The organism is Psychrobacter sp. 16-MNA-CIBAN-0192 (assembly GCF_040309565.1).
In the GTDB taxonomy this organism is placed as follows: Bacteria; Pseudomonadota; Gammaproteobacteria; order Pseudomonadales; family Moraxellaceae; genus Psychrobacter.
This window is the reverse complement of the sequence record NZ_JBEOOX010000001.1, coordinates 403,699-449,179: the sequence shown is the minus strand read 5'-3', so window position 1 is coordinate 449,179 and position 45,481 is coordinate 403,699. Positions and strand designations below refer to the sequence as shown.

At 42.1% G+C, this 45,481-nt stretch carries 36 protein-coding genes and 4 tRNA genes; 18 read left to right on the top strand and 22 right to left on the bottom strand.

Features of this window, described 5'->3' with window-relative positions; genetic code table 11:
* From AAEY78_RS01870 to AAEY78_RS01830, 9 genes are all read right to left on the bottom strand, one after another.
* Positions 1–431, bottom strand: a 431-nt coding sequence (locus AAEY78_RS01870; RefSeq protein ID WP_352336793.1) for a GTP-binding protein, incomplete at its 3' end; no start/stop codon positions are given.
* Between the two features lie 321 nt (positions 432–752).
* Positions 753–827, bottom strand: a tRNA-Thr gene (locus AAEY78_RS01865).
* 118 nt (positions 828–945) lie between these two features.
* Positions 946–1,019, bottom strand: a tRNA-Gly gene (locus AAEY78_RS01860).
* 85 nt (positions 1,020–1,104) lie between these two features.
* A tRNA-Tyr gene (locus tag AAEY78_RS01855) sits at positions 1,105–1,188 on the bottom strand.
* A gap of 65 nt (positions 1,189–1,253) precedes the next feature.
* Positions 1,254–1,329 (bottom strand) — tRNA-Thr (locus AAEY78_RS01850).
* Positions 1,330–1,522: 193 nt separating this feature from the next.
* On the bottom strand, positions 1,523–3,019 hold the full coding sequence (locus AAEY78_RS01845) for an anthranilate synthase component I family protein (protein WP_352336791.1): 1,497 nt from the start codon (positions 3,017–3,019) through the stop codon (positions 1,523–1,525).
* A gap of 256 nt (positions 3,020–3,275) precedes the next feature.
* Positions 3,276–4,718 (bottom strand): FHA domain-containing protein, encoded by a 1,443-nt coding sequence (locus tag AAEY78_RS01840; RefSeq protein WP_352336789.1) that lies wholly within the window; start codon positions 4,716–4,718, stop codon positions 3,276–3,278.
* Between the two features lie 187 nt (positions 4,719–4,905).
* On the bottom strand, positions 4,906–5,760 hold the full coding sequence (locus AAEY78_RS01835; protein ID WP_352336787.1) for a DUF3298 and DUF4163 domain-containing protein: 855 nt from the start codon (positions 5,758–5,760) through the stop codon (positions 4,906–4,908).
* A gap of 273 nt (positions 5,761–6,033) precedes the next feature.
* Entirely contained in the window at positions 6,034–7,656 is a 1,623-nt protein-coding gene (locus tag AAEY78_RS01830) for a peptide chain release factor 3 (RefSeq protein ID WP_352336785.1), read from the bottom strand.
* A 389-nt stretch (positions 7,657–8,045) separates the two neighbouring features.
* Between AAEY78_RS01830 and AAEY78_RS01825 the strand changes: the two genes are divergently transcribed.
* The 4 genes from AAEY78_RS01825 to AAEY78_RS01810 all read left to right on the top strand — a co-directional run bounded on the left by AAEY78_RS01825 (position 8,046) and on the right by AAEY78_RS01810 (position 13,128).
* Positions 8,046–8,459: an organic hydroperoxide resistance protein gene (locus AAEY78_RS01825; RefSeq protein WP_352336783.1), complete on the top strand. Its 414-nt coding sequence runs from the start codon at positions 8,046–8,048 to the stop codon at positions 8,457–8,459.
* A gap of 224 nt (positions 8,460–8,683) precedes the next feature.
* On the top strand, positions 8,684–11,650 hold the full coding sequence (polA, locus tag AAEY78_RS01820) for a DNA polymerase I (RefSeq protein ID WP_352336781.1): 2,967 nt from the start codon (positions 8,684–8,686) through the stop codon (positions 11,648–11,650).
* 129 nt (positions 11,651–11,779) lie between these two features.
* Positions 11,780–12,568, top strand: coding sequence for an SDR family NAD(P)-dependent oxidoreductase (locus tag AAEY78_RS01815; protein ID WP_352336779.1), 789 nt, complete (start codon positions 11,780–11,782; stop codon positions 12,566–12,568).
* Between the two features lie 227 nt (positions 12,569–12,795).
* On the top strand, positions 12,796–13,128 hold the full coding sequence (locus AAEY78_RS01810) for a hypothetical protein (protein ID WP_352336777.1): 333 nt from the start codon (positions 12,796–12,798) through the stop codon (positions 13,126–13,128).
* Between the two features lie 109 nt (positions 13,129–13,237).
* On the opposite strand, the gene hemH is transcribed toward AAEY78_RS01810, so the two are convergent.
* Positions 13,238–14,257, bottom strand: coding sequence for a ferrochelatase (gene hemH, locus AAEY78_RS01805; protein ID WP_352336775.1), 1,020 nt, complete (start codon positions 14,255–14,257; stop codon positions 13,238–13,240).
* A gap of 416 nt (positions 14,258–14,673) precedes the next feature.
* On the opposite strand from hemH, the gene metX reads away from it, so the two are divergent.
* The 4 genes from metX to trhO all read left to right on the top strand — a co-directional run bounded on the left by metX (position 14,674) and on the right by trhO (position 18,906).
* Entirely contained in the window at positions 14,674–16,017 is a 1,344-nt protein-coding gene (gene metX / locus AAEY78_RS01800; RefSeq protein WP_352336836.1) for a homoserine O-acetyltransferase MetX, read from the top strand.
* Positions 16,014–16,640: a methionine biosynthesis protein MetW gene (gene metW, locus AAEY78_RS01795; protein WP_352336774.1), complete on the top strand. Its 627-nt coding sequence runs from the start codon at positions 16,014–16,016 to the stop codon at positions 16,638–16,640. Before metX ends, metW begins: the two co-directional genes overlap by 4 nt.
* 369 nt (positions 16,641–17,009) lie before the next feature.
* On the top strand, positions 17,010–17,591 hold the full coding sequence (locus AAEY78_RS01790; RefSeq protein ID WP_352336772.1) for a tetratricopeptide repeat protein: 582 nt from the start codon (positions 17,010–17,012) through the stop codon (positions 17,589–17,591).
* Positions 17,592–17,832: 241 nt separating this feature from the next.
* A complete protein-coding gene (gene trhO / locus AAEY78_RS01785) occupies positions 17,833–18,906 on the top strand; it encodes an oxygen-dependent tRNA uridine(34) hydroxylase TrhO (protein WP_352336770.1) in 1,074 nt (357 codons plus the stop codon).
* 97 nt (positions 18,907–19,003) lie between these two features.
* Here trhO and uraH read toward each other — a convergent pair whose 3' ends face one another.
* Together uraH and serA are read right to left on the bottom strand one after the other, a co-directional pair.
* Entirely contained in the window at positions 19,004–19,429 is a 426-nt protein-coding gene (gene uraH / locus AAEY78_RS01780; protein ID WP_352336768.1) for a hydroxyisourate hydrolase, read from the bottom strand.
* A gap of 412 nt (positions 19,430–19,841) precedes the next feature.
* Complete coding sequence (serA, locus tag AAEY78_RS01775) at positions 19,842–21,068, bottom strand: phosphoglycerate dehydrogenase (protein ID WP_352336767.1); 1,227 nt, start codon at positions 21,066–21,068, stop codon at positions 19,842–19,844.
* A 338-nt stretch (positions 21,069–21,406) separates the two neighbouring features.
* Between serA and AAEY78_RS01770 the strand changes: the two genes are divergently transcribed.
* Positions 21,407–22,840 (top strand): D-2-hydroxyglutarate dehydrogenase, encoded by a 1,434-nt coding sequence (locus tag AAEY78_RS01770; protein ID WP_352336765.1) that lies wholly within the window; start codon positions 21,407–21,409, stop codon positions 22,838–22,840.
* A 78-nt stretch (positions 22,841–22,918) separates the two neighbouring features.
* Here AAEY78_RS01770 and AAEY78_RS01765 read toward each other — a convergent pair whose 3' ends face one another.
* Positions 22,919–23,548 (bottom strand): BLUF domain-containing protein, encoded by a 630-nt coding sequence (locus AAEY78_RS01765; RefSeq protein WP_352336764.1) that lies wholly within the window; start codon positions 23,546–23,548, stop codon positions 22,919–22,921.
* A 570-nt stretch (positions 23,549–24,118) separates the two neighbouring features.
* Between AAEY78_RS01765 and AAEY78_RS01760 the strand changes: the two genes are divergently transcribed.
* Both AAEY78_RS01760 and AAEY78_RS01755 read left to right on the top strand, forming a co-directional pair.
* Positions 24,119–25,756, top strand: coding sequence for a carbon-nitrogen hydrolase family protein (locus AAEY78_RS01760; protein ID WP_352336762.1), 1,638 nt, complete (start codon positions 24,119–24,121; stop codon positions 25,754–25,756).
* Between the two features lie 151 nt (positions 25,757–25,907).
* Positions 25,908–26,468: a protein disulfide oxidoreductase gene (locus AAEY78_RS01755; RefSeq protein WP_352336760.1), complete on the top strand. Its 561-nt coding sequence runs from the start codon at positions 25,908–25,910 to the stop codon at positions 26,466–26,468.
* A gap of 151 nt (positions 26,469–26,619) precedes the next feature.
* Here the strand turns inward: AAEY78_RS01755 and ald are convergent, their stop codons facing one another.
* Positions 26,620–27,735 carry an alanine dehydrogenase gene (gene ald, locus AAEY78_RS01750; RefSeq protein ID WP_352336758.1) on the bottom strand — a complete coding sequence of 372 codons (1,116 nt, stop codon included), beginning with the start codon at positions 27,733–27,735 and terminating at the stop codon, positions 26,620–26,622.
* 772 nt (positions 27,736–28,507) lie between these two features.
* Between ald and ileS the strand changes: the two genes are divergently transcribed.
* Together ileS and lspA are read left to right on the top strand one after the other, a co-directional pair.
* Positions 28,508–31,351 carry an isoleucine--tRNA ligase gene (gene ileS, locus AAEY78_RS01745; protein WP_352336757.1) on the top strand — a complete coding sequence of 948 codons (2,844 nt, stop codon included), beginning with the start codon at positions 28,508–28,510 and terminating at the stop codon, positions 31,349–31,351.
* A 241-nt stretch (positions 31,352–31,592) separates the two neighbouring features.
* Positions 31,593–32,195, top strand: coding sequence for a signal peptidase II (lspA, locus tag AAEY78_RS01740; RefSeq protein ID WP_352336834.1), 603 nt, complete (start codon positions 31,593–31,595; stop codon positions 32,193–32,195).
* Between the two features lie 188 nt (positions 32,196–32,383).
* Here the strand turns inward: lspA and AAEY78_RS01735 are convergent, their stop codons facing one another.
* Entirely contained in the window at positions 32,384–33,031 is a 648-nt protein-coding gene (locus AAEY78_RS01735; protein WP_352336755.1) for a DUF1294 domain-containing protein, read from the bottom strand.
* Between the two features lie 160 nt (positions 33,032–33,191).
* Here AAEY78_RS01735 and AAEY78_RS01730 point away from each other — a divergent pair, with 160 nt between their 5' ends.
* A complete protein-coding gene (locus AAEY78_RS01730) occupies positions 33,192–33,689 on the top strand; it encodes an FKBP-type peptidyl-prolyl cis-trans isomerase (RefSeq protein ID WP_352336754.1) in 498 nt (165 codons plus the stop codon).
* A 66-nt stretch (positions 33,690–33,755) separates the two neighbouring features.
* Entirely contained in the window at positions 33,756–34,796 is a 1,041-nt protein-coding gene (locus AAEY78_RS01725) for an NADP(H)-dependent aldo-keto reductase (RefSeq protein ID WP_352336753.1), read from the top strand.
* A gap of 123 nt (positions 34,797–34,919) precedes the next feature.
* Here the strand turns inward: AAEY78_RS01725 and AAEY78_RS01720 are convergent, their stop codons facing one another.
* On the bottom strand, positions 34,920–35,735 hold the full coding sequence (locus tag AAEY78_RS01720; protein ID WP_352336752.1) for a lysophospholipid acyltransferase family protein: 816 nt from the start codon (positions 35,733–35,735) through the stop codon (positions 34,920–34,922).
* 391 nt (positions 35,736–36,126) lie between these two features.
* On the opposite strand from AAEY78_RS01720, the gene hflX reads away from it, so the two are divergent.
* The 3 genes from hflX (at position 36,127) to AAEY78_RS01705 (ending at position 39,177) form a co-directional block, all read left to right on the top strand.
* On the top strand, positions 36,127–37,605 hold the full coding sequence (gene hflX / locus AAEY78_RS01715; RefSeq protein WP_352336750.1) for a ribosome rescue GTPase HflX: 1,479 nt from the start codon (positions 36,127–36,129) through the stop codon (positions 37,603–37,605).
* A gap of 159 nt (positions 37,606–37,764) precedes the next feature.
* On the top strand, positions 37,765–38,043 hold the full coding sequence (locus tag AAEY78_RS01710) for an LrgB family protein (protein WP_352336832.1): 279 nt from the start codon (positions 37,765–37,767) through the stop codon (positions 38,041–38,043).
* A gap of 282 nt (positions 38,044–38,325) precedes the next feature.
* A complete protein-coding gene (locus AAEY78_RS01705; RefSeq protein ID WP_352336748.1) occupies positions 38,326–39,177 on the top strand; it encodes a lytic transglycosylase domain-containing protein in 852 nt (283 codons plus the stop codon).
* 134 nt (positions 39,178–39,311) lie between these two features.
* Here AAEY78_RS01705 and tsf read toward each other — a convergent pair whose 3' ends face one another.
* From tsf to AAEY78_RS01675, 6 genes are all read right to left on the bottom strand, one after another.
* Positions 39,312–40,196, bottom strand: coding sequence for a translation elongation factor Ts (tsf, locus tag AAEY78_RS01700; RefSeq protein ID WP_352336746.1), 885 nt, complete (start codon positions 40,194–40,196; stop codon positions 39,312–39,314).
* 246 nt (positions 40,197–40,442) lie between these two features.
* Positions 40,443–41,252, bottom strand: coding sequence for a 30S ribosomal protein S2 (gene rpsB / locus AAEY78_RS01695; protein ID WP_352336744.1), 810 nt, complete (start codon positions 41,250–41,252; stop codon positions 40,443–40,445).
* A 376-nt stretch (positions 41,253–41,628) separates the two neighbouring features.
* Positions 41,629–42,078, bottom strand: a complete 450-nt coding sequence (locus AAEY78_RS01690; protein ID WP_352336742.1) for a chemotaxis protein CheX — start codon at positions 42,076–42,078, stop codon at positions 41,629–41,631.
* 40 nt (positions 42,079–42,118) lie between these two features.
* Positions 42,119–42,568 carry a chemotaxis protein CheX gene (locus AAEY78_RS01685; protein ID WP_352336741.1) on the bottom strand — a complete coding sequence of 150 codons (450 nt, stop codon included), beginning with the start codon at positions 42,566–42,568 and terminating at the stop codon, positions 42,119–42,121.
* A gap of 46 nt (positions 42,569–42,614) precedes the next feature.
* Positions 42,615–42,977, bottom strand: a complete 363-nt coding sequence (locus tag AAEY78_RS01680) for a response regulator (protein WP_352336740.1) — start codon at positions 42,975–42,977, stop codon at positions 42,615–42,617.
* A 20-nt stretch (positions 42,978–42,997) separates the two neighbouring features.
* Positions 42,998–45,208 carry an ATP-binding protein gene (locus AAEY78_RS01675; protein WP_352336738.1) on the bottom strand — a complete coding sequence of 737 codons (2,211 nt, stop codon included), beginning with the start codon at positions 45,206–45,208 and terminating at the stop codon, positions 42,998–43,000.
* Positions 45,209–45,481: the final 273 nt, after the last annotated feature.

The following is a 45,481-nucleotide window of genomic DNA, read 5'->3' as shown; positions in this document are numbered from 1 at the left end:
TCGTCATCAACCATGTCACATTTGTTCATGAATACGACGATGTACGGTACGCCAACCTGACGTGATAGCAAGATGTGTTCACGCGTTTGTGGCATAGGGCCGTCAGTGGCTGATACCACTAAGATTGCGCCGTCCATCTGGGCTGCACCGGTGATCATGTTTTTAACATAATCGGCGTGACCTGGGCAATCGACGTGGGCGTAGTGACGTGATGGGGTGTCATATTCTACGTGTGAGGTGTTGATGGTGATGCCACGGGCTTTTTCTTCTGGTGCTGAGTCAATAGACGCGTAGTCTTTGGCTTCGCCGCCAGAGGTGATTGCAGCTACAGTTGCGATAGCAGCAGTAAGGGTGGTTTTACCATGGTCAACGTGTCCGATGGTGCCGACGTTAACGTGTGGTTTTAAGCGTTCAAACTTGGCCTTTGCCATGAGTATGTCCTTTTTATGGGTGAATCTTTAGTAATCAAAGATTGGTAAATAGCTGTTTGATGGATTAGGATAAGATTCAAACCATCCAACCGTTGGCGCTATGGCTTAACTGACACAATAGCTATGAGTCTGCTACCCTATATGAGCATAGCACTTTATTTTTCAATACAAAATAAGCAAAACAACATAGGTAAAGAGTTACTCACTGGCAGCACTAAAAGGCAACACCTCAGTGTCACCCTTAACTTATCTGTTGCTGTTTGGCATTCTTTATAGTTTTCAATAATGGCATAAAACGTTATAAAGTTCTTAAGATATAAATGGAGCTCATATTGAGAATTGAACTCAAGACCTCTCCCTTACCAAGGGAGTGCTCTACCGCTGAGCTATATGAGCAATACTTTTAACAACTACAATAGACAATCACTTGATTGCACTAAAAAAAATATCACGATACAGCAATAATAACTGACTGTCGTGATGAGTATTGATGGTTTGTGCGATGGTACATATATGGAGCGGGTGGCGGGAATCGAACCCGCGTCATTAGCTTGGAAGGCTAAGGTGTTACCATTATACCACACCCGCATTTACTCTCATCTGGGTTGACTCTAATAAAAAGTCATAAGTTGATAAAGAGTATGCTTGGCGCTAAGACAAGCTTAGAAAAATATGGTGGTGGGGGAAGGATTCGAACCTTCGAAGCTTTCGCGACAGAGTTACAGTCTGTTGGGTTTGACCGCTCCCCAACCCCACCTAGATTGCTTGATATAAAATCACTTTAATTTGAAGCAAATTCATAAAAAGCGACTTTGAAAGAGATGGTGCCGACTGCCGGGATCGAACTGGCGACCTACTGATTACAAGTCAGTTGCTCTACCAACTGAGCTAAGTCGGCTTGTTCTCTCAAAGTGGTGGCTATTCTATCAAATATTTGGTGGAATGCAAGCCTTATTTTTAAATTTATTCACATATATTATAATAAAATTATAACCTATTGATAATACTGGCAATTAATTTATAAGGTGTAAGTATTCAAATAGTCCACAATGTTAAAGGTCGTCTAAATCATTGATTTAACATCGTGGATTTCAACGTATACGCAATCCATCACAAGCCATTTTTACTGCTTTGACCAGCGCCAACGCTTTTTTATTGGTTTCGTCCCATTCCGCTTCAGGTATAGAGTCTGCAACCACGCCTGCGCCTGCTTGAATATGGATTTTGCCACGGCGCATGACCGCAGTACGAATAGCAATAGCCGTATCCATATTGCCATGCCACCCTAGATAACCAACGGCACCGCCAAATACAGTTCGCCGCACCGGTTCGACTTCATCAATAATTTGCATAGCCCTAATTTTAGGCGCACCTGAGAGCGTTCCTGCAGGAAAGGTGGCGCAGAAGACGTCTAAAGCATCTTTATCAGGCAATATATTTCCTTCAACATTCGAGGCGATATGCATCACTTGCGAGTAGCGCTCAATAAACATTTTGTCAGTGACTTTGACGCTGCCATATTCACAGACGCGCCCGATATCATTACGCCCTAAGTCTATGAGCATCAGATGCTCAGCGATCTCTTTGGTATCAGAGAGTAATTCTTGCTCTAATGCCAAGTCTTCTGCTTCATCCTGTCCGCGCTTGCGTGTTCCTGCTAAGGGGCGTACGGTTACTTTACCGTCTTCTATACGCGATAAAATCTCAGGTGAAGCACCGATAATATCAAAACGCTTATGGTCATTTAAGGTGTAGCCGTGCACTAAAAATAGATAAGGAGACGGATTTAAAAAGCGTAGGGCACGATATACTGCTAGTGAATCACCAGTATAGTTGGCAGTCAAACGCTGTGCAGGTACGACCTGCATGACATCGCCTGCTAAAATATAATCCTTGATTTTATTGACATCATTACAGTATTTATCTTGCCCAGTTTGTGATTCAAACTTTGGCGTTGGCATGATTGGCGCACTCAAATCCGGCATTTCTGCCAGCTTATCCTCAATTTTTTGTAGCTCACGGATAGCTGTACTATAACCATCTTCCGCGTTACAGTCGGCATAAACGATGATTGATAAGGTGTTTTCTAAATTATCAAAAACAATCACACTCATAGATAACATGAGCCACATATCGGGCAATGTCATGGGATTAGGGGCGTCTGATAAACCGACACTTGGCTCAATAATTCGCACCATATCATAGCCAAAATAACCAATCAGACCCCCACTAAAGCTGGGTAATGCCGGTACTTCTGTGACCGTTGGCATCTTATACTCTGCCATCAGTTTGCGCAGATAGTCAAAAGGATCACATACAGCATCAATGTGAATACCATCCTCTCTTTTGACCGTCATTATACCGTCAGCATATTGCAAAATAAGGTCACTACCTAGCCCAATCATTGAATATCGTGCCCAGCGCTCACCGCCAACGACCGACTCGAACAGATATGCAGAGCCACTCAAATCTCGTACTTTAGAAAATACCGAAACCGGTGTTTGCGCGTCCATCAAGCGCTTTTTAATCAGTGGCGCATGGGTAAAGCCCTTGGATTTAAAGGCTTGATAGTCTTCAAAAGTCATCATAGTAAACAGTCTCTTAGCACCATATTGGCAGCCGCTGAGTGGTGTCAATATAGTTAGAAAAATCAATACAAGTGAAAAAAATAGAGATTCGAACTCTCATTGCTCATAGAGCAAAAAATAGCGCCCAGCACTTAGCCTGCCAGTATAACAAAACCGACAGGCTTTATTTAACATTAGGGTTACTTGGCGCGTTAACTCGAGGATTATCGGTTATCCATCAAAGTTGACGCGATAGTTACGGATAGTGCTGTAAAGTCTACACCGTTCCTGTATTGAACAGCCATAACGCCAAACCAATGATAATGATGGCAATAAACACCCAAATAAACCAGCTACCGCTCGGTTTTTTCTGAATAGTATTGTGAGTTGCAGGATTATTAATGGCTTGGTCGAGTGCATTGTTGCCCTCAGTACCGATATCACGAGATTGTCCTAAGTTTGCGGTTCCTGAAAATTGTCCGGTCGCTGCTTGCTTAGCACGTAATACGTCAGGGTCAGCTTCTTCTTGTAGCGCTGTGGTGGTTGTTTTATCATGCTCTGGCGTCATTAATGGCTCTGGCTGATGCATAGGTTGCGGCTTGTCTTCCAGCGCTTCTACAACAGGTTCAGAGGTTAATAAATCCGTATCCTGTGAGAATGACTCTGTGTGTACTGGTGCAGTAAAAGACTCATGATTTGCACTTCCTGTTGCTGCCAAAACATCGTTAATAATGGTTTGTTTAACGATAGGCGCGTTGGCATTATAAGCAACAATAGCATTTGCACGGTTCAATGGCTCAACTGGTGCACTGGTAGTAGGATTGGCCACAGCGGTCACATCAGAGGTGTCATCAAATGTAGGCGATACTTTATCCTCTTCACTATTCATCGCATCTACAACAGGCGTCATCTCTTCTGCGAATTTGGTATCGACAGGTTCAATCTCGACTTTTTTAGCACTTTCAATATCATTCGTGCTTACACTATCGACCGCCTCAACATCAACGATTTCAGCATCAGTAATGTTATTGTCATTGAATAGCGTAGCATTTGTCACGCTAGACTCTACGACGTCAGTATCTTCAACGTTACTGTCTACAAAATTGCTATCTGATACTTCCTTATTTACTAAATCACTCTCTACTATTTCTTTGTGCAGTCCTTCATTTTCCATAATGCCCGTATCAATAGCTCCGATGTCCGTCAAATCCGTATCATCTGTTTTCGTGTCAGCTAAATCAGTATCAACGTTAGAGACAGGCTCAGCCAATGTATCTAACGTATTTGGCGCCGCCGCTAAAATAGTGTCTTCTGCTAGCGATTGCTTATTATCAACAGCGGCTAACGGCGTTGTTACCTTTTTGACTTTAAAGGCAAAGCTTGCAAAGGTGACGGTATCATCACTATTTAACAGTTTGGTTTTATTGTTTTCAATACGACTATCATTCACAAATGTGCCATTCGATGAGTCTAAATCTTTGACATATAGTTCGCCATTTAATACGCTTAGTAGCGCATGATTGCGCGAAACTTGCTTGCTGCCGAGTACCACATCATTGTCGCTACCACGCCCGACAGATAAGCTGTCATTCACAGTCAAGCGCAAATCACCCAGCGCTTCAGTTAGGGCATTGAGTTGCCACGTGCTCTTTCCTAACTCACTGCTGTTATCGTTGCCATTGTTATCGCCAGTGCCTGTAAGGTTATTTGAATTATTCATTACGGTCATACTCCTTATTATTAGTAAAAGGATTCCATTTACTATTTTTATTAAAATGATAACAATTTTTGTTGTTATAGTTGATTAAGGGTTTAATTATTTAAAGTCTAACTCTGATTATTTCTTTGCTTTGGTATTGTTATTCTAGCTTTATAAATCTTACGTTATCACTCTTTTTTCCTAGCTGTTATTTAGGTATAAAATTCGGTTTGATAACCGTACGCAGCTTAGTATAAGAAATACTCAGCACTGGCATGCCATACGCATAGGGCCCTATCGCATAATGCTGATATTGAATGTCAACACCCTTATCCGTCAAGGTAATATTATCGCTCAAGGTAAAAGGCCAGTCTTTTTCATAATTAATCACATCTTTATCGACCGTCTTGACCCATGTCTTATACGCGTCATAGGCTAAGGCTTTAAAGCGTGGTTTTTTACCGGCTTGCAACATATCATCTAGGCGTACTTGCTTTTTAGTCAAGGTATCAAAAATCAAATATTCGCTATAAGGCATGCCATGAGCGCCGCCAGTAAAAATATAATTATCAATTTTGAATAGCTCAAAATTATTAACATGCCCGATATAATGCGGTTTAACCATCAGCTCATAACTAAGAACACTGTCATCTGGCAACTCAACAAATTGCGCCGTTACAAAGGCGTCAATAGCTGCCTTAATTACTTTTGCATTACTTGTTGCTTTCACTGGTGCAGATTCGGAAGGCTTACTATTGATAACCAAATAATTAATACGCGCATTGGTAATTTTATTGATCCAATCCTGATTGGTTTTAAGGTAATTAACTTCAATATTGGGACAATTATCACGTTCAATACAGCGCTCTTGAATGGTCTTCGGCAATTCATAATCCAGATATTCGAGATTATTTATTAATGTAGCAGCACTGGCTGATAGACTAACTACGCTTAATATCATAGTGCTTACCAACATACTTAATAAACGTTTACCTTGATATGAAGCGTAAGGCTTCTTCAGCGTTACGGATTCAGTTACCGCTACCTGCTTGATGGTTGGCATAAGATCCTCGCTGACAAACTGATTGGAATATTCATTATTCTACCGTAACTGCTCATATTTATTGTTGAAACACTGTTTGTCTTGTAAGGCATTAGTTATGGTCATAAAACTGGCAACTGATCTTTAAAAACAATCTTATAAAAAGGTCTTTTAAAAAATTCTCCTGTAAAAAACAGTAGACAATAAAAAAGACACGGTAAGCGTGTCTTCTTTAACTATATAAGATAAGCAAGTTATATCAGTTAAGCAGGGAATACTGATATAGCATAAATATTAATGCTCACGAGTATTACTAAAGGTAATCTCTGGATAGCGCTCTTGCATCAATTGTAAGTTAACGCGTGATGGCGCTAGATAAGTTAAATAACCACCACCATCAATTGATAGCTGATCATGGGCTTTACGTTTAAACTTCGCCAGCACCACTTCATCATCACAATGAATCCAGCGTACGGTCGCGATAGACACAGATTCAAAGGTGCATTGTACTTTGTATTCTTCTTTGAGACGATGGGCGACTACTTCAAACTGAAGTACACCCACAGCACCTAAGACTAAATCATTGTTAATCTGCGGCATGAAGACCTGTGTTGCGCCCTCTTCACTTAACTGCTGCAACCCTTTTTGTAAAGCTTTAGACTTAAGTGGGTCACGTAATACCACGCGGCGGAACAATTCAGGGGCAAAATGTGGAATACCGGTAAAGTTTAAATCTTCGCCTTCGGTGAAACTGTCACCAATCGAGATAGTCCCGTGATTGTGCAGACCAATAATATCACCCGGATAAGCTTCTTCTAACGCGGAACGGTCACCTGCCAAAAATGTCAAAGCATCCGCAATACGCACCTCTTTACCGAGACGTACGTGTTTCATTTTCATGCCTTTCTCATATTTGCCTGAGCACACGCGCAAAAAGGCAATGCGGTCACGGTGACGCGGATCCATATTTGCCTGAATTTTAAACACGAAACCTGTAAATCCTAATTCTGTCGCTGCTACTTCTCGCTCCGTAGTCGGATGCGCTTTGGGCGGCGGTGCATACTTCACTAACGTATCAAGCACCATATTGACCCCGAAGTTACCCAGCGCGGTACCGAATAATACCGGCGTCATCTCGCCAGCTAAAAACGCTTCAATACTAAAATCCTCGAGCGCCATTTGCACCAGTTCAAGCGACTCTTCAAATGAGGCAAACATCAACGCACCTAGACGCTCACGGATATCCGGATAATCATAGCCGTCACGGGTTTCGATATCGACAATCTCGCCACCATGACCTTTTTGATAGAAATAGGTTTTATTTTCAGTTAAATGATAAACCCCAACAAAGTCTTGACCCATGCCAATCGGCCAGGTTAAAGGGATACATTTAATCTTCAATACCGCTTCAATCTCACTTAATAGTTCAAGCGGCTCGCGAATTTGGCGATCCAATTTATTTACAAACGAGATAATCGGCGTATCACGCATCCGGCAAACTTCCATCAGCTTGATGGTACGTTCTTCAACGCCTTTTGCCCCATCGACCATCATCAGCGCACTATCAACCGCAGTCAACGTACGATAGGTATCTTCACTGAAATCGGCGTGACCTGGGGTATCAAGAAGATTAACCATATGCTTTTGATACGGGAATTGCATGACAGAGGTGGTGATAGAAATACCACGCTCTTGCTCCATGCTCATCCAGTCTGACGTCGCATGGCGGTCGGTTTTGCGACCCTTAACCTCGCCTACGACCTGAATGGCCTGACCCCATAATAGTAGCTTTTCGGTCATGGTGGTTTTACCGGCATCGGGATGAGAGATGATGGCAAAGGTACGGCGTTTGGCAACCTCACGGTCAAGTTTAGCTTGCGAGAGCTTGGGTGCTGAAAGTTTGGTATCTGCGCTCATAATGAATAACTTATCGTTAAATTTTGGAAGAAAATAGCAGGATTTTATCAAGTATTTTGTATAAAGTTTGGCAGTAGAAGGGGTACATTTTAATGGGCGTATTGTAGCGGATTTATGGTTAAGATGCTATTTTTGCAAGCGATTATCATGACAACTGCATTTAGCTTTATAGGCTAAAATGCTCTAATGAAGGCGCACTTACAAATTAATAGCATGAATTTACTGGCGCTATCTAGACTTAATAGTGTCGTTTGCTATGGTGGCTAAGTTCTGCTTAATGCTGAGCGGTGATTGCTGCTTAGCTGGGCTTACTCTTTATTAATTTTTCACACGCCTTATTTATCAGTTTAGTATCTTATAAAATCAAAAACCATCATCAAGGATTTATTATGAATACATTATACGAAACCAAAGCAACTGTTACCGGTGGACGCGCAGGTAATGCCAGTCTACAAGACAGCGATTTGACCATCAATATGGTTGCACCAGGTTCTGGTAAAGAAGGTAATAACCCAGAGCAACTGTTCGCTATGGGCTACGCAGCTTGCTTTGATGGTGCATTAGGCGCAGTTAAAGGGGCAGAGAAAGCAAAGTTTGATTCGACTACTGAATTATCAGTAGAACTCCTAAAAGGTGATGGTCTTGACTTCAAATTAGCAGCAAAAATTCATGTTATTGCTGAAAATACTGACTTATCTGCTGATGAATTTCAGGCTTTGGTTGAAAAAGCCCATCAAGTTTGCCCATACTCTAAAGCCACACGTGGCAATATCGATGTTGAAGTGACTTCAGAAGTTAAGTAAGCCTTTAATAACAACGATATTTGCAATGATAAAAAGAACTCAGTTAATCTGGGTTCTTTTTTATTGACTAGCGTTTGGATTGGTATACATCACAATACTTAATTCGTTTTATTCGTTCATCATCCATTCGGCACACGGCACTTTTATCGTTATAATGAGGGTATCTTTTTACCCCATACTTGCTGCCTAATACTTGCTGCTCAATATCCGATAAGTGACCTTTTATGACTGTTAACGACCACAACTCGCACTCACCTATTAATCCACATACCTTACCAAACTTTGACTCTATGCCAAATGTGGCAACGATGGATACCACGCATGTGGACAAAAACCAGCCGCCTTTTATTTTAGTCGATGGTTCTTACTATCTGTTTCGCACTTATCATGCCTTACCAAAAACCATGCAAAACTCTCAAGGTCTGATAACCAATGCGATACGTGGCACGCTAAATGCGCTATTAAAGCTGATGCGCCGCTACCACCCGACCCATATGGCGGTCTGTTTCGATACCAAATCACCGACCTTTCGTCATGCGATGTCAGAAGAATATAAAGCCAATCGTCCAAAAATGGATATTGAGCTTGCTGAGCAGATTCCGTATATTCACAGTTTGGTTGCCGCCTTAGGGATTCCCTTACTACGTATCGAAGGCGCAGAAGCGGATGATATTATCGGCACCTTAGCGCATCGTGCCGTTGCCGAAGGTCATCATGTGGTCATCTCAACCGGTGATAAAGACATGGCGCAGCTGGTCAATGATTGCGTCATATTGGAAGACAGCTTTACTGGTAAAATTACTGATAGACAAGGTGTGATTGACAAATTCGGTATCAAGCCTGAGCAGATGATTGATTTTCTTACCCTTATGGGCGACTCCTCTGACGGTATCAAAGGAGTGCCGGGTATTGGTAAAAAAACTGCGATGGAATTGCTCAACGAATACGGCAATATCGACAATATGCTCAAACATATCGGCTTTATTAAAGGGCGTGGGGCAAAAGGTCTTATTGAGCACGCGCATGAAATACCGCTGAATGCACAGCTGGCAACCATTGTGACTGACTTGGATATCGGTCAAGACTGGCACGATTTGAAAATCAATACCGACCCTTGTGCTTATATTGACGAGCTGCGCGCGCTGTATACTGAGCTTGAATTTAGAAATGAGCTGACGTCCCTTGACCACCCTAATCATCCTGCTAATAGTAACGGGCATGGCGCGCAAAGCGTTAAAGACAGTCAAGCGAATACTGAATCACAAGCGCAGATTGCAAAGTCGCTGCAAGCTGGCAAAATAGAAGCTATAAAAAGTAGTCAGAACCAAGATAAAGCATGGCATACCGTACTCGATATGCCTGCCTTTGATAGTTTAATTGAGCAATTAGAAAACTCAGCGCACTTTGTCATTGATACCGAAACGACGAGCGTACATTGGCGTCAAGCTGAATTGGTTGGATTGTCTTTTGCTGTGCAAGCGCACGAAGCCTATTATATTCCACTCACTCATCAGCTAGAAAGTGACGAGCTGACCGCAAAACAGCTCGACCGCAATACGGTACTTGCCTGCCTAAAACCTATTTTAGAAAATCCAAATATCGGAAAAATCGGTCAACATCTTAAGTATGACGCGCATATTCTGAGCCATTATGATATCAACCTTTTAGGTAATATCCATGATAAGCCGAATAACTGGACGATGGATACCATGCTTGCCAGCTATGTGATTAATGCCGCAATTACCCGTCATGGTATGGACGATTTGGCGCGCCATTACTTGCAAACCCAAACCATTAGTTTTGAAGATGTGGCTGGTAAAGGCGCGAAGCAGGTCAGCTTTGATCAAGTGGCGATTGATATCGCTAGCGACTATGCTTGTGAAGATGCTGATATTACCTATCAATTATTCGAGCTGTTTAGTCAAAAACTTGCCGACGATGATAATAATCAGAAATTGCTCCATGAGTTAGAAATTCCAACGGCTGAGATTCTCTGCCAAATGGAAGCTGAAGGTATTTTGATTAAGCGTCCGTTTTTAAATGAGCTCTCCAAGCGTTTTGATGAAGAAATCATTGTGCTGGAACAACGTGCTTATGAGGTTGCTGGTGAAGAATTTAACTTAGCGTCGCCTAAGCAGCTGGGCGAGATGCTCTTTGATAAACTGGGCGTCCCGGGCGGTAAAAAAACCAAGACCGGTCAGTATTCAACCGGCGAAGCGGTACTGTCCAAGATTGACCATCCTCTGGTCGATATTGTTTTAGAATATCGCAGCTTGGCAAAGCTTAAAAACACTTATACTGATGCGCTTGATAATGTTGCAGACCCTATCACTAATCGCGTGCATACCAGCTATCATCAAGCATTGACCAGTACGGGCAGATTGTCTTCTACTGATCCCAATTTACAAAATATTCCGATTCGTACGGCAACGGGGCGTCTGATTCGCCAAGCCTTTATTGCACCAGAAGGTCGCGTGATATTAGCAGCGGATTATTCACAAATTGAGCTGCGTTTGATGGCGCATTTTTCTGGTGATAACAATTTAACCCGCGCCTTTAATGAAGGGCTTGATATTCATACTGCGACGGCAGCTGAAGTCTTAGGCAAAACTATTGAAGAAGTCACCCCTACTGAGCGCCGCAATGCCAAAGCGATTAACTTTGGTCTACTTTACGGTATGAGTGCCTTTGGATTGGCGAAGCAATTGCAGATGAGCCGCGGTGACGCACAAGATTATATCGATATGTATTTTAATCGCTACCCGAGCGTCAAAGTATATATGATAAATACGAGGGCGAGTGCGTATGATAAGGGCTATGTCGAGACGATTCTTGGTCGTAAGCTCTATACGCCTGATATTCATCATAGCAATCGTATGGTTAAACAGGCAGCAGAACGTGCCGCCATTAATGCGCCATTACAAGGCTCAGCTGCCGATATTATTAAGCTGGCGATGATTGCCGTTGATAAGGTGTTGCCCAAAGCACACGCAAAAATGCTGTTACAAGTTCATGATGAATTGGTATTTGAAGTGGATGCGGATAAAGTTACTGACGTAGCTGCGCTGATTACCGAGGCAATGCAAAATGTATTAACGGCTACTGCAGCTGATAAAGGCTGGCAAGTGGATTTTGCCGTACCGTTATTGGTTGAAACAGATAGTGGACAAAACTGGGATGAAGCGCATTAATAATTGCTAATATTGACCAGCGCGCTATTCGACAGACCGCATTAAAACGCTATACTGACTACTTAACTTTTGTTCTTCCCTCTCAATGATTGTTACTTATTAATTGTCACTTACTATAAGGATATTAGGATGAATGTATTAATCACAGGCGCATCGCGCGGTATTGGCTTGGCAACGGCTAAGCGACTACTAGAAAAAGGTCATAGCGTTGGACTGTTCGATATTGATAGCGCTGGGCTTGAACGCGCGCTTAACGATAAGGTATTAAAAAAAGCCAATAAAGACAATCGTATTGTTACCGGTCATTTGGATGTGACTCAGCCTGACGCATGGGATGACGCGATTAAAACCATGATTGATACCTTTGGTGGTATTGATACTCTGGTTAATAACGCTGGAGTTTTGGTCAGTGGCGCATTACCAACGACTGATTTAGATAAGCAATTATCTTTGATTGATATCAACTGTAAAGGCGTGCTGATTGGCTGTCATAAGCTGGCACCGTATCTTGCCGATAGCAAAAACGGCAAAATTATTAACCTATCGTCAGCCTCGGCTATTTATGGTCAGTCTGAAGTTGCGCCTTATGCCGCTAGTAAATTCTTTGTCCGTGGTTTAACGGAAGGGTTAAATATTGAGTACGCTGAGCTGGGTATTAAAGTCATTGATGTCATGCCATTATGGGTGAAATCAGACATGACCAAAGACCTTCATGTCACCAGTATTGATCGTTTAGGCATTAATCTAACGGTTGATGATGTTGCTAAAACCATATGCAGATTAACGTGTCGACCGAATAGTAAAATATCAGGCACACATTACCCAGTTGGTATGCCAGCAAAGGTTTTACAAGGCTTATCACAAATCTCTCCCGATCCAATCATGCGCTTTATCAATAGCAAAATCGGTACTAAGTAAGCGAATTAATTAAACACGATATTGCTTCCAGTAATATTAAAAAATGCTAAGCAACTATTTAAACGGCTACCTTATATCGATAGCCGTTTTTTTATTTATAGAACGAACCTGCCTCTTACATTTTTTTAACATGATGTGACACCTTACTACTAGTGACCAGCCACATAACCATGCAAACTAAAAGCCAGTTTAGTTTGCACTTAATAATTAAAACAAAGGAATATATCATGGATCATTCAGAAATCCCGTTGCCAGAAGAGATGGAACGTATCGACGACAATGATGAGCAGGAAAATAATCAGCAAGCCATCGATTTAGACAATCCGATGCTACACATTATCGACGATAATGACAATATAGATAATTCGGAAGGGTTTAGTAATTCGCAAGCTGGGAGTGATGCGGTAGATGGGCTGACGCCAATGCATCGCCAAAATATCGACGAGTCACGTATTGATGAGATTTTAGTAGAAGACAATTTAGATGATATTGACTATCCAGATATTGTGGATATCGCCGATAGAGATGCGGCTAGATATAGCAATGATGATGATTTATAATTTATTTATCAGAGTAAAAATTTAAAAAAAAGCACGATTATTTATTATAATCGTGCTTTTTTAATGGCTAATTTTCAGCTTATATTTTTCAGATAGATTTTGTACTCAACTATACCCAGCCATCAAGCGTGCCTGCCCAGCCTTTGACCAGTGGTGTCGCCAACGCTGCTATCAAATCAATATGCGCCTCATCCATATTTAGCGCTGGAATATAGTGATATTCTTTGCCCCCTGCATGAATAAAGGTTTCGCGGTTTTCAATTGCCAATTCTTCTAACGTCTCTAAGCAATCCGCTGAGAACGCTGGGCTGATAATTTGCACAGAATTGACCCCTGATTCGCCCCACTCTTTTAATACCACATCGGTATACGGCTTAATCCATTCTTGCTTACCAAAGCGCGACTGAAAGCTGATAATCCATTCATCGTCATTCAGACCTAACGCATGCGCAACTTGGGCTGCCGTACATTTACAACGCTGCGGATATGGATCGCCTTTATCAGCATACGGTTGCGGAATACCATGAAAGCTAAACATGAGTTTTTCAGGCTTACCGTGTGTGGCTTGAAAGCGGCGAATACTATCGGCTAATGCTTTAATATATAGCGGATGGGCAAAGTAATCTTTGACCACTGTCATATTAGGCAAGTTACGCTGCTTTAATGACCATTTGGTGATGGCATCGTAAACCGCCCCTGTTGACGTTGCAGAATATTGCGGAAATAGCGGCAACATTACAAAGTGATCAACGCCCTCGCTACGCAGTTTGTCCATTACGTCAGGCAAACCTGGATTGCCATAGCTCATCGCTGGATGCACAGAAACGCGAAACGGTGCAGCAGTTTCGGTAAGGCGCGACTGCAAGAGCTCGACTTGACCATTCAAAATATTGCGCATGGGTGAATCACCATCCCAAATACTGGCATACGCGGCTGCTACTCGTTTTGGACGGCTTGGCAGCACAAATAAATTAAGAATAATCGCCCATAAAAACTGCGGAATCTCAATAACGCGTGGATCTGACAAAAACTGGCGCAAATAACGGCGTACCGCAGGCGCAGTTGGCTCATCAGGCGTACCAAGATTAATTAATAACACGGCAATGCGTGGGGGCAATTTAGGTTTCATAGTGGCAAATTTTATAGGAAGTTATGGGATAGATGGATATAAATATAAAGGCGGTGGCAGATAAAAATAGCGAGCTGGTTATTAAGTCTTTATTCACAGCTTTTAACTTAAATTAATTGCTATTTCCTAAGTTTTTTTATCATAAAGCCCGTTAGTGTAGCATTTTATCTACGCGACACGCAGCGCTAAAGTGGCGCTCATACAATTTGATACGATATAAAAATCTGATAGCAAAATTGCCTTGAGATAAAGTCGGGTCTGAAGGTTGTGCTCATCCACGCATCGCCCTACAATAGGCAAACATAGCGTATTGGCATCTTGCCTTTTTGCGTATATTTTATTGATGACTGTCGTCTTTCGAGGTAGCTTTGAGTTCACGTTCTGATATCACCAGTGACCCATCCCACAATGATATAGTGGTCGATTCTGTCGTCGGCTCAGTGGGCATTGTCACTCCCCAAACCTTTCATTTTAGCGAGCCCTTAACCTTAGAGTGCAACCGTGTTTTGCCCACCTTTGATTTGGTAATAGAGACCTATGGCACGTTAAATGCGGACAAATCTAACGCTATTTTGATATGTCATGCCCTCTCAGGCAGCCATCATGCTGCTGGTATTCATCACGCTGACGATAAAAAAGCAGGCTGGTGGGACAATATGATAGGTCCTAATAAAGCCATTGATACCAAGCGTTTTTTTGTAGTTTGTGTCAATAACATTGGCAGCTGTTTTGGCTCAACGGGTCCAACCACCATCAATCCTGACAGTATCACCAATGGCGGTACGCCACGCGCTTATGGTCCAGATTTTCCATTGGTCACCATTAAAGACTGGGTAAAAACCCAAGCCATGCTTTCAGACCGCTTAGGCATTGAAGTTTGGCATGCGATTGTGGGCGGCTCTATGGGCGGTATGCAAGCACTGCAATGGTCGGTTGATTATCCTGAACGCCTAAAGCGCTGCGTAGTGATTGCCAGTACGCCTAAGTTATCTGCACAAAATATCGCCTTTAATGAGGTAGCGCGCCAGTCGATTTTATCCGATCCTGACTTTAAAGAAGGACGCTATTTGCAAGCCGGCACTTACCCAAGACGCGGTTTAATATTGGCGCGCATGGTGGGTCATATCACTTATCTGACCGATAGCGCGATGAAAGCTAAATTTGGTCGTGATTTAAAATCGGGCAAATTTATGTACGGCTATGATGCTGAGTTTCAAGTCGAAAGCTACTTGCGTTATCAAGGCGAGCGCTTTAGTAAAAACTTCGATGCCAATACCTATTTACTGATGACCAAAGCGCTGGATTACTTTGACCCTACGCGTGATAGCGCGTTAACGCCTGAGCTAGACATTGAATTAACATCTAAAGTAGAACAAGAAGCTGACCTTCTAGCCAATGCGGAAAATTCTACTTATGATGATAATAGTAGCAATGCTAATGCACATAGTGAGTTAAAAGCTGCCTTTGCCCATACTCAATGTCAGTATTTGGTGGTGTCGTTTACCACGGATTGGCGCTTTGCGCCTGAACGCTCAGAAGAAATCGTCGATGCACTGATGGCAGTTAATAAACCGGTCAGCTATATCAATGTCGATGCACCGCATGGTCATGACTCATTTTTGTTTGATATTCCGCGCTATATGGGCGCAATAAAAGGCTTTTTAACCGCGCCCTTTATGAATAGCAGTAATGGTAATTATCAAAATAATGGTCAAGGGCAACGCGCAGCACAGACAGCAGTAACAGGAGAACGCTCGTGAGAATGGATCATCAACTAGCGGAACGCTGGATTGCGCCGCACACGCAAGTGCTTGATTTAGGCTGTGGTAATGGCGAGCTATTGGCGCATTTGCAACAAAAACTAGGCGTTCGCGGCTACGGACTAGAGATTGACGAAGAAAAAATCAACGAAGCTATCGGCAATGGTCTGTCCATTATCGAACAAGACCTCAATGATGGACTCAGTCGCTTTGCTGACAATAGCTTTGATACGGTAGTGATGGCACGCGCCCTACAAGCGGTTAAATCACCCGATACCTTGCTGCTTGATATGTTGCGCGTTGGGCGTGAAGCGATTATCACCTTTCCAAACTTTGCACATTGGCAAAACCGTCTGCATCTGGGATTAAAGGGCATGATGCCGGTCTCAGAAGCCCTACCATATGAATGGTATGACACACCCAACATTCATCTGTGTACCTTTAAAGATTTTGAGAAGCTATGCGCTCAGCATGATATTGATATTATTAATCGCTTTGCCGTTAGCGATTCGCCTCGAGGTCATTCAACGCTTATGAATACTTTAATACGCCAAGCGCCTAACCTGCTCGCTGATGTTGCCATTTATCGTGTTACTAAGCGTCCTCGCACTTCAGCTTGCTGACTTTACATCATTTGTATTATTATTCTTACACGTTAGTAACTGTATGATAATAATACGAACTTTCAAGTATATTTCTCTATTATCTGATGTAATTAGTATTTGAGTTTGGTAAGTGTGAGTGGTAAGCTAGCAAAATCGTGTTCAGTACACGATTGTTTTTATCCATTGATTTAGTGTTCTTAATCAGCTTGCTCTTGTTTTAATCATTATGCTGCTTTAAGAATATTACAGATTGGGTAATTTTTTATGCTTAATATTTGTATTGTCTTGCTTTAGTACGCCTAAATATAGACTTAAAAATTTATTACCTTAACATCGCCTTGCTTGCCTTTACCCCTTGCTTATTTACTCCCTACTCTTGGAGCCACTATGAAATTATTGAAAGCCGCCTTGTTCACAGCTGTTTTTTCTTGTGCCGGTCTGGCAAATGCAGACTTAGTGGCAAACGTGCCATTGGATACGTCACGTTTTGAGATTATGAATGTAAGTGAGCTCACGGCACGTGCCAACCAAGGTAATGACCATGCCCAGTTCTATTTGGCAAAACGCCTGCAAAAAGGGCAAGGCATCACTCAAGACACGCAAAAAGCCATTCAATGGTATACGCGTGCAGCAGAACAAGGCGTTGCCCCTGCCCAGCTCAATCTTGGTATCATGTATTTGCGCGGTGAAGGTGTACAGCCAAATATTCAGAATGCCCGTAAGTGGTTAGAAAAAGCGGCGATGCGCGGTGACAATCGTGCCAGTTATACTCTAGCACTGCTTGATGAGAAACAAAGAAACTTGGTTGATGCCTATAAATGGTATGACTTAGCAGCACGTGATGGCATGTTAGACGATAAAGTACGCAGTAAAGCACGCGGTAAAATCGGACAATTAGCGCTTAACTTATCAAACTCAGACATCATTAGCGCCCGTACTCAAGCGGATCGCTGGTTCCAAAATAAATAAGTCAGTCATTAACTAACTAGTTATTTTTGATTAATAAAAAACTCAGTAATCAGCTGGGTTTTTTTATTTTTATAACAGTATGCAAAGTTCCTATCTATATATAAATATCCAAAAATCACCTAAAATTTGCTACACTGCACAAGCACTTTACCAATTCCACAATTGCACCAATGTTATAACCCAGTTCTTAAACTAACCAACGATTGCACTAGGTTTACGACTTAGCTCGCAGGAGAATCCGATGACTACCTCTGTAAATAACAGCCAAGCTGCTAGCAATAAAGCAGCACCAAGCCATGCCAGCGAATACGACAGCACGACCAATAATATCGTCGTCGCTGCTCTATATAAATTTACCCGCTTTGCAGATTTTGAGCAGTATCGCGAGCCAATATTAAATACCATGCTCAACAATGAAGTTAAAGGCACGTTATTAATCGCCGCCGAAGGTATCAATGGCACAATTTCTGGCACACGCCAAGGCATTGATACGGTACTTGACTATCTACGTACTATCGAAGCCATCGGTAGCTTTGTATTTAAAGAGTCTTATACCAGCGAGCAGCCGTTTTATCGCACTAAGGTGAAGCTTAAAAAAGAAATCGTCACCATGGGCGTTGAAAATATTGACCCATTACAATCGGTTGGGCGTTATGTTAAGCCGAGTGACTGGAATGCGCTTATCTCTGACCCAGACGTTATCTTGATTGATACCCGAAATGATTACGAAGTGCAGATTGGCACTTTTAAAAATGCGGTCAATCCAAAAACAGAAACCTTTCGCGAATTCCCTGAATATGTGGCAAAAGAGCTCGACCCCAACAAACATAAAAAAGTCGCCATGTTCTGTACTGGTGGCATCCGCTGTGAAAAATCAACGGCATTTATGCGCGAGCAAGGCTTTGACGAGGTATATCATTTAGAAGGTGGTATTTTAAAATACCTAGAAGAAGTACCGGTTACCGAATCCATGTGGGAAGGCGATTGCTTCGTTTTTGATAATCGCGTCTCGGTCAATCATAACCTAGAAAAAGGCGAATACGACCAATGTTTTGCTTGCCGGATGCCGATTACGGTCGCGAATCAGCAAAGCCCTGCTTATATTAAAGGTGAATCGTGTCCGCATTGTATTGATAAAGCCACCGATGAGCAAAAAGCACGCTTTCGTGAGCGTGAGCACCAGATGCAACTGGCGAAAAAACGTGGCGAAACGCATATTGGTAGCGATGTGATTGACGTCATTGAAAAACGCAAAGCCGCTAAAGTCGAAGCACGACGTTTGGCAGATGCCGCTAATAAAGTGAAGGTTAAGTAACCTTAATTTACCAAACTTACTACTGTGAAATTCATATATACTCCATAAAAAAGAGATGCCTAGGCATCTCTTTTTTATTCATTATTCTGGCAACTATTTAGCTACCACGATAAGTGCTATAACCGTACGGTGACAAAGTAATTGGCACATGGTAATGATTATCACCTTTAATATTGAAATTCACTTCAACATACGGGTAAAAAGACTCTAGACCTTGGCTACGGAAATAAGGGGTTGTCTCAAAGATAAGCTTATAAACGCCATCATTATTGACATTACCTTCGTTCGATAAAAACTCACCAATACGACCATTTTCTGAGGTTTTTTTAGTATCAAGTAACTTCCAAACACCATTAACTTGTTTCATCAAGCGCACATCAACGTTTGGCGCAGGTTTGCCTGTACTGATATCAAGAATATGACTTGATAACTGATGAGTCTGTTGATCCGCAGCATAGCTGGCAGTAGCAGTCATGGCTAATACGCCACCGAATGCCGCTGCTTGGAGCAATTTCATTTTCATAAAGCGTCCTTTTGTTTTATTAAACTTCTATTTTATTCAATGAGTTATAAAAAATGCATAAGTTATAGATTACGTGTTTATCAGAGCACACATAGCATATACATTAAAATAGCATATTTATCCTAGCTGTCATTGCTAGGCACATAAGCTTAATTCGGGTTTCAGCTTTGTAGTATAAATTATCAAAGTCATATCATAGTAAAGAAAATGTTAACATAGCCTATTAAATGTACAAAGAATGTAATAGTAGCTATCAGCTTTCGACAACCTAAAAAAATTAGCCAAAAAAATAGCAGGCAATTCTAAAAACCGCCTGCTATTACTAACAAATTTAGTAAGTCTAGATTAAATAATGCTGGGCTACTTTATCTGTCTAAATTTAATATTGAAACTAAGATTATCGCTTTCGTCATTAGTACAAAATACGCACGCGAATAGTCTCACTAACGTCTTTTAGCTGGTCAAGCGCAGCACTTGAGTCATGATAGTCGACATCCATCATTAAGTAACCGATGTTGCCTTCAGTCATCAGGCTTTGCGCTAAAATATTGATATGAGCATCGGCAAATAGACGATTCACTTGTGATAATACGCCCGGCACGTTATGGTGAATATGCAAAAGACGATGCGTCCCTTCTTTGAATGGGATAGAAATCTCTGGGAAATTCACTGCCGTTACCGTATCGCCTTGGTCAGAATAACGAACGAATTTTTCTGCGACCTCTAAGCCAATATTTGCCTGTGCTTCTTGGGTTGAGCCGCCGATATGCGGGGTTAAGATGACATTGTCAAATTTACGCAGTGGTGATTCAAACTCTTCGTCAGCAGACTTTGGCTCTTTTGGGAATACATCAATGGCAGCACCCAAAATTTTACCTGATTCAAGCGCTGCTGCTAAATCATTAATCTCAACACACGTTCCGCGAGCGGCATTAATAAAATAGCTGCCCTCTTTCATCTGCGCAAATTGCGCCGCTTTCATCATATAGCGCGTGCTTGGCTCATCAGGCACATGCAAGGTGACGATATCAGCTTTATTTAATAATTCCTCTAAGCTGCCCACTTGACTGGCATTACCCAGTGGCAATTTAGTAATCACATCATGATAAATGACTTTCATACCGAAGCTTTCCGCCAAGACAGACAGCTGTGAGCCGATAGAACCATAGCCGACAATACCGATGGTTTTACCGCGTACTTCATGTGAATTTTTTGCCGATTTCCCCCAACCGCCGCGATGTACGGTGGCGCTTTTTTCAGGAATACCGCGATATAGCATAATCGCTTCGGCGAGTACCAATTCGGCAACCGAGCGCGTATTAGAATAAGGGGCATTAAAAACCGGAATCGCCAGCTCACGCGCTGCATCAAGATCTACTTGATTGGTGCCAATACAAAAACAACCAATACCAATCAGCTTTGGTGCCTGCTCGAGCACTTCACGGGTCAGTTGCGTTCGTGAACGAATACCAACAAAATGAGCGTCTTTTAATTTCTCGATAAGCTCATCTTGATCAAGGGCATGGCTAAGCGATTCAATATTATTATAACCGGCAGCTTGCAACACTTTTGCAGCGTTCTCATGCAGCCCTTCAAGTAATAAAAAACGGATTTTGTCTTTTTCTAATGATAATGCCATATGAGATCTGTCCTATAACTATTTTATTAATAGCCTGCAATGAATAAAACGAGAATGAGCTTTTTATCTTACACAAAATTTAGCCTAGATGGGGAATATCCTAAAAAATAAATACTTACTATTTGGTGTGATAATAATACGTTTTATATCACTATCATCGTATATACAGATTAATTAGCCTGCTCTATTCGCTAGGAGCATATAGCGCTTCTCGATTTTATTTTATAAAGTAAAGGGTGCGCGATTCTGTATTCAGACAATAATGACCATTAGTGTTATATTTATCACGTATATTGCTACTCAGCATCTAAAAATTCAGCTTTCTCACTGAGACTATCATGACTGCACCCATTACTGCTAATAATACCACCGCTGTTCAAGCCATCCTCGATAGCTTGGTGACTCAATATCAATTTGACCCCACTCAAATCCGCACCGACCTTGAAAGCCTTGAGCACTGGGGTAAAGACTGGACTAAACACTTTGCGCCATCGCCAAGTGCCATTGTCTTTCCCAAGACTACTGAACAAGTTCAAGCCTTAGTCCTCTTGGCAAATGAGCATCTTGTTGTCTTAACACCCAGTGGTGGACGTACCGGACTATCAGCTGGAGCCGTTGCCGCCAATGGCGAGATTGTCGTTAGCATGGACAAGATGAATAACATCGGCACCTTCTATCCTGCTGATCGTATGGTTGAAATTGAAGCCGGTGTTATTACTCAGCAGTTGCAACAGTTTGCGGAATCTAAAGACCTCTACTATCCCGTCGACTTTGCTTCAGCAGGGTCCAGTCAAATGGGTGGTAATATCGGCACCAATGCGGGTGGTATTAAAGTCATTCGTTATGGCATGACCCGACAATGGATTATGGGGCTAACTGTCGTGACCGGTAAAGGCGATATTCTGCATCTGAATCGAGGTATGGTGAAGAATGCCACCGGATATGATTTACGTCACTTATTTATCGGTAGTGAAGGCACCTTAGGTTTAGTCACTCATGCACAGATTAAGCTAGAGCGTCCACCACAAGACTTAACGGTCATGGTGCTGGGGATGGATAACTTCTCTGATGTGATGAATGTATTGTCGGCATTTCAAGCCAAGATTGACCTCACCGCCTTTGAGTTCTTTGATAGCGTGGCGATTGATAAGCTGATGGCGCATGGTCAAGTACAAGAACCGTTTGAGTCGCGTCCCAAATTTTATACCTTGTTAGAGTTTGAAGCGCCGTATGAGCCGATTATGGATAAAGCCATGGCTATCTTTGAAGAGTGTATGGAACAAGGCTGGGTAGTCGATGGGGTGATGAGCCAAAGCATTGCCCAAGCGCAAGAGTTATGGAAGCTGCGTGAGCATATCTCAGAGACCATTTCAGTGTTCACACCCTATAAGAATGATGTGTCGGTATTAATTACTCATGTACCGGACTTTATCAATGACATTGATACCATTGTTAGCAATAACTACCCAGATTTTGAGGTGTGTTGGTTTGGGCACATTGGCGATGGTAATTTGCATCTCAATATTCTTAAGCCAGAAGCTATGAGTAAAGATGATTTCTTTGCCGCTTGTCAGTTGGTCAATAAGTTTGTGTTTGAAACGGTGCAAAAGTATGGTGGTTCGGTGTCAGCGGAACATGGAGTGGGCATGACGAAAAAGCCGTATCTACACTACAGCCGCAGCGAGACGGAGATTGAATACTTAAAAGAGATTAAACAGGTGTTTGATCCGAATAATATTATGAATCGCGGCAAGATTTTTGATATGGATTAGGTGTTTTTTAACAGGCTAAATAAAAAAACGCTCAGTGTTTAAGGTGGGCGTTTTTTTATTTTTAATAATTGAGATAGGTTATAAAAACAGTAAAAATATAGCCACTATAATCAGTACGGTTAAACAGCCCTGAACTAGCAAAAAAGCTTGGTGCGGAGCTGCAACATGACGCAGCATATTGCCCAGCGCATTATAAGTAATGCCAGCAGCTTTAATATGGGGCGGCGTATCAAAATATTTGATAATCTGCAAAAAATCTTCGGTACGATTTGCTGACCAGCCATGCGGGGCAAAAGGTAGAAAGGGTGAAAGCTGACTCGCTTGTTGTTTGGTTGCTGGTGACCATAGCCAGCGCTCTAAAAAGAGTAATCGCATGCGCCAATCAATAAAGTGGCGCTCATTTATCGCTTGTAATAACAGTATCTTGATGTTTTTATGTCGCTTATCGGCAAAGATACGCTGTTGCAGCGCTAAGATATGTGACTTATTACCTTCGATACACTGAAAAAAATGTCCATTACCGTAGCACAAAACGCCCGTGATACCATGCTCTGCATTATAAGCGCGTGCACTACCCTCCACCTGTTCAAATACTCTGGTATCTAAACGCCCAGCCAGTGTCAAACTACTGACATAAACCAGCTGAATCAAAGTGTCATCCTCCAGTTTTTCCAAAATACTATCTGTGTCAAAACGACTTAAAGCCATAAATCTATAGTCCTAGCAGCCATTCGAGATGACATAATATAAAAATGCGCTCATAGTAGCGCGAGAATGCGTAAAGCAAGATAACCATACTGATAACAAATATTGCTAGCGCATACAAAGTCGTAGCAAACAGTTACTAGGTTGCGCTTTTATTGATAGCAAAGCTTGTTATTATAGCGGTCGTAAATAAAAACCAAGTAAAGATAATGGCGCTTGTTTTTCGCACACTTCTGACATGGCAAGATTTTACAAACTATTGTAAACATTACGATATTGTAGCTTTAATAGCCTATTATTGATATTTGTTTTAGCTAATGACTGAGATTTTTTATGGTCTTTTAAATCATTATATTCATCAATAGCCGATGCATTGACAGCGCTAGTCTTGCTAATACGTCTATTCTGCATCTCTACTTTTTGCTTTATTATAGGTTTAAATTTTTCAGTACTTATGCGCTAAATATGAACCGCGCACTAAGTTATACCTGATTAATAATACTTTACTGATGATATCTAAATTCGTAATTCTAATTTGTAACGCCCGATGAAAAACAGCTAAACAGGAATACTATGAGTAAAATTGAAAAAATCGACGACTTTCATTTAACAATCGCCGAAATTAAGAAAAAAGATTATCCGCAATTAAAAGCTTTGATGGATCGTGTTTATGCCAATTTGGGTGGCTCATGGTCAAAAAACACCATTAATACGCTGATTGATGCCTTTCCAGAAGGGCAAATTGCCTTGTTTGATCATGATCAATTGATTGGCATCGTATTATCAATGCGCGTTGATTATACGACGTTTTCGAATCCGCATACTTATGATGATTTAATCGGGCAAAAAGAAATTATCCGTGATAATCCCAAAGGCGATGCCATTTATGGCTTAGATGCGCTGATTGATCCTGATTATCGTGGTTATCGCTTAGGTCGTAGGCTTTATGATGCCCGTAAAGAGCTGTGCCGACAGTTGAACTTCCGCGCTATTCTTGCCGGCGGTCGTATTCCAAAATACTATGACCATCAAGACTTAACACCAGGTGAGTATATCGAGGCGGTTGAAGCGCGTGAGATTCATGACCCTGCATTGTCATTTCAGCTGTCTAATGGCTTTATCGTCAAACGTATTTTGACCGGCTATTTACCGGATGATAAGCAGTCAAAAGGCTTTGCTACCTTGCTTGAGTGGGCAAATATTTATTATGAGCCGCAAGATTATAAGCCCAATACCCGTAAATCTGAGGTGCGCATTGGCGGTATTCAGTGGCAGATGCGTGAGGTTGAATCGCCTGAAGAGCTGCTGCAACAAGTCGAGTTTTTCGTCGATATTATGGCGGACTACAATTCGGACTTTGCTTGCCTGCCTGAATTCTTTAATGCACCGCTCATGGGGCTGTGTGAATCGACCGACCAGAATATTGCCATTCGCTTTTTAGCTGGTTATACCGAATGGTTTAAAAATGAGATTTCTCATTTAGCAGTGACTTATAACGTCAACGTTATTTGCGGTTCGATGCCGTTACTCGATGAAGAAGATGTGTTATATAACGTCAGCTATTTATGTCGCCGTGATGGTACGGTTGAGGAACAGCGTAAAATCCACATTACCCCGCATGAACGTAGCGCATGGGTCATTGAAGGCGGTGACAAAGTTCAAGTATTCGATACCGATGCTGGTCGCATTGGTATTTTGGTTTGTTACGATATTGAATTCCCAGAATTAGCCCGTTTGATGGCACTTGATGACATGGATATTTTATTCGTACCGTTTTGGACCGATACTAAAAATGGTTATTTGCGCGTGCGTATTTGCGCCCAAGCCCGTGCTGTTGAAAATGAGTGCTATGTGATGATTTGTGGTTCAGTTGGTAACTTACCGCAAGTCGAAAGCCTAGATATTCAGTACGCGCAATCGTCTATTTTCTCACCATCTGACTTTGCTTTTCCGCACGATGCGATTATGGCAGAAACCACGCCCAATACCGAAATGGTTTTCTTTTCTGATCTCGACCTCGATAAACTGATTCATGTGCGTAACGAAGGCTCAGTTCATAACCTCATTGACCGCCGTGATGACTTATTTAGTCTTAAATGGAAACGAAAATCTGCCATCTCAGCCAGTAAATTAACTGGAGAAGAGCGACATGAAAATTCAGGTAGCGTGTTAGATGGCGATCCCCTGCAAGGTCGCGCTTTAAAGCCTTAAGTTTAAGGCTTTAAAAATCTGTTCTTAAAACTGATAATAGACTCTCAAGATTAAATAATACGGCTGACCATTCAGCCGTTTATTTTTATCTGTCAAAACAAATGAATACAAATTCTGCACTTAAAATAATAAGGCTAAAAAAGCAAATATTATGACTAACAATAGCGATATTGAAAAAGTTAAACCCCAAGCAAACTCAAAGCCAAGCCCAAAAAAGCGACTGCTATCGCTGCTTAAGAGCGTTCTACTTTACGGCACCGTATTTCTGGTTATTTATACTGCCATTAATTGGTGGCGGCAGCCGGTCATGCCTGCCAATCCGCAATTACAGCTGACCGACTATCAAGGGCAAACGGTCGATTTGGCAAGTTTAAGCGCTGATAAGCCAACGTTGGTTTATTTTTGGGGTACGTGGTGCCCGATATGTCGCACCACGTCGCCTGCTGTGAATACGCTTGCCAAACAAGGAAATTATCCGGTGGTTACGGTCGCCATTAAGTCCGGTAATAACCAAGAGTTGCATGATTATTTAAGCGAGCATAAATACGACTTCACGACAGTCAACGATGAAGAAAGCAACATATTCGCCGATTGGCAAGGACAAGTAACGCCCTCATTTGTGATATTAAAAGATGGGGAGATGAGCCAAGGCTTAACGGGTATTCAACCGTTATGGTCACTTAAGTTAAGATTGTGGCTGAGTTCTTTATAACTTATCATCATTTTTCATAAAAAATAGACCATAAAAAAGCCTGCGAATCAACAGTTGTCATCCTAATTATTATAGAGATAAACTATCATTTAACAGGCTTTTTTACTTCACTGAGATATCAAAGTAATAGCATTGAATTGTATGCAGCACACTAGTTAATAAGTGAGCCTAACTCAACAAAATCGTAGCCCAATGCATCGGCAACGGCTTTATAAGTCACATGACCTTGTGCCGTGTTCACGCCTTTTGCTAGCGCTTCATTATCACTGCACGCTTTTTCAAAACCTTTATTTGCCAGCGCCATGACGTACGGTAGCGTCACGTTAGACAATGCCATGGTTGATGTGCGTGGTACCGCGCCTGGAATATTGGCAACGGCATAGTGAATCACGCCATGCTTAACATAGGTTGCATCATCATGGGTGGTGATACGGTCGGTGGTCTCAAACATGCCGCCTTGGTCAATCGCGATATCAATAACAACGCCGCCCGGTTGCATTGATTTAATCATCTCTTCAGTCACCAATTTTGGCGTCGCAGCACCAGGAATCAGCACTGCACCGATGACCAAATCGCTGTTTTTAACGCTTTCAGCAATGTTCACTTTGGTTGACATTAGCGTCTGCACACCACTACCAAACATCTCGGACAGCTCTTTGAGACGGGTTGGGCTCAAGTCCAAAATAGTCACATCAGCACGCAGACCAATGGCAATTTTTGCTGCTTCCGTACCCGAGACACCGCCACCAACGATCGTTACTTTGCCTTTTTGCACGCCCGGTACGCCGCCAAGCAAGATACCTTTACCGCCATAAAAAGATTGCAAATATTGTGCGCCAATTTGCGTGCTCATACGTCCAGCAATTTCGCTCATTGGCGTTAATAATGGTAATGAGCGGTCTGCTAATTGCACCGTTTCATAGGCAATACCGTTTACTTTACTATCAATTAATGCTTTGGCAAGCTTCGGCTCAGCTGCCAAATGCAGATAGGTAAACAAGCTTAACCCTTCACGTAAGAACGGATACTCGCTTGCTTGTGGTTCCTTCACTTTCACCAATAAGTCAACATCCCATGCTTCAGCAGCCGTCTTCACAATCGTCGCGCCTGCAGCGCTATAATCGGCATCCATAAACTGTGAACCAATACCGGCATTGGTCTCAACATAAACGGTGTGACCGGCGTCAACGAGCGCATTGACGCCACTTGGGGTTAAGCCAACACGGTTTTCGTTATTTTTTACTTCTCTTGGGATACCTACTTTCATTGTTGCTCCTTGCGTGGTGTTACTCTAAATAAAGCCTTTAAGCTGCTTCTAAAAGTGGTCGTAATAAATACTGTACTAAGATAAATTCAGGTAAGCCCTTGAATGATTATATAAAGAAAAAGTGTAGATAGTATCTATGACTGCGACGAATTGTTGACGGCATCAGAGCGCCAACGCAAGTTTTATTGCGCGCCGAGAAATACTTAAAAATTTTGGCGAAGCTATTATAGGTGAGATAATCTATAGGTGAGACAATCCTGCTAACGATAAGGGTTCAAAATGACTGTTAAGCAGATGAATAATACCTATAGCTAATAAGCTTACTAAATGTCATAACAATGATAATTTCCCATAACGTTAGCAAGTCTCTGATAATCATCTCTTATATTTTAATGGTATAGGCTCTGTATAAGCGTTGGTCATCTTTTAATGATAAGATGGCTCTAAATAACTCAGCATCAATCATAACTATTAAGAATACATTTTTATATTTATTGTCGGTTAAGTTAGCACAATATTAGAAGCTTGTTAAGTACGGTTGTCATTATTGTTGCTTGTAAAATTTATTTAAAAAAACACTTAATCGATGACTTAAAGTTTTACTTAAATAGATAACAGCAGTAACAGTCCTTTTTACCCCACTCTTTTTGTCATATAATGATAGGCGTTTTTAGCGCTTTATTGCTGATTTATTTTTATATCTCTATTGGTTTTATAATAAATACCCTCACCGACTATTCACCACTCCTACATCAAATAAAGAACTCCCTCTATGACTGATAAGCCAAGCCTTGATTATAAAGATACGTTAAACCTTGCTGACACGGTATTTCCGATGCGTGCCAATTTAGCCAATCGCGAGCCAGATTGGTTAAGCGCTTGGGAAGCGGACGATGTATATGGCAAGGTTCGTCAGGCGCGCGCAGGCGCACCTAAGTATATTTTGCATGATGGTCCTCCATACGCCAACGGTCAGATTCACTTAGGTCATGCAGTGAATAAAGTGCTAAAAGACATTATTGTAAAGTCAAAGACCTTATCAGGATTTGATGCGCCTTATGTACCGGGTTGGGACTGTCATGGTCTGCCTATCGAGCAAAAAGTCGAAGCCAAAGTCGGTAAAGTCGGACAAAAAGTATCGGCAACTGAGTTTCGTGGGTTATGCCGTGAATACGCCAAAAGCCAAGTGGCGCTACAAATGGCAGATTTTAAACGTTTGGGCGTGTTTGGCGATTGGGACAATCCTTATTTGACCATGAACTTTGACCAAGAAGCCAATATCGTGCGCTCGCTGGCTAAAATTTATGACAATGGTCATGTGACCCGTGGTATGAAACCGGTTAACTGGTGCTTGGATTGTAGCTCCGCATTGGCTGAAGCTGAAGTCGAGTATCAAGATAAAGTATCAGACGCCATTTATGTGAGCTTTGATGTTTTAGATACTAAAAAAGTCACTGAATTGGCGGCAATTGAAGGTGGTATTGCTGCCGTTATTTGGACAACAACGCCGTGGACACTGCCTGCTAACCAAGCAATTTCTGTGCATCCTAAACATGACTATTCAGTCGTTGCAACTGAAAAAGGCAATTTATTATTAGCCACTGACCTTATCGAAACAGCACTAACAGCGCTTGAGCTAAGCAATCAAGGTGTATTAGCAACCGTATCAGGTCGCACCCTTGAAGGCTTACAAGCGCAGCATCCACTCATTGGCGAGCGTCAAGTACCACTGATTTTGGGCGATCACGTGACGACCGATAACGGTACTGGCTTGGTGCATACGGCTCCGGGTCACGGTGTAGACGATTATATTGTTGGCTTAAAATATAATTTAACCGTTGAAAATCCAGTTAATGGTAATGGCGTCTATTTAGATACCGCAGCGGTATTTGCAGGCGAGCACATTTATAAAGCCAATCCAAAAATCATTGCCGCGTTACATGAAAACGGTCATTTATTAAGCCATACCAAAATTGAGCACAGCTATCCGCATTGCTGGCGTCACAAGTCACCGATTATCTTCCGCGCCACACCGCAGTGGTTTATCAGTATGGAAGCTAAGGGCTTGCGTGAACAGGCGCTTGCTGATATCAAAACTGTGAATTGGACGCCAGCATGGGGACAGAATCGTATGGAAGCCATGATGACCGACCGCCCTGATTGGTGTATTTCACGCCAGCGTACGTGGGGCGTGCCGATTGCTTTCTTTACGCATAAAGAAACGGGCGAGCTGCATCCTAATACGTTGGAATTGATGGAAATAGCCGCGCAGAAAATCGCAGCAGGCGGCGTAGAAGCTTGGTTTGATGCCAGTTGTGAAGATTTCTTGGGCGCGGAAGCGGCAGATTATGATAAAGCTACCGATACGCTAGATGTGTGGTTTGACTCTGGAACGACCCATTATGCCGTTCTTGAGCAGCATGATGAATTGACCAATCCTGCCGATTTATATTTAGAAGGCTCAGACCAACATCGCGGTTGGTTCCAAACCTCGATATTAACGTCTGAGGCGATGTACGGTCGCCCGCCCTTTAAGCAAGTATTGACCCACGGCTTTGTGGTAGATGCCAATGGTCGCAAAATGAGTAAGTCACTTGGTAATATTATCACCCCGCAAGAGGAAATCAATAAAACGGGCGCGGATATGCTGCGGTTGTGGATTGCTTCTAGTGACTATCGCTATGAGATGAGCGCAGGCAAAACGTCATTTAAAGGTGCGGTCGATATGTATCGCCGCATTCGTAACACCTTACGCTTTTTACTTGCCAATACCGATGACTTTAATCCTGCTACCGATAGCGTCGATATCAATGAGCTGGTCAGCCTTGATAAATTTATTATGGAACGTGCGCAAACCGTGCAAGCTCAAATCGTTAGCGCTTATGATGCGATGGATTTCCATCAAGTCACTCAGCACGTGACGGCATTTTGCTCACAAGATTTGGGTGGATTTTATCTCGATATCATCAAAGACCGCCAGTACACCACGCAACTTGATGGTAAGCCGCGTCGCTCTGCGCAAACCGCCATTTATCATATCGCCCAAGCGTTAATTCGCTGGATTACACCGATTTTAACCTTTACCGCGCAAGAAGCGTGGAAAGTGCTGAATAAAGATGATACCAATGCCGAAGGATATGTATTTACGCAAACGTGGTATGACTTCCCAGCGTTTGAATTAAGCGCTATCAGTGCTGATGACTGGCAATATATTATGCGTGCTAAAGATATGGTCAATAAACATATCGAAACTGCGCGTGAAAATAAGCTAATTAACGCCAACTTATCCGCTGATGTGGTGTTAACTGCCAATGGTGAGATGTATGACAGCTTAGCGAAGCTTGGTGAAGAATTACGCTTTGTATTAATTACCAGTAAGGCTACTTTGCAACCCATGAGCGCAGCCGTTCCAGAGGTTAATTCAGACAGCAGTACAAACAACAGCACAGACGAATCAGCAGATTTGAGTATTGAAGTGACAGCTGCAGAAGGGACTAAATGCGTCCGCTGCTGGCATGTGCGTGACGATATCGGCGTTGATGCTACCCATCCTGAACTGTGCGCGCGCTGCGTAACCAACGTCAGCGGTGATGGCGAGGTGCGCCATTATGCATAAAGCGCCGCCTAACTCGATTACTGATACGCCTGAGCACGATAATACTCAGGATGATAGCGATAGTAAGTTTGATGTAGATATCCTGACATTAAACGATGACTCGATTGAGCCTACTGATGATAAAGTAGACGTCAATATCAGCGACAATGCTCGTATTGATGTTGATGTTGATGCTAATACTAAAGCCAGTCATGAGAACGCAAATTCGGACAGCGTAAATCATGAAAGTGCTAGTAGTGCTATTTCCAGTCAAAATGCCAGTTCTGCTGAGACCATCAAACCTGCGCACGTGACTACGGGCAGCTCACTGACGCCTAGAAGTCGCCTAAATAAATCACCAAAATTGGTTGCTAATGGCAATCAGGCAGTTAAGTGGTACGGGCTTTCGTTACTAGTGCTCATCATTGACCAATGGACAAAATGGCTGGCTGAAACCAAGCTTACCTTTCATGAGCCGGTATCCGTTATTGAACCGATTTTAAATTGGACACTGGCATACAACTCTGGCGCAGCGTTTAGCTTTTTAGCGGATGCTGGTGGCTGGCAAAAGTGGTTTTTTGTCGGTTTAGCACTGGTCATGTCAATAGCCTTAATCATTTATCTCATTAAAGTCCCACGGCAAGCTAAACTGCTATCTACGGGTTTAGCATTGGTACTCAGCGGCGCAATCGGTAATAACCTGATTGACCGCGTATTGTATGGACATGTCATCGACTTTATCCATGTGCATTATGCAGATGCGTGGCATTATCCTATTTTTAATATTGCTGATATAGCTATTTGTATTGGGGTAGCACTGATTATTATTGATATGTTATTTTTGGAAAAAAAGCGCCATAGTTAACGTCGTTTAGTAATCGTATAAGCCCCGTAATAGAATACTATTACGGGGCTTTTTTATGGAAATTCTCTATGATATGCGTTTTTATAACCTATGACTTTATAATAAGAAATGCTTATAACGGTAGATGTCAATAATGAATCGTAAAGACGCTCAAAAATAACTATCTACTCAGAAAAATTGGCTAAAGTTTAAAACGGTAACAACTCTTTATTGGCTAAAACAACCAATAATCCTGCCATATTAATCAATACCGTTAAATAATACGTCATCCGAAAATCCGCTTTTTGCGATTTATGCCGTAGGTAAGTCTGCGCGACCATCGCCCCAACCCATCCACCAAGCGCACTTAATAGATGCAAAGTCGATTCCGGTGTACGCCAGTCACCACTTTGCGCAGCTGCTTTGTCTTTAGCATACATCAGATAAGTGATTAGCCCCAATGCGACATACCAACCCACGACCAGCCAGCTAAGCTTATCCATAACTGCCAGTAATATGAGTACCATATAAAAGCCAACGCCCACAAATAAACGCTTTTTTTGCCCCGCCTCGAAGTCAGCTTGGACACTGCGTTTTTGATTACGTTGGCGAATTTGTTGGTTTTTTTGCGCCATTTGTTGCTGTACAAAACCAAGCTCTTGTACTTGTTTCGCCTGCATGCGTCCTTGATTGTCATGTCCTATGCTAAAGACCACGGCTTCACCAACATTTGGACGACGCTGCGCTTTAAACTCGCTAATATGAAAAAAAACCTGCTCGCCCGCTTCGGTTTCAATAAAACCAAAACCTTTATCCTCTTGCCATTTTTTAATTTGACCTTGCTGTCTGGCTGCCATTGATATTTCTACCTTCATTTATATTCGCCAGATATCTTACCTTATTTCCGTTACACTATTAACGCTTACATACTTTTTCAGATGGTTTATCATTTCTTGTTATCAGTTCTTATATTGATATCCGCCCATTTTTTTACTCTAGCAATAGGTGACGTTACCCATGACCGAATCGCAATTTATCAACCCCAATGAAGACACGCGCATCACTTATGGCAGCCTTGTAAAGTTGCATTTTGAAGTGTCATTAGAAAATGGGACGGTTATTGACTCGACTTATCATCGCGATATGCCTGTGACCTTGACGATTGGCGATGAGAGTTTGCTACCAGGATTCGAGCAGGTACTGATGAACCTACGCGCAGGCGACACACGCAGCGCCCACTTAGAACCTGAACAGGCATTTGGTGACTGGAATGCGGATAACATTCAGCATTTTAGCCGCACGCAATTTGCCCTTATCGCCGATAATCCTGAAGTTGGCATGCTGATTGAATTTGAAGATAAAGGTAAAAATACCTTGCCCGGCACCATTAGTGCGGTCAATGAAGATGAGATTACCGTGAATTTTAATCATCCACTGGCAGGACAAACCGTGTTATTTAAGGTGACCATTTTTCAAGTAACACCGCCTGGGGTTACAGGCATTCAGCTGGGCTAATAGCTTTATTATAAAAATTTAGCGCTGTAGTAAACTGGTAAAATTCGCACCATAGAGGACACGCATATGCAGTATCAAACTTTGCCGCAACTCAATGAAAAAGTCTCCAAAATATGTTTGGGCACCATGACTTGGGGACAACAAAATACGGAACAAGATGCGCACGCGCAAATGGACATGGCATTAAGTGAAGGTGTCAACTTTTGGGATACGGCCGAGATGTATCCGTCACCGCCTGATAAGGATAAGCAAGGCAATACCGAGCGCTTTATGGGTAGCTGGTTTGCAAAAAATAAGCAACGCGATAAAGTCATACTTGCCAGTAAAATATCACCAATGGGCTTTTTACGCGATGGTAAAACGCGTTTTAATGCAGAGCATATTAGCGCGGCAATTGATGACAATCTACAACGTTTGCAAACCGACTATATTGATATTTATCAGCTGCATTGGCCTGAGCGTCAAGCCAATTTTTTTGGGCAGCGTAGTTATGATACTAATATGGCAGCACAATCATTAGATGATTTAACGCCATTTTTAGAGACTATTCAGGCGTTAAATGATGAGATTAAAAAAGGACGTATTCGCGCTTATGGTTTATCCAATGATACGCCGTGGGGCGTTATGCGCTATTTGTGGGAAGCTGATAAACACAACTTAATTGCGCCGATTACCATTCAAAACCCTTATAGCTTGCTTAATCGACTTTATGAAGTCGGACTTGCAGAAATATCACACCGTGAAAATGTCGGGCTACTTGCCTACTCACCGCTTGGGTTTGGCGTGTTATCAGGAAAATATCTAGGCGGTAAACGTCCAGTAGGCGCACGTCTAACGGAATATGACCGTTATGAGCGCTATATCAACGAGCAAGCAAAGTGGGCAACCGCACAATATGCCAAAATTGCGGCAGACAATGGACTAGATATGGCGCAGATGGCATTAGCCTTTGTTAATTCTCGACCCTTTGTAACCAGTGATATCATCGGTGCGACCAGCCTTGAGCAGCTAAAGTCTAATATCGATAGTATCAATCTGATCCTTAGCGCAGAAGTGCTAGAGGCTATCGAAGCGGTACAAATGCAGCAGCCAAACCCATCACCATAAGATAAAACTAGCTGTTTATAAAAGCAAAATTCTTCTAATTTTCTAATCTAGTAATGAAATTAAAAAAGGCGTTAATCTCGATGATTAACGCCTTTTTATCAAACTAATAAGTAGTAATGTTATTTATAAAACAGTTGCCGTACCATCAGAAGGCGTACGCAATACCCGCGCATGTAGCTCTGCTAAACCCTCTTGCATCCGCTGCTGTAACATGTTGGTCAGCTGGCTTTTGTTATAACCATTCGGATCTAGAGGCTCAAGCGGTAATACATAAGCGGTGACATCCTTACTATCAAGGACACGCTTGATACTGGCTTTCATAGTCATTTTGCCAAAATAAGGCAAATCTTCACTTAACGTACCGTCTTTATTGACATAAGCAATTACCACAGGCTGAATAGGCACAGCGGCATCGATAGCAGATTGTAATAAAGTGCCATGGATACGTTTAATCTTTTTACCGTCTGTCGTCGTTGCTTCCGGGAAGAATATCACCGAAAAGCCTTCATTTAAAAAGCTGGCAATTTGGGTGGTGACTGAACCCACATCCCCTGAACCACGCTTAATAAATACCGTACCTGCCGCATGAACGAGTTTACCAAATACTGGCCAATCACCAATTTCTGCTTTTGATAAGAAAAATGCAGGACTGACGCTTCCGACGACTGGAATATCCATCCACGACACATGATTCGATACCCATAAGCCATGATGCTGCGGCACTGGCTCAACCTGCACCACTTGCACGCCAAAGGAACCTGCCATTTTGCGACAAAAGGTTTGGATATAGCGCGGTAGCTTTTCCCGTGGTGGCTGCCGAAAAGCGCCGATACGTTGCGCAGTACGCATTCCGCCCGCAATAGTAGTGGTCATGCCTGCAATTTGCTTACCACGACCCAAGTTTTTTCTGACTGAAAAGCCTGACTTTGACTGGCTCATCTGTGTTCCTCATGTATAAATAACGGTAAAAAACGCTCCCAGTATAGCAAAGTTTTATTCGTCAGTGATGAATTGTTCACTCAATGCGTTGCGCCAATTTCAGCTGCATACTTTGGCTTATCCTTCAGTCTATATCGTTTAAAAAATATTATTTCGCTTAAAATCTTAAAGGCTGCTATCTGTCGCTAATACTAAACAAGAAAAGTTAAGCAAATAAAAAGACAGTAAAAATAATAAGATAAAAACGGTAACATAAAACCCTTATTATTTACTGACAAACGCTTTAATATCAATTGATAAGACCGCATATTAAGGGTTATCTGAATGTTACTCTTATATGTATTTATATGAGTAGTAGCGATTTATTTACTTTATTTATAGGTGATACTCTTTGGAATATTTTGTAAGACATGAAGGTGGCGAGCGCGCTATATTGGTACATTTGGACATCCGCCAAATCCAAGATCCAGATGACTTAAACGAGTTTGAGCTGTTGGCAGATTCAGCAGGGGCGAACCCATTAGCATTGGTTACTGGCTCGCGGCAGCGACCGGATGCGAGATATTTTGTCGGCAGTGGTAAAGCAGAAGAAATTGCTGAATTAGTGCGAGAGCATGAGGCAGATATCGTGCTGTTTAACCATAGCTTATCGCCGTCGCAAGAGCGTAACTTAGAATCACTCGTGCAATGCCGCGTGCTTGACCGCACGGGCTTGATTTTAGATATTTTCGCCCAGCGTGCCCGTACTTATGAAGGTAAGTTGCAGGTTGAGCTGGCTCAGCTTAATCATTTATCAACGCGTTTAGTACGTGGTTGGACGCATTTGGAGCGTCAAAAAGGCGGTATCGGTCTGCGTGGACCCGGTGAAACACAGCTTGAGACGGATCGTCGCCTACTCCAAGTTCGCGTCACTCAGCTAAAATCACGTATTGAAAAGGTCAGACAAACACGCGCACAAGGTCGCGCCCGCCGCCAAAAATCAGACGTACCAACTATTTCATTAATTGGTTATACCAACGCTGGTAAATCGACGTTATTTAATCGCTTGGTTGATGAAAATATTTATGCTGCGGACAAATTATTTGCAACGCTAGACCCAACGCTGCGCCGCTTAGATTGGCAAGGTGTTGGTCGCGTGGTGTTGGTCGATACCGTTGGTTTTGTACGTCACTTACCACATGAATTGGTTGAGTCGTTTCATGCCACATTAGAAGAAACGTTAGAGGCAGATTTGCTGTTGCACGTGATTGACTCTGCCAGCGATGATATGCATGAGCAGATTCAAGCGGTCAAAGATGTGTTGGCTGAGATTGACAATCATGTGCCCGTGCTCAATGTATATAATAAAATTGACTTAACCGATGAGCCTGCTCATATTAGCTATGCAAGCGAAGGTCAGCCTAGTCGAGTTTATGTTTCTTCTAGAGAAAATCTCGGCATGGAAGAGCTGTCTTTAGCGGTGCAACAGCTGCTTACGGGCACGCTAACTACCTTTGATTTGACCCTACCTTATAGCGCAGGTCAGCTTAAAAACTCTTTATATGAGCTGGGCGTGATTTTAGAAGAAAGCTATGATGATACGGGGCATGAATGCTTAACCATTCGACTGCCAAGTGACAGACTTAAGCAGCTGCTTGGACAGGCAGAATTATCACCACTTGATGTATTGCCATTGGCACAAGCAACCTTATTAATGCCTATTTTAGAGCCGTTTGAGCAACCAGATAGCGTTGAAGAAAAGGCTGACGCTGGCACAGAGGTCGTAACAGAAGAGCTATTAACGGAAGACGGCTATCTTGCTGAGGAAGGTTATTTAGTAGAAAGCGCTGATGCTAAATCAGCTAATCCTGACGTTAATCCGTCGGTATAAAGCTCCGTAATAGCTTAGATTAAATTAAAGGTCTGACGGTTTTCATTATTTCATAATGGAACCCGTCAGACCTTTTTTCATGCAGGTTTTTAGCGCTGAGTAATACTCTGAAGGCGCTGTTAATGCTTTTCATTGTCTATATAATCAAGCCTTGTCAGCATATGTGCTTATTTCCCAATACTATTCCGTAATGTTAAAGATTACCGTGCCAAAGGTTTATCATTAGGGCTTGCCGCTCATGTGTTTGGTAACGTTGAAGAATGGCAAATCAGTCATACGGCTGTACACTGTTCTGCGTTTGGACTAGCAGTAAATGGTCTACTAATTGCCCGATATTTATCAGTAATTTCGGTATTTAATTGGGATAAATTGTTTATATTTAATGGCTTTTATAAAGCGCCTATCGCTAAAATCAAATTTTTTAATATACGATTATAGAATCATATCCCCACTGATAAAATTGCTAGGATTTTGATTTGTTTCACCTTTTCACAAATCAATCTTGGTTTTATCAGACTTTTTAAGTAACAAAATAGGGCAAAAAGTTATTTTATGATATAGTAAGCAACTATTATCTTTTGTATCCATTACAACTGTCTTTCGTAAGTTTTGTCAGGAATTTATATTCATACCGACAACTACGGTAATCGTGTTGCCCTGCTATATACCGTCATAATTGGTGCGCCACGTTACTATTACTCGATAACAAGTGATATCTATATGATGAATATTGCCACCCTTTTTAACAGTAAGCTCCCCTCTTTTGTATTGACTGCCCTCACTATATCTTCTATCGCTCTTGCCACCGTCTCTACAGCTCAAGCTTCTACCAGTATAAGTATCAGAAAAGATAATAACGGCAGAGTATTATTAACCAATGTTGCGCCCACTGGAAAATTTGCAAAATACAATAAAACAGTCCGCGAGACTTTTTATCGGAGTAATAGCACTGCAGCTCCTGCTACTTATACGCCGCCTAGTAGTCAAAACTATGGCACTAGCAAAGCCAGTAGCAGTAATAGCCGCAATGCGTATGATGGTTATATTCGCGACTCAGCCCAACGCCATGGTGTAGATCCTGCGCTACTCAAAGCCATGATGCATACTGAGTCCTCATTTAATCCAAATGCACGCTCTCCTGTCGGCGCGCAAGGGTTGATGCAGCTGATGCCAGCAACAGCAAGGCGCTTTAAAGTCAGTAACGCTTGGAATCCTTCTGAGAATATTGAAGGTTCTGCTAAGTATTTAGCATGGCTGATGCGCCGTTTTAACAATCGAGTAGAGTATGCGGTCGCAGGTTATAATGCCGGTGAAGGTAATGTCGATAAATATAAAGGCATTCCACCGTTTAAAGAAACCCGTAATTATGTCAAGTCAGTGATGAGCCGCTATAACAGCTTATATAAAAATGATGCCAGTCTTTTTGGTAATGGTGGTATGAATGCCAATAATATTCCGGCACAAGCCGCTAACGATGGCGGCGCTATGAAAGTCAGCTATGGTACCAGTAGTAATGGTAACGGTAGCAGTCGTGCCAGTTATTCTAATTCGGCGTATGCTGCATTGCGCTAATACGATTTGATAGCATCATTATTGACATAAAAAAAGCCCGCTATATGATAGCGGGCTTTTTATTTTTAGCAATGTTTAACTAAACATGATTTAAATAAGTATTGTCTAGCTAAACACTGTTATTAACCTAGCAATTACTGATTAGCAGCTGCTTGGGCTGCAGCAACTTCAGCAGCAAAGTCTTCTTGTTTTTTCTCAATGCCTTCGCCAACTTCTAAGCGTTTAAAGGCAAGAACTTTTACGCCTTCAGCTTTTAGTACGTCGCCGACTTTTTTCTCATTGTCCATAACGTATGGCTGACGTAGTAAAGTGACTTCGTCGAGATATTTACGTAGACCGCCTTCGATCATTTTTTCAACGATGTTATCAGGCTTGCCAGATTCACGTGCTTTGGCTTCGATGATGTCTTTTTCACGCGCCAATACGTCAGCGGCAACGTCGTTATCATCAACAGCAACTGGGTTGAATGCAGCGATATGCATCGCTAAGCTTTTACCTGTGTCTGCAGCACCGCCTTCAAAAGATATCACAACACCAATGCGTAGACCATGACGGTATGAGGCAAGGTTGCTACCTTCTAACACTTCAACGCGGCGTACTTGAATGTTTTCGCCGATTTTTTGTACTAAAGATACGCGAGCTTCTTCAACTGTCTGACCGTTGCCGTATGGCAATTCAGCAATAGCAGCGACGTCAGTTTCATTATTTGCTAATGCGATATTCGCTACTGTTTCTGCAAATGCCGTAAAGTTTTCGTCTTTTGCAACGAAGTCAGTTTGGCAGTTTACTTCTAGTAAGAATGCTTTGTTATCGCCTTGAGCAATGATGATAGCGCCATCAGCTGCGATGTTGCCTGCTTTTTTAGCGGCTTTCGCTTGACCTGATTTGCGTAGGTTATCAATGGCAGTTTCAACATCACCATTTGACTCTTCTAACGCTTTTTTACATTCCATCATGCCAAGACCAGTACGGTCGCGCAATTCTTTTACCATTTTGGCAGATACTTTTACTTCTGACATAAGAGTTACCTTTTATTATGTATGTGAGTATTGTTATGTATGGTAGTACAGGATATCTAAACGCATCTAAATTCTGCGTCGCGTTTTAACAATAAGGCATGATGAGTAATACCACATCATGCCTATTGTTAATATCTATACTGTCTATACTATTAGTCACCTTGTATGGCGGCTCATTGGTAGATTATCAAGGATAAGTTATCAAGGCACCCATTATTACAAGGTTAAACCATAGCAGTCAGCAATTTATTCTGCTGGAGTTGCTGCTTCTTCAGTTTGAACGTCAGCTGTTTCTTCTACAGCAGGCGCTTGCTCTGCGTCTTGTGCTTGGTCAGCTTTACCACCAGCTTGAGTTTGTGCGTATTCTTTACCGGCGATGATTGCATCAGCCATAGAAGTTACGTACAAAGTCACAGCACGGATAGCATCATCGTTTGCTGGGATAATGTAATCAACGTTGTCTGGGCTAGAGTTGGTATCAACGATACCGATAACTGGGATACCCAAGTTTTTGGCTTCTTTGATAGCAATCGCTTCATGATCCACGTCTACTACAAAGATTGCGTCAGGTAGACCGCCCATGTCTTTGATACCGCCCAATGAACGCTCAAGTTTTTCCATATCGCGAGTACGCTCTAGCGCTTCACGTTTGGTTAGCTTAGCAAATGTACCGTCTTCTGCTTGTTTTTCAAGCTCTTTTAGACGATTGATTGACTGACGAAGGGTTTTCCAGTTCGTCAACATACCACCCAACCAGCGATGGTCGACGTAAGGCATACCAGCGCGTGCTGCTTGCTCACGAACAACGCCGCTTGCTGCACGTTTAGTACCAACAAATAATACTTTGTTTTTCTTAGCAGCTAAGCCATTCACGTAAGTCAATGCTTCGTTGAAAGCTTTTACGGTGTGCTCTAGGTTGATGATATGAATCTTGTTACGCGCACCAAAGATGTACGGTCCCATTTTTGGATTCCAAAAGCGAGTTTGGTGACCAAAGTGAGCGCCAGCTTGTAGTAAGTCACGCATTTCAATTTTGGTTGGATTCTTTGTAGCCATTAGATATGTCCTGTTGGTTGGGTTATGCCTCCACATCACAAAAACTGCCTATTTAGTGACACGCATTTGCATCGGATAAACGCTTAAAAAACGTTACTCATTATACAAATTAATCAAGTCACCAAACACCCAGCAATTTTTTACCATGATGTGTGTGTCATTGGTTGATTTAAATTGAGCCATGATCAGCGTATAAAATTACACACTAAAATGGTCGCGCTGTATTTTACCATATAATGTGTATTAAGCTCCAGCCATTTGTAAAGATGACAATGGGAGTTTTGAAATAATAAAGCAGATACAAAAATAGCTGGGCATAAAAAAAGCGACATGTGAACGCCGCTTTTTTTATAGGGATAATTTATTAAATTTGAATTTATTCGATACAGATACCAATCATTGCCTGATAGCCACGCCAAGTAAAGGGCGTGATATAGCTGTGCCGCTCTTTTGGCAGGTAAGACAAGTTGGGTACACCTTCCACTACCTTTGGCGGGGTAATGATAAAATCAGGTCCAAACTCTGTACGCGCATTACCTGAGATGGTATTTGCCATCTCTCCCAGTAAATCCTTCATCATTGCTAAAGAAGAGTCCGGCTCTCCCATCACTTTGAGCAACTCACGCAACAAAGTGCTGGGCGCACTGACATAGACACAACCCTCAAGCGGCCCTGATATTCTAATCACGCCACTATAATCAAAGCCAATTGCACTTCTATTATTGTTCAGATAGGGTGTGTCAATTACTACTTCTGTACTATCAACTTGCGAGAAAAACGAGCTAATCGAAGTTAAAAATATCCCTAATTTCTCTACATTTACCATAGTTATTCTTATCCATACTTATTATCTGGTTAAGCTTGGGTTAGCTTTGTAAACAAACCACAATCTCTCCAACCTGACCATACCAAGTAACTGGGATAATAAAAGAGCGCTCATCCTTTGGTAAAATAATGCTTTGCGGTGAGCCTTTGAATACGAAGGGGACGGAAATATGAAAACTTGCGCCAAATTCATTACGGGCGTTACCAGCAATGGTATTAGCCACTTCACCCACTAGGTCAACAAAATTATCTTCGCTTTTATCAGGCTCGCCCATACTATCAAGAATACGTGACAGTATTTCGCGAGTGGCTGAAAAATATACCACACCCTTTTGTACCCCAGAGATACCAATCACGCCAGTGTAATCATGAACTTTGGGCTGTTGATTTTCTAGCAGATAAGGCGTGTCAACGACCAATTCCTCACCGCCAAATTGATTGAAATAATTGGTAACAATGCTCAAGAAAATCTTTAGTTTCTGTTCTTTCATAGTTTTTATTCTTTAGTTAAGTGTCAGCTTAAGGCGTCCGCCCAGATTAGTCCTGCATTAATTCATGTAGAGATTCTGCCAGCTCTTCTGCCGAAAACGGTTTGCATAAAAAGCCACTAGCGCCTAAAGATAGCGCTTCAATTCCAGTGGCTTTGTCTGACAAAGCCGATACTACCAAGATACGAACATCGGGATCTAAAGCGATAATGCGCTCTATACACTCTAAACCATCCATTTGGGGCATAGTCAAATCCATCGTGATAACATCAGGACGATGGACATTGAACTTCTCTATCGCTTGCACACCGCTGGTAGCGGTGGCGACTAGCATGAATTCCCCTGAATCATAGGCGCGTTGAATACGGTTACGAATAATATTGGAATCATCAACAATCATTAATTTATACATAGCTTCTATATTGTCCTTAATTAAGCAGCAGGCAAAGTGATGACAAAACGGGTCATCTTACCAAGTTCACTATTTACATTGAGCTTACCGTCATACTCTTGAACTTGGGCTTTGATAATATCGAGTCCCACACCGCGACCACCATCTTCATCAGCCGCATCTTTGGTTGAGAAGCCGGAGGAGAACAAGTGCTTTAATAGCTCATTGCGATCAAGTTGCTGTGCATTTTGGGCATTCACGCGACCCATGCTTACTAGCTTGTCACGAATGCGCTCAAAGTTAATCCCTTGACCATCATCTTGCAAAATCATGGTAAAGTTTTGCCCATCATTTTTCATTTGTAAATCAATCACACCAGTCGCAGGTTTGCCAGCTGCCGTACGGGTATCCACATCTTCAATACCATGGACTACAGCATTGCGCAGCAGTTGAATACTAATATCTTTAACCGCTTTTTTCAGGTGTTCTGGAATATTGACTTGGGTAATCGACTCTAAGTTCAACTTGACCTGCTTGCCTTGACGCTCAGCAATTTGGGCAGCAAAATCTTGGTAATAAGGCAATAAATGGCTGTCTAGATTGTGATCTTCTTCATCGCCAAAACTAATATTCAGGCTGTCTGTATCGCTCAACGCGCTACTGGTATTTTGTGGCGCAGCGTTTGCATTAGATGCAGCATGGTCTACTTTTAGTACCGCTTTAGCGGGCGTACTTTCAGGATTGGTCGTTCCTATCGCACCTTGGTTGATACGCTGACCTAGTGTTTCAATGGTGTTTGATAAACTAAGTAGGTCATCCAAATGTACCGCTAGTGGCAAGAAGTCATTGCCCGCAAGCTTACCTTGATTTTGCAGCACATTAAGCTTGTCCTCAGCACCTGAAGCAATATTGGTAAAACTGTGTAAGTTTAGAGCCGAAGCCTCACCTTTTAAGCTGTGCATTTCACGATAAATAGCATTGAGCTTGGTTTCAAGCTCATACTGCGAGCTGCCTGGATTTTTTAGAATGTTGTTCATTTTTTCGATATGCTGTTTTGTATTCCCAATAAACTCATTAATCATTTTCGGATTAACATTCAAGATGGTGGTTAACATCTCAATTTGCATATCGTTTTGCGCACTTTCTTTTTCTAAGCGCTGCTCTAAATACACCGCATCCGATACGTCACTCACGTTAACCAAAATACGTGCGATTTCTTTATCTTCATAAACGCGTGAAAACTTAAAGTCCAAGTAGCGACTATCTGATGCTTGCGTATCAGAGGTGTCATGCAGCAATACTTTATGAAGTGGATTTAGCGCATCAACCAAACGCTCTTTCACGCGCGGGTTATACAGCTGCTCAATAAACTGGCGCGTGGTATTTAGATCTTTATCTGAGATACGACCACGAAGTACGCTGGCAAAGTTTTCGCCCGCTAAGCGGGTAGAGCCAATAATCTTGGTTAAAGCAGTTGAGTACTGCTGACCAATATTCAAATCTTTATCTAACAAGAATAGACCGGTATTTACCGTTTCCATAATTTCTTGCGTTTCACGACGCGCACTAATCAGCTCTTCATCCGAGGCTTTAAGGCGACGAACAAAATACAATACGAAAATAATAAAATAGATAATTGCAAACGAGATACCAAAAATCTGCAAGTTTCTTAAGAACGCAGCCCGCTGCCCGTTTTCACGACTTAAGCTGTCGGTTAAGCTCGTTGCATTATTATAAATACCTTGGCTTGCATCTCCGAATTCGTTTTCAAGGGCACTGGCATTTAAAACGGTATCAGCACTGACAAATTGCCCTAATGCCTCTTTATAAGGTGCCCATAAACTTGAGGTCTCTTGCGCATACTCTATCTGATCTGCTTGCTTTGATGGGGTATAAACATCTTCCTCATCCCGAATTTTAACCTTACCGCCTTCAATCAGCGTTTTAACCTCAGTATCGATCGATGTAGCCAATTGATTTACTTTGGTCTTTTGAATATCAAGCTCAGCGGCAAGCTGTTTTTGCTCGCGCATGGTATTTAGCAGGTATATCTCTTGCGTCAGCCTTGGAATATCACTACGCAAGTTGGCACTGAGCGCTGTTCCTGCGCGCAAATCACGGATTTTAAGTGAGTTATAAATACTGGTAATTAGAACCCCTGAGGTTAATAGCAAGAATATAACAACAGATACGATAATTGCCGTATACCTATTCTTAGGGATTTCTGAATTTGACCTTAACGGTGCATCCACAATCAACTTCCTTGTTCAATTGAAAAAAAATAAGGGGTAATCATATAAAAGGTGGTCAATGTAGCTGGTCGTAAACAATTTTTACCTACTTATAATCCTATGAAAATCAGTAAAATGACCTCATAACTCATAGAAATAACAACTTAATCAATAAGAGTTATAGGTTTATAGTTATAGTCGTTTCAAAATGGAATAAAGTAGGGTTTTAAATAGAGAGTGCTATTAATTATTAACATACAGAGACGCCAGTGTAAAAATATTCTCTGTACTATA

Bases quoted from the DNA above. Each gene is read 5' to 3' on its own strand.
- AAEY78_RS01845 (WP_352336791.1), bottom strand. From the start codon at position 3,019: ATGATGACTTTTGAAGACTATCAAGCCTTTAAATCCAAGGGCTTTACC.
- AAEY78_RS01840 (WP_352336789.1), bottom strand. From the start codon at position 4,718: ATGAATAATTCAAATAACCTTACAGGCACTGGCGATAACAATGGCAAC.
- AAEY78_RS01835 (WP_352336787.1), bottom strand. From the start codon at position 5,760: ATGCCAACCATCAAGCAGGTAGCGGTAACTGAATCCGTAACGCTGAAG.
- AAEY78_RS01830 (WP_352336785.1), bottom strand. From the start codon at position 7,656: ATGAGCGCAGATACCAAACTTTCAGCACCCAAGCTCTCGCAAGCTAAA.
- AAEY78_RS01825 (WP_352336783.1), top strand. From the start codon at position 8,046: ATGAATACATTATACGAAACCAAAGCAACTGTTACCGGTGGACGCGCA.
- polA (WP_352336781.1), top strand. From the start codon at position 8,684: ATGACTGTTAACGACCACAACTCGCACTCACCTATTAATCCACATACC.
- AAEY78_RS01815 (WP_352336779.1), top strand. From the start codon at position 11,780: ATGAATGTATTAATCACAGGCGCATCGCGCGGTATTGGCTTGGCAACG.
- AAEY78_RS01810 (WP_352336777.1), top strand. From the start codon at position 12,796: ATGGATCATTCAGAAATCCCGTTGCCAGAAGAGATGGAACGTATCGAC.
- hemH (WP_352336775.1), bottom strand. From the start codon at position 14,257: ATGAAACCTAAATTGCCCCCACGCATTGCCGTGTTATTAATTAATCTT.
- AAEY78_RS01790 (WP_352336772.1), top strand. From the start codon at position 17,010: ATGAAATTATTGAAAGCCGCCTTGTTCACAGCTGTTTTTTCTTGTGCC.
- trhO (WP_352336770.1), top strand. From the start codon at position 17,833: ATGACTACCTCTGTAAATAACAGCCAAGCTGCTAGCAATAAAGCAGCA.
- uraH (WP_352336768.1), bottom strand. From the start codon at position 19,429: ATGAAAATGAAATTGCTCCAAGCAGCGGCATTCGGTGGCGTATTAGCC.
- serA (WP_352336767.1), bottom strand. From the start codon at position 21,068: ATGGCATTATCATTAGAAAAAGACAAAATCCGTTTTTTATTACTTGAA.
- AAEY78_RS01770 (WP_352336765.1), top strand. From the start codon at position 21,407: ATGACTGCACCCATTACTGCTAATAATACCACCGCTGTTCAAGCCATC.
- AAEY78_RS01765 (WP_352336764.1), bottom strand. From the start codon at position 23,548: ATGGCTTTAAGTCGTTTTGACACAGATAGTATTTTGGAAAAACTGGAG.
- AAEY78_RS01760 (WP_352336762.1), top strand. From the start codon at position 24,119: ATGAGTAAAATTGAAAAAATCGACGACTTTCATTTAACAATCGCCGAA.
- AAEY78_RS01755 (WP_352336760.1), top strand. From the start codon at position 25,908: ATGACTAACAATAGCGATATTGAAAAAGTTAAACCCCAAGCAAACTCA.
- ald (WP_352336758.1), bottom strand. From the start codon at position 27,735: ATGAAAGTAGGTATCCCAAGAGAAGTAAAAAATAACGAAAACCGTGTT.
- ileS (WP_352336757.1), top strand. From the start codon at position 28,508: ATGACTGATAAGCCAAGCCTTGATTATAAAGATACGTTAAACCTTGCT.
- AAEY78_RS01735 (WP_352336755.1), bottom strand. From the start codon at position 33,031: ATGGCAGCCAGACAGCAAGGTCAAATTAAAAAATGGCAAGAGGATAAA.
- AAEY78_RS01730 (WP_352336754.1), top strand. From the start codon at position 33,192: ATGACCGAATCGCAATTTATCAACCCCAATGAAGACACGCGCATCACT.
- AAEY78_RS01725 (WP_352336753.1), top strand. From the start codon at position 33,756: ATGCAGTATCAAACTTTGCCGCAACTCAATGAAAAAGTCTCCAAAATA.
- AAEY78_RS01720 (WP_352336752.1), bottom strand. From the start codon at position 35,735: ATGAGCCAGTCAAAGTCAGGCTTTTCAGTCAGAAAAAACTTGGGTCGT.
- AAEY78_RS01705 (WP_352336748.1), top strand. From the start codon at position 38,326: ATGATGAATATTGCCACCCTTTTTAACAGTAAGCTCCCCTCTTTTGTA.
- tsf (WP_352336746.1), bottom strand. From the start codon at position 40,196: ATGTCAGAAGTAAAAGTATCTGCCAAAATGGTAAAAGAATTGCGCGAC.
- rpsB (WP_352336744.1), bottom strand. From the start codon at position 41,252: ATGGCTACAAAGAATCCAACCAAAATTGAAATGCGTGACTTACTACAA.
- AAEY78_RS01690 (WP_352336742.1), bottom strand. From the start codon at position 42,078: ATGGTAAATGTAGAGAAATTAGGGATATTTTTAACTTCGATTAGCTCG.
- AAEY78_RS01685 (WP_352336741.1), bottom strand. From the start codon at position 42,568: ATGAAAGAACAGAAACTAAAGATTTTCTTGAGCATTGTTACCAATTAT.
- AAEY78_RS01680 (WP_352336740.1), bottom strand. From the start codon at position 42,977: ATGTATAAATTAATGATTGTTGATGATTCCAATATTATTCGTAACCGT.